The sequence below is a fragment of the Aeromonas sp. EU05-FHT14A05 genome (genome assembly GCF_058791175.1).
The window spans coordinates 166,372-222,105 of record NZ_JBYTDH010000007.1 but is presented as its reverse complement, the minus strand read 5'-3'; the positions used below and the strand labels follow the sequence as shown (position 1 = coordinate 222,105).

Genomic DNA, 55,734 nt, shown 5'->3' with positions numbered 1-55,734 from the left:
TCTTTCGCCATGGCGGCCTACACAGGCCCCCAGGAGCAGAACAAGGTCTCGGTCGCGCAGTTGAAAGACGTGGCAGATGATCAGTGGGTGACCCTGGAAGGCAAGCTGGTCAAGCACCTTGGCGGCGAGAACTACAGCTTCCGCGATGAGAGCGGCGAAGTGGAAGTGGAAGTGGACGGGGACGTGTGGCGCGGCGTTGAAGTGGGCCCGAACGACCTGATCCGCATCCGCGGCGAGGTTGACCACAGCTGGAACAAGACAGAGGTCGAGGTCGAGCACCTGGAAAAGGTCGGTGCCGCTCCCCAGAGCAAGGGCGGCTTCATCGCCAAGTAAGTTTGCAGACCATGCTGATGGGAAGGGCGCTAGATAAGCGCCCTTCCTGTTTTTCTGGCTGCCGTCAGCCGGCCCGGACGGCGACGGTGCGCTTGAACCCTTTCTCGGCCTGATTGACCTTGTAGAGGTAGCGACGGGCCTCCGCCTTGGGGTGCTGCTCGGTCAGCACCTGATAGACCGCCTCGGGGGAGAGCCGGTTGATCATGTCAGGGGCCGCCTTGCGGTTGCTGGAGAAGGTATTGAGCACCCCGCCCGCACCACCGTTGTAGGCGGAGATCACCGCATAGCGACGGGATTGGGGATCCTGGATATCCGCCAGATAGACGGTCTGCAGCAGGTGCAGATAGGCCGTTCCCACGTCTATGTTGTAGGCCGGATTGAACAGATCTTCCCGGGTTGGTTGACCGTTCTTGCCCTTGACCCGCACATAGACGTCCCGTCCGGCGGTGGCCGGGATCACCTGCATCAGGCCATAGGCATTTGCATGGCTGACCGCATAGGGGTTGAAGCTGCTCTCTGTCTTGATCACCGCATAGATAAGGCTCTCGGCGACGCCGTACTTGCGGGAGGCCTCGCGGATGATGCTGGCGTACTTGTAGCCGCGCTTGTCCTCATGGTTGGCCACCATGGGGATGTCGACGAAGAAGATGGTGCGGATGCCGAGGGTGCGCTTCTTCATCGCGCTGGCCAGCAGGTAGTCGGCATAGCGCTCCGCGCGCCAGCTGGAACGGATGGCCTGACCCTGGGTGTCCAGCACCTGGCCATAGAGGAAGGGCTCGCCACCCGGCATGATCTCTCTATCCGAGTAGAGATCCACTTCCGCCGGATCGTCCGGGGTCAGCAGCGTCTCTATGATGGCGCGGCGCAGGTGGGCGCGGGGATCAATGCCCGAGACAGTTTCCACCATGATGTGGCCGCTGGAGAAGTCGACGTGGGCCCGGCTCTTGTATTGATCCGTGTATTTGACGTAGTCAAACTTGCCCGCAAACAGTGCCTCGCGTCCCCATATTTCGTTCACGTTATGGGAGAGCGCACTGATCATGTGTTCGAAGCCGCGGATGTCCTTGCCGTTGACCAGATCCTCGTCTTCTGCCCCGGGTTTGGGAGAAGAGGAGCAGGCAGAGAGAAACAGCAGGGCGCACAGCAGCCAAAAAATTCGACCCATAAGATCCTCAAACTGGGCGGTGGGGCCGCCCGTCACTCATTTGCCTTGAACCAGAAGAGGGCCAGCCGTCGAGGGCCGCTCAGCCTGGATCACAGGGACAACTCATTGGCACCGGGGCGGGAGCCGCATGGTCGCAGATGCCGGGCTTCGGCACTCTGCGCCCTGCTCGCCGACTCGGTTTACTGGCTGGGAGGGGTGTAACCGTCGATGGCCACTTCACCCGCTTCAAACAGGTAGCTCACCATCTCCTTCTCCAGCAGCTGGCGATGCTCGAGATTCATCATGTTCAGCTTCTTCTCGTTGATCAGCATCACCTGTTTCTTCTGCCATTCGGTCCAGGCTTCCTTGCTGATGTTGTCGAAGATCCGCTTGCCGAGTTCACCGGGATAGAGTTGGAAATCCAGGCCAGGAGCCTCTTTTTTCAGACGCTGGCAAAATACGGTACGGCTCATGTTGACCTCTGTGGTTGTAAGTCCGGGTAGGCGAGCAGGCGGGCCGTGGCGGCCGCCAATCCCACCTCGGCAGGATGGCGTAAGTTATACCAGAGTCGGGAATCCGCTTCCATGAGCAAGGGGGGGGGCGGGGCAGCCATTTCGATCAGCAAGGGCCGAATATCGAGGTGGAAGTGACTGAAAGTGTGGCGAAATCCAGCGAGCTCCCGGTAGTCGGTCTCATCGAGTCCCAGCCCCTGCAGGCGCCCTTCGATCTCGGCCAGGGACGCCACCTGGGGGAAGCAGTAGAGGCCGCCCCAGATCCCCTGGGGGGGGCGCTTCTCCAGCAGCAGCTGGTCGCCGTGGCGAATGATCAGCATGATGCCGTTGCGGGCCGGAATGCTCTTCTTCGGTTTGCTGTTGGGGTAGGCGGTGGGGTTGCCCTGCGACAGCCCCTGGCAATCGGCCTGCACCGGGCAGCGATCGCAGGCGGGCTTGCTGCGGGTACAGACGGTGGCCCCCATGTCCATCATGGCCTGGTTGTAGTGGGCCACGCCGAGCCTTGGGGTGAGGCGGGTCGCCAGCTCCCAGAGATCGTTCTCCACCTGCTTCTGCCCTGGCCAGCCCGGCAGCGCCAGCCAGCGGGTGAGCACCCGCTTGACGTTGCCGTCCAGAATGGCGTGGGGCTGACCGAGGGAGAGGGAGAGCACGGCACCAGCGGTGGAGCGACCTATCCCGGGCAGGGCCATCACCTCGTCCAGTCGCTCCGGAAACAGGCCGCCGTGCAGATCGCGGATCTGCTGGGCCGCCTTGTGCAGGTTGCGGGCACGGGCGTAGTAGCCAAGCCCGGTCCAGTGGTGCAGCACCTCGTCGATGGGGGTGTCGGCCAGCGCCAGCACATCGGGGAAGCGGGCCATGAACCGCTGATAGTAGGGGATGACGGTGGCGACCTGGGTCTGCTGCAGCATGATCTCGGAGATCCAGACCCGGTAGGGGGTCTTGTCCTCCTGCCAGGGCAGGGTCTTGCGGCCGTGGATCTGGTACCAGTCCAGGATCCGGGTCGCGAAAGTGCTGTTATCTGAATTGCTCACATTATTCTCATGCTATTGATTCAAAAAACTAAATTGACCAACGTGTAGCAGTCTTGGCGCTGATACCAGTACAACGCCCGGGTGGGGAAAGTGCTGTTATCTGAATTGCTCACGGGGTTCTCATGTTTTGATTAAAAAGGGGAGCTCTCGGGCTCCCTCTTGAACTGCCGGCCAGGCCCGCAGGCCCGGCTTGCCATTGTGACTCGCTCAGCCGCGCCAGTCCTGCAGCGCCTTGAGGCTGACATGCTGACCACCGACCTGCAGGATGATGTAGTCCTGGGCGATGGCGACCAGCAGCACCCCGGGGGCGACCTCGCTGCCCTCGTGCAACTCCCGCCCGTTGAGCACCACGGCGCGTTTGGCCGGGTCGGAGGAGAAGTTGTGGGCGCCATAGGTCAGGGGAGGCACCTGCTGTTTCAGCGCGGGATCCAGGGCGCTGATCGGCATGGCGCCGGCCTGGGGTTGTGCCTGGGGCGCCGTCTCTTCCACCAGGGGGGTGTTGTTGAGGGCCATCATGATGCGCTCTGCCAGGCTCTGGGTGCCGTTGCCGGCGGTCGCCGTCGCGGGGGCCGCAGCAGCGGGTTTGGGCTGCACCACGGGCTCAGGCAGGGGCGGAGGCAGCGGGCGGGTGATCATGGGTCTGGGCTCGACCCGCACGAAGGGAGGCGTCACCACCTCCTTCACCTCGATCTGCTGTTCTATGGGCTTGAGATGATAGAGGTGCCAGCCATAGTTGGCGGCCGCCCCCATGATCAGGGCAAGGGGGGCCAGCATCCACCAGATCCAGCGGCGGTTCGGCTCCTCCTCCTGGCCCACGGGCAGGCCCATGAGGGGCATGTGGGGAGTGAACTGGGATTGGTCGGCGCGGCGCAGGGCCTTGAGCAGGGTAGACATCAGGAGGCATCCTCCATCAGGGGATCCATGGCGTCGTCCGCCACGGCATCCAGATCGACAGGGGTGCTGGCACGCAGGGATTCATCCTCCAGCCTCGGCATGGGTTCACCGGCCACGGCATTCAGGCGCAGCAGGGTATTGCTGCCGGCGATGCCGTCCGGGGTCAGCCCCTGCTCGCGCTGGAACTGCTGCAGCTTGCTCTTGAGGGTGGCATCGAAGCGGCTCACCTTGCGATCCGGCTGCTGCATGGCGCGGCTCAGCGCATTGTCCAGCCACTGGGCCTGGGCCGCACTGGCATTGCTGCCTATCAGGGGTACGCCGCCCTTGGGCATGCGCCACAGCAGGGTATAGCTGCCCCCCCAGGCATCGGACAGCCACTGCCTGTCCACCTGCCAGCTCTGATTGCCGATGAGCAGGGAGGCCTTGTCCGGCCCCAGGCTGACCAGGGTGGCGTAATAGAGTCCTCCCGTTTCATCGGTCAGGCTGATGAGGGCGGGATATTGCAGGGCCTGCAGCTCGGCCAGGGTGGCTTCCCCCTCCTGGCAACGCAGACCGGCGCGGGGGGCGTCGTCACAGGTCGCTTCCTCCAGCTCGGTCTGGTAGCCCCACACCCTGTAAAGGTTCTGCATGGCCACGTCGGGTGAAATCGCCTGATTGATGGCGCGGGTCAGCTGTTCCAGTTGCTCCGGCGTCTCATCCACCTTGACCGGCACCTCCACCTTGACCAGGGGGCGAGCAGGGAAGACGCCGAAGAACTGCCAGCCCCACCAGCCGGCGGCGACCAGCAGGGCGCCTGCCAGGGTCACGGTGAGGCCGGACTGCCAGCTTCCCTCGTCACGAATGCCGCTCACTTCATAGGCCGCCAGGCTGATGTCGCCGTGGGCTATCTTGTGGCTGCCGCGGGCGAAGGCGGCGATCAGGGCGCGGTCGCAGATGAGGTTGATGAGACGCGGGATGCCGCCGGAGAGGCGGTGCAGGGTCTGGATCGCCCTGGGGGTGAAGATGGGTTGGACACAGCCCGCCACCTGCAACCGGAAACGCACATAGGCGTCCACATCCTGACAGGAGAGCGGCAGCAGGTGGTAGCGGGCCGTGATGCGCTGGGCCAGCTGGCGCAGCAGGGGCTGGCGCAACATCTGTTGCAGCTCCGGCTGGCCGATGAGCACCACCTGCAGCAGCTTCTTCTCGTCGGTCTCCAGGTTGGTGAGCAGGCGCAACTGCTCCAGCACGCCGGGGAGCAGATGCTGGGCTTCATCCACCAGCACCACGCTGCGCTTGCCCGCCGCCAGGTTGGCCAGCAGGTGATCGCGAATGAGATCGAACAGCTGCTTGAGGCTGGCCTCCTCGGCATAGGGCAACTGGAACTCGTCACAGATGGCCGCCAGCAGATCCCGCTCGGTCAGGGAAGGATTGAGGATGTAGGCGATCTCGGTCTCGGCTGGCAGTTGCTGGAGCAGGCAGCGGGAGACAGTAGTCTTGCCCGTGCCCACTTCCCCCGTCAGCAGCACGAAGCCGCCGCCGTCCTGCAACCCGTAGTTGAGGTGGGCGAGGGCCTCCCCGTGGCGTTCGCTCATATAGAGATATTTGGGGTTGGGCGAGATGGAGAACGGGGGCTCCGACAGACCGAAGAACTGTGTGTACATAAGGATCCATTCCATTGTTATGGCGGCAGGTTAAAGCCTCCCCAGAGGGATGTCAAAGACCCGGATACCATAAGAGGGTCATCCCGGTCACCGGCTCAAACGGCAATGAGATGCGGGGTCGAATGATCAGAGGGTAGTCGCTCTTCCCGAGCCGGGATCCGTCGTGTCTGTCGGCCAAAAGCGGTATCATCGAGGCAGGTTTATCGAGGGAGAGTGCGCGTGCAGATTTATCTGGTTGGGGGGGCGGTCCGTGATCGCCTGTTGGGCTTGCCCCAGGGGGACAGGGATCATCTGGTGGTCGGCGCCACTGTGGAACAGATGCTGAGCCTGGGGTTCACCCAGGTCGGCCGCGACTTTCCGGTGTTTCTCCACCCCAGCACCCAGCAGGAGTACGCCCTGGCGCGCACCGAGCGCAAGCAGGGCCGGGGCTATACCGGCTTCGTCTGCCACGCCGCCCCCGAGGTGACGCTGGAGCAAGATCTGCTGCGCCGGGATCTCACCATCAACGCCATCGCCGAAGACGAGAGCGGGCAACTGCACGATCCCTACGGCGGCCTCCAGGATCTGGAGGCGCGGCTGCTGCGCCACGTCTCCCCGGCCTTCGCCGAGGATCCCCTGCGCATCCTGCGGGTGGCCCGCTTCGCCGCCCGTTTCCATGAGCAGGGCTTCGCGGTGGCCCCCGAGACGTTGGCGCTGATGCGGGAGATGACCGACGCCGGCGAGCTCGCCCACCTGACCCCGGAGCGGGTCTGGAAGGAGCTGGAGAAGGTGCTGCTGGGGCGGACCCCCAGGGTCTTCTTCGAGGTGTTGCGCGACTGCGATGCCCTCAAGGCGCTCTTCCCCGAGCTGGACGCCCTGTTCGGGGTGCCGGCCCCCGCCAAGTGGCACCCTGAGATAGACACCGGCATTCACACCCTGATGGTGCTGGATCAGGCCTGCCAGCGCTCCCCGGATCTGCCGGTCCGCTTCGCCGCCCTCTGCCACGACTTTGGCAAGGGCCTGACCCCCCCTGCGTTCTGGCCGAGCCACCACGGCCACGGCCAGAAAGGGTTGCCTCTCATCCGGGATTTCTGCGAGCGGTTCAGGGTGCCGAACGACTGCCGCGATCTGGCCCTGCTGGTGAGCGATCTGCACACCCACATCCACATCGCCTTCGATCTCAAGCCGCCGACCCTGCTCAAGGTGTTCGACAAGGCGGATGCCTGGCGCAGGCCGGAGCGCTTCGCCCAACTGCTGGATGCCTGCCGTGCCGACTTCCACGGTCGTACCGGTTTCGAAGAGAAGGTCTACAGTCAGCCGGACTATGTGGCCCAGGCCCTGGCGGCGGCCCAGGCGGTGCCGGTCAAGGAGATAGTGGCGGCGGGTTTCAAGGGGGAGGGGATCCGCGAGCAACTCGCCAAGCGGCGGCTCGATGCCATCAGCCGGGTGCGCGACGAGTGGACCTTTATCGAGGAATAAGCGCCTCTACAGGGTCGATGAGCGAAGCGTCATCGACCGTTTGAGGCAACGCAGAAGCATAAAAAAGCCCGAGTCACCGACCCGGGCTTTTTGCCGTCTGTAGGTTGTAACCGGCTTAGGAGAAGCAGGCCTGCAACACGTAGAAGATGGCGATGGCCAGGATGGCGCCGGCGGGCAGGGTGATGACCCAGGAGACCACGATGTTGCGCAGCACGCCCAGGTTCAGGGCGGCGATGCCACGGGCCAGACCCACCCCCATCACGGCACCGACCAGGGTCTGGGTGGTGGAGATGGGCAGACCTGTACCCGAGGCGATCACCACGGTGGCGGCGGTCGCCAGCTGGGCGGCGAAGCCACGGCTTGGGGTCAGGTGGGTGATGCCGGTGCCGACGGTGGCCATCACCTTCTCACCCATGGTGGCCAGACCGATGACGATACCTATGCCACCAAGGGGCAGTATCCACCAGGCGATGTGGGAATTGCCGGTGATCTGGCCGGCACTCTCGACTGTGGATACCACGGCGGAGAGCGGGCCTATGGCGTTGGCCACGTCGTTTGAGCCGTGGGCGAAGGCCATGGCACAGGCGGTGATCACCATCAGGATGCCGAACACCTTCTCCACGTTGGCGAAGTGCATCTTGTTGTCATCCTGCGGGTTGTACTGCTGACCGCGAATGTAGAACCAGCCGCCGATGGAGAGGGTCACCGAGATGGCGATGGAGAGCAGTATGCCCTCGCCGTCGCTCAGGTGCAGACCGACGTGGGTCAGCCCCTTCTTGATGGTCACCAGGCAGATGACCAGCGCGGTCAGGAACATGTAGAAGGGGACATAGCGCTTGGCGTTGGCCAGCGGGTTGTCGGTGTTGAAGATGAGCTTCTGCACGCTGATGAACATGAAGTAGGCGATGATGCCCGAGATGGCCGGTGTGACCACCCAGGAGCCGACTATGCCGCCAAACTTGCTCCACTGCACCGCTTCCGGGCCGACGCTCACCACGGCGAAGCCGACGATGGCCCCTATGATGGAGTGCGTGGTGGAGACGGGCCAGCCGAAGTAGGAGGCCAGGATCAGCCAGAGGCCGGCGGCCAGCAGGGAGGCTATCATGCCGAGCACCAGCAGGTCCGGGGTATCGGTGAAGGCATTGGTATCTATGATGCCGTTACGGATGGTCGCCGTGACTTCGCCACCGGCCAGATAGGCACCGGCGAACTCGAAGATCATGGCGATGATGATCGCCTGACGTATGGTCAGAGACTTGGTGCCGACCGATGTGCCCATGGCGTTGGCGACGTCGTTCGCACCTATGCCCCAGGCCATCAAAAAGCCGAACAAGGCCGCCACGAGCACCAGGGTGGTGCCGTAATTTGCGATAATGTCCATTAGTAGTGTTTACCCAGTCAGTCGATTACGAACGAGCCAGCATCAGTTCCAGACGGGCGCCAACGCGCTCGGCCTGATCAGCCAGGTCACCTACCCATTCGAGGATCTTGTAGAGGAACATAACGTCGATCGGATTGTACTTGTGCTCAACGGCTTGCAGCTGTTGGCGCAGCCCGATCTGCATGGTGTCAGTATCGTCCTCGATAAGATCCAGCTGGTGGATCATCTCGGCAACCATTTCAACTTCACGTCCTTTAAAGCCGGTTTCGAGCAGCTCATCGAGTTCTCCGATGGCTTTTTCGGCTTGGGCGGTCGCATCGATACAACGTTTGAGATAGGCCATGAAATCGGCTCGCATCTCGGTGGGGAATTCCATCTTGCGGCCAAGCATGCGGCCGGAAATATCCTTGGCACGATTGGCAATCTTGTCCTGCTGAGTCAGCAGTTCCAGCAGATCGGTACGGGCGACCGGCAGAAACAGACCGCGAGGCAGTTTGAGGCGAATTTCGCGTTTGAGAATATCCGCTTCTTTTTCCAGCTGGGCTATCTGTTGCCGGATTTTTTCGGCATCTTCCCAACGGTCTTCGGCAACGGCATCAAAGAAGGGAACCAGCTGCTGGGAGCACTGGTGAACCTTGACGATATGCTTCTGCAGCGGCTTGATGGGGGACTTGGCAAAAAGACCCAAAATAGTATTTACTGGCATGGCCAAACCTGTGTCGGTGAAAAAACACTCGATACGATTTTATGAGGGGCGCAGGATAACCGAACTGTGCCATCAATAAAACCGTGAATTAATCCTTATCTATCGCTGGCATTATATCCTCGCGACCCGGATCATGCCCCCCAAAGTTGCCTGCCTGCCCGGAATGACTATGCAAACTGAGATCGAGATAAAGTTTTTCGTCACCAGCAATATTCAAGAATCTCTCTCCAACTTTCTGAATTCACTTGAAATTATCTCCTCTGAGCAGGTTAGCCTCGGCAATGTCTATTTCGATACGCCCAAGCTGGATTTACGCCGGCTCGACATGGGATTGCGGATCCGCCGCAGCGACCAATTTTCCGAACAGACCATCAAATGTCGTGGCCAGGTGGTCGGCGGGCTGCACGCCAGACCCGAATACAATGCCCCGGTGAGCGGGGATCTGCCGACCCTGTCCGCCTTCCCTGATGCCATCTGGCCGAGTCTGGCCGTGCGCGACGAGATCCAGTCCACTCTGGTGGCCCAATTCAGCACCGACTTCCTGCGCCGTCACTGGCTCATCGCCTTCGAGGGGGCACAGATTGAACTGGCCTGGGATAGAGGGGAGATCGGCGGTGCCCTGGGGCGCAACGACATCGACGAGCTGGAGCTGGAGCTCAAGTCCGGCGAGGCGAGGGCCCTGTTCGGGCTGGCCGCGCGTCTGGCGGAGCTGGGGGGCGTCAGGTTGGGGGCCCAATCCAAGGCGCAGCGGGGCTATCGGCTGGCGGGGCTCGGCAAGCCCCTGGCGGCGCAACCCTTGCCGGATGTCGGCGGGCTCGATGGCAAGGCCTGCATCACGCTCGGCCTGCAGCTCTGGCAGCATCACGAGCAGCTCTGGCTGGAGTGCGGGGATGAGGAGCGGCCGCTGGCGCTGCAAGGGATGCTGCAGGGTTGCGACCTGGTGGTCGAGGCCGCCGAGAACCTGGCGCCGGTCCCTGCCTGGTTGCCCGCTCTTCGGGTGCAGCAGCGTTTGCTGGCGGAGGCGGGGGAAGAGCGGCTGTCGGCCCTGCTGCACGGCGCCGATCTCGTGGGCCTGCAACTGGCCATTGCGGCCTGGCTGCACCTGGATGCTTGAGGGACCAGGTTTGCACTGAATGCAAAAAGGTGAGCCCAGGCTCACCTTTTTGTTTGCTGATGGAAAGCGTCCGTCGGGATCAGTTCACCACGGCCACGTTGATGCTGCCATTGCCCTGGGTCATGCGGACCCGGGCGCCGGGCACGAAGGTGGGGCTGGCCTTTTGCACCACGACGATGGATTCGCCGTTCTCTTTCTTGATCTCGAGCTCGACGCCATCCACCTGGTTGAGCTTGTCACCGGCAGCCTTGCCTGCGGCGGCGCCCGCGATGGCCCCCCCGGCGGCGGCGATGTCGCTGCCGCGACCGCCCCCTATGGTGCTGCCGAGCAGGCCACCGACCACGGCGCCGCCTATGGTGCCGATCAGGGAGTTCTCATCGGCCTGGATCTTGACCGGGCGGGTGGAGATGATGGTGCCGTAGCTGACGGTCTGAACCTGCTTGGCGCGATCCTTGGTGTAGACATCGCCGGAGTAGACGTCGCTGTTGGCGCAGCCGGTGATGGCGGTGGTGGCGGCCAGCAGGGTGACGAGAGCAATACGTTTCAACATGATGGGCCTCCTGGGCGGGCATCGGGTTAATCGGTTTGATGCATTCCACTCTACGCCAACCGGATTGTGCATTAAACCCGCAAAGTGTAACCAATTATGTGGCCTGAACGGCGGTCAGCCCCCGATGCGGGTCAGCTCAGGGCCTTCTCCAGCAGCAGGCGATCCTCCCCGGGGCCGAAATAGCCGGGCTCCTCGGCCAGCAGGACGTAGCCGAGGCGCAAGTAGAGGCGCTGGGCCGGATTGGCCGGATCCACGGTCAGCCTGACTCGTGCCACCTGCAGCTCTGCCAGTGCCTGCTCCACCTGCCGCATCATGCGCTCGGCCAGGCCAAAGCCGCGGGCCTCGGGCCGCACCGCCAGAGAGAGCAGCCAGCCCTGCGACCGATCCTGACCCAGGCCTCCCAGGGCATAACCCAGCAGCCTGCCCTCCAGCTCCGCCACGACCAGCAAGGCGGGCCACAGATCCATGGCCTGACGGAAGAAGAAGGCGGGGTAGACATCCTCCCCGAAGACGTCGGCGTCGATCTGCCAGATGGCGTGCATGTCGGCGTAGGTGGCAAGGCGTAATACGGGGGACGAGTGCATCAGGGCTCCTCTCATCGGGTTTCTGCTGCGGGGCAGCCAAAAAAGGAGGCACAGGGTAGAAGGCCAGAGGAGTCGATGCAAGCGGGTCGGCTGTGGCAGACCACGGATAAAGAAACAGGGCCCGCAGGCCCTGTTTCACCGGACAACCTCGATTGTCTGCGATCAGATGAGGCGGGTCGCCTGCTCCAGCCAGGCGAGATCCTCGCCCTCCAGCAGCGGGCTCAGGCGGCGGTAGACCTCGGCATGGTAGTCGTTGATCCAGCGGAACTCGGCCTGGCTCAACAGGCTGCGATCGATGAGACGGATATCGAACGGCACGTAAGTCAGCCGCTCGAAGCCCAGCATCGCCAGCTCGCCCACCTGCTCCAGCTCGGTCACCACCACCAGGTTCTCGCAGCGGATGCCGAAGCCGTTTTCCCTGTAGTAACCCGGTTCGTTGGAGAGCACCATGCCCGGCTGCAGGGCCACCAGGCTGCCCTTGGGGGCGATGCGCTGCGGGCCTTCGTGCACGCTCAGGAAGTGGCCGACCCCGTGGCCTGTGCCGTGGTCGTAGTTGTAACCGGCCTGCCACAGGGGCATGCGGGCCAGCACGTCGAGCTGGATGCCGGCGGTGCCGCGGGGGAAGCGGGCCTGATCCAGGGCGATATGACCCTGCAGCACCCGGGTGAACATGGCCTTGTGCTCGTCGGTGACCTCACCGACCTTGACGGTGCGGGTGATGTCGGTGGTGCCGTCCAGATACTGGGCACCGGAATCCACCAGGTAGATGCTGTCCTGACCGAAGGGGCGCGGGGTGCCGTTGGTGTGACGGTAGTGGCACATGGCGGCGTTGGGACCCAGCGCCGAGATGGTGTCAAAGCTCGGCTCGACGTAGTGATCCTGCTCGCGGCGGAAGGCTTCTAGACGATCGGCCAGGGTGCCCTCATCCATATCCTGATAGTCGCCGGAGGCGATCAGGCGATCCAGCCAGGCGAGGAAGCGGGTGACGGCGACGCCGTCGCGCAGATGGGCGCGCTGCATGCCGGCCAGCTCCACGGCGTTCTTGCACGCCTTGGGCAACATGGTCGGATCCTGCCCTGCCACCAGGATGGCGCCCGCCTCTTCCATGACGAGCTGGGTCCAGGCGTTGGCGGTGTTGGGGTCGGCCAGCACCTTCTGCTGATCCTCGCCGATGCGCTGCAGCACGTCACCCAGCTTGTCGATGGGGTAGACGGAGACATCCTGCCCCACGTGGCGGGTGAAGGCGATGCAGTCGATCTTGTCGGTGTCGACGAAGAAATCCATGCTGGTGTTGGCGTAGAGCACCGCAAAGCCCAGCACTACCGGCAGCCGCTCCACGTCGCGGCCGCGCAGGTTGAGCAGCCAGTTGATGGGCTCGGCCTGGGTCAGCAGCACCGCATCCAGCCCGCGCTTGCGCAGGTCCGCCGCCAGCAGCTCGCGCTTGGCCTGGCTGGACTGGCCCGCCAGCTCCTCGCTGTAGAGGATGACAGGGGTCTTGGTCGGGGCGGGGCGATCGCTCCAGTGCAGATCGATGGGGTTCTCATCGACCCGAACCAGCGCTATGCCGCGCTCGGCCAGTATTGGCTTGGCGCTCTGGTACCAGGCGAGGCTGTGCAGGCGGGGATCGAAGCCGACCCGGGCGCCGGACGGCAGTTGCTCTGCCAGCCACTGGACGTGGGGATCTTCGTTCAGGTGAAGAAACTCAAACAGCTCGGCCGGTGCCTGCATGCGGGCCTGCACCGTATAACGACCGTCGACGAACAGGGCCGCCCGCTGCGCCATGATGATGGCGAGGCCGGCGGAGCCGTTGAAACCCGTGATCCAGTCCAGCCGTTCGGCATAGGCGGGAATGTACTCCCCCAGGTGCTCGTCGTCGTGGGGAACGATGAAGGCGTCCAGTTCCAACGTGGCCAGAGTGGCCCTGACCTGGGCGACGCGGGTTTCAATAATCTCGAAATGATTCATGTCGTTATTGCCAGATTGTGATGATGTGAGTGTTCACTGATTGTGGCCGCTTGCCAGGATCTGTCGGATCGACTGGCCTGCCGCCTCGATATGTTGCTTGAGCAGGACCACGGCCTCGTGCTTGCGGCGGGCGCGGCACAGCTCCAGCAGGCGGGCGTGTTCGCGCTCGGCCTTGTCCACGCCGCCCTGGGCGAACAGCAGCTCGAAGCGTACGTAGCGATCGCAGCTCAGATTGATCTGGGCGATGAGATCCAGTGCCTGGGGACGATTGGCGGCCTGATAGAGGGTGGCGTGAAAACTGTGGTTCAACTCGGCCCAGTGCTCGATCTGGGTGCCGGACTCCAGCGCCAGATCAAACTGGGCCAGGATGGCTTGCGCCTTGGCGAAGGTCTCCTCCGTCATCAGGTCGACGGCGTGGAACAGGGTATCGGCTTCCAGCAGCGCCCGCAAATAAAAGAGCTCCTCGATGGCCGAGGCGTCCAGCATGGTGACCACGGCGCCGCGATGGGCCTCGAACTTCACCAGCCCCTGGGCCTCCAACTGCATCAGCGCCTCCCGCACCGGAATGCGGCTCACCGCCAGCTCCTTGGCGATGGCGTCCTGACGCAGGGGGGCGCCTGCCGCAAACTCCCCACGCAAAATCCGGCCGCGGAGGTTCTCCATCACCATCTGGGTACGGGTCTTGTAGGGTAGGGTCATGCTTGAGTCACGGGCAGGTTGCAAAATTGTATATTGTATAAAGTTTGGCTGAATCTAACGCGCAACCGCCTGCAAGGCAAGGCTTGGCAGGATCCATATGCCGCGCATCGGCCAAAAAAATACCGGCCAGCTGGGCTGACCGGTATGGGGTTGTCACCTTGGCGGGACGCAGCTTACAGCTGCGGACCCGCAGCAACCAGGCGTTTGCCTTCGTCGTTGTCGGTGAAGCGCTCGAAGTTCTTGATGAAGCGCTGGGCCAGATCCTGGGCCTTGGCGTCCCACTCGGCCTGGTCGGCATAGGTGTCGCGCGGGTCGAGGATGGCCGGGTTCACGCCCGGCAGCTCGGTCGGCACTTCCAGGTTGAAGACAGGCAGCACCTTGGTCGGCGCCTGCTCGATGGAACCATCCAGGATGGCGTCGATGATGGCGCGGGTGTCCTTGATGGAGATGCGCTTGCCGGTGCCGTTCCAGCCGGTGTTCACCAGGTAGGCTTCCGCCCCTGAGGCTTCCATCCGCTTCACCAGCTCCTGACCGTACTTGGTCGGGTGCAGGCTGAGGAAGGCGGCGCCAAAGCAGGAGGAGAAGGTCGGCGTCGGCTCTGTGATGCCGCGCTCGGTACCGGCCAGTTTGGCGGTGAAGCCAGACAGGAAGTGGTACTTGGTCTGCTCCTTGGTCAGCTTGGCGACCGGAGGCAGCACCCCGAAGGCATCGGCGGTCAGGAAGATAACCTTGTTGGCATGACCCGCCTTGGAGACCGGCTTGACGATGTTCTCGATGTGATAGATGGGGTAGGAGACCCGGGTATTCTCGGTCTTGGATCCATCGTCGAAGTCGATGGTGCCGTCGGCTGCGACCGTCACGTTCTCCAGCAGGGCGTCGCGACGGATGGCGTTGTAGATATCCGGTTCGGCCTCTTTGGAGAGCTTGATGGTCTTGGCGTAGCAGCCCCCTTCGAAGTTGAACACGCCGTGGTCGTCCCAGCCGTGCTCGTCATCGCCGATCAGCTGGCGCTTGGGATCGGTGGAGAGGGTGGTCTTGCCGGTACCGGAGAGGCCGAAGAAGATGGCCACGTCCCCATCCTTGCCCACGTTGGCGGAGCAGTGCATGGAGGCGATGCCGCGCAGGGGCAAGAAGTAGTTCATCATGGAGAACATGCCCTTCTTCATCTCGCCACCGTACCAGGTGCCACCGATGAGCTGCATCTTCTCTGTCATGTTGAAGGCGACGAAGTTCTCGGAGTTGAGACCCTGCTCCTTCCAGTTCGGGTTGGTGCACTTGGCACCGTTCATCACCACGAAGTCCGGTTTGAAGGTTTTCAGTTCTTCTTCGCTCGGGCGGATGAACATGTTCTTCACGAAGTGCGCCTGCCAGGCCACCTCTGTGATGATGCGTACCGCCAGACGGGTGTCAGGGTTGGCGCCGCAGTAGCCATCCACCACGAACAGGCGCTTGCCGGAGAGCTGTTTGGTCACCAGAGATTTCAGATGTGACCACACTTCCGGGGTGATTGCCTTGTTATCGTTCTTACCCTGGTCAGACCACCACACAGTATCCTGGGTGGTGCCGTCCTTGACGATATATTTATCTTTTGGGGAACGGCCGGTGAAGATGCCGGTGTTGACGTTGACGGCACCGAGCTCGGTGACGACGCCACGTTCGAATCCTTCCAGGTCTGGGCGGGTCTCTTCTGCGAAAAGCTGCTCATAGGAGGGGTTGCGAACGATTTCCTGGCTGTTTTTGATACCGTATTGGTCCAGCTTCAGTTGTTGGGCCAGGGTGGGTTCTACCACGATAGTCATTATGTTCTCCTGGGTTCAGAGGTGTGTAGGGTTCTATCTGACGTCCATGCTACCACCTAGGTGGTAGTTTTTAGCGATCGCCATCAAACTTTATAAAATAGGGTATTTTTTTGTTATTTAAGTTAAAGGCGGGTTTTGCCCGCCTTTATTTAGTGTAACTTGTTTGCATCATTACCGGGAGCCCCGCTGAACAGGGTTTCGATGTCTATTCCATCAAATTGGTAGTGAGCGCCGCAGTAATCACAGTGCATGTCGATCTTGCCGAGCTCCTGCACCATGGCCACCGCCTCCTCCTTCTCTATCTGCAGCAGAGCCCCTTCGCAGCGAGCGCGGGAGCAGGTGCAGCGGAACTCGATCGCCTGGGGATCGAACACCCGTACCTTATCCTGATGGTAGAGGCGGTAGAGGATCTCTTCGGCCTCCAGACCGAACAGCTCTTCATCCTTGATGGTGCTGGTGAGCTGGATCAGGTGGTCGAAGTCGGCGCCGTGATCCTCGCTCCGGGCAGGCAGCTCCTGCAGCAGTATGCCTGCGGCGCGGGGCTGGCCCTGGTGGTGGCCGGTGCGGATCCAGAGCTTGGTGGCGAGTTGCTCGGACTGGGCGAAGTACTGCTCGAGGCAGGCCGCCAGGGTGTCGGCCTCCAGGGCTATGATGCCCTGATAGCGCTCGCCCTCTTCAGGGGTGATGGTGATCACCAGCTGGCCGTTGCCAATCAGGCTCTGCAGCTTGTCGTCGGTCGGCAGCTCGCCTTCATAGCGGGCCACGCCGCGCAGTTGCTGGTTGTGATCGCCGTTGATCACCGCCAGACGCACCGGGCCGTCCCCTTGCAGCTGCACCGTGATGGAGCCTTCGAACTTGAGGGTGGCGGTCAGCAGGCTGGTGGCGACCAGCAGTTCACCCAGCAGTTTCTGTACCTGTACCGGGTAGTTCTGGGCATCGACGATGTGACGATAGGTACTATCCAGCTGGACCAGCTCCCCCCGGACTTCGTACTCTTCGAACAGATAGCGATACAGGAGATCTTGGTTACTCATCATGCTTTCCTAGGGTTTTCTGGGGGAAAAGATAAATACATTGTTAAACAGGTGGTTAGGAACTAATTTCCGCACCTGTCGTCATAAAGGGGCCACAAGGGCGAGTCAGTATTGCTTGACCTTGATCAGCTGGCGTCGCTCCTGCTTGTCGGGGCGGCGCTCCGGGCTTGGGGCGAACTGGCTGTTGAAGCGGCGTGCCTCGCTGTTCTGGGCCCGTTTCTTCAGGCTCTCTTCGGTCTCTTCATAGAGCAGCTGAGCCAGGGGGGCGGATTTGCGCTGCTCGCTCACCTCGAGCACCCGCACCTCCCGTTCATCCTGGCCCTGCCAGAAACGGACGAGGGCGCCGACCTCGACGGCCTTGCCCGGTTTGCTGCGCTGGCCGTTATAATGCACCTTGCCGCCGTCGATCTGATCCCGCGCCAGGCTGCGGGTCTTGTAGAAGCGTGCCGCCCACAGCCACTTGTCGAGGCGGACCTGAGTGCTGCTTTGTGCTGGATTCGACATGGATCGGCTCCGGGATGGCTGAAAAGGGAGCCTGATTATACCAGAGGCAGGGCCCGGGATAGAAACAGGGGGAAGCGGGGTGTGACGGAATCTGAATTTTCACAGCTTCATCCCATCCGGTCGGTTGTCTCTGGGTCCATTGCCGTACACAATAGCTAAACGATTTGGATGCCAGAATATATTGATAAACATGACGCTACCGTTCAGGGATGACTTGTTGGGCTCCCTTCTGGCTCGCTGCAAGACAGTGCCACTCTCCCGTTTCAGCCAGCCTCTGTTCTGGCTGCTTCTGCTGTTGCTGGCCCAGCAGTGCGCCGTGCTCACCTGGCGTCTGTTCGATCTCACCCAGTCCGCCCGACCTCTGCCCTGGCAGCCTGCGGTCACTCCGGGTCAGGGCGCCGGACCTGCCCGCCTCGATCTCGCCAACCTCAGCCGGCTCTCCCTGTTTGGCAAGGCGCAGCAGCCGCAGGCCGACAAGGTGGCCCAGGCGGCCCTGATCGATGCCCCCAAGACCCAGCTCAATGCCCAGCTCAACGGGGTGTTGGCCAGTACAGAACCAAGCAAGTCCATCGCCATCATCGCCCACAACGGCCTGCAGAACTCCTATGGCATAGGGGATTACATCGACGGTACCCAGGCCAGGATCCGTCAGGTGTTTGCCGACAGGGTCATCATCGCCCGGGACGGCCGTGACGAGACCCTGATGCTGGATGGGGAAGAGTACGGCAAACCGCTGCCCAAGGTGACGCGGCAGGGGGCCGAGCTCTCCTCCGTTCGCAGCGAGTTGATGAGCAATCCAGGCAAGATCACCGATTATCTCAATATTTCTCCGGTCCGGGTGGATGGTCGCATGGTCGGCTATCGCCTCAATCCGGGCAGCAATCCCGAAGTGTTCAATCAACTCGGACTGGTCGCCAACGATCTGGCGGTCAGCATAAATGGCCTGGATCTGCGTGATAACGCACAGGCCATGCAGGCGATGCAGCAAGTGGCGGGTGCCACGGAAATGACCGTCACCGTCGAGCGGCAAGGACAGCTCTACGATGTCTATGTCGGCTTGTCAGAATAATGAATTGGAGTAACACCAAGAATGATAAATAAAGGGAAGGGCTGGCGTCTGGCCACGGTGGCGGCAGCCTTGATGATGGCTGGCTCTGCCTGGGCCACCGAGTATTCCGCCAGTTTCAAGAATGCCGACATCGAAGAGTTCATCAACACGGTCGGCAAGAACCTGAACAAGACCATCATCATAGAGCCCTCGGTGCGCGGCAAGATCAACGTCCGCAGTTACGATCTGCTCAATGAGGATCAGTACTACCAGTTCTTCCTGAGCGTGCTCGACGTCTACGGTTTCGCCGTGGTGCCCATGAACAACGGCGTGCTCAAGGTGGTGCGCTCCAAGGATGCCAAGACTTCGGCCATCCCCGTGGTGGACGACACTAACCCAGGCGTGGGGGACGAGATGGTGACCCGGGTGGTGCCGGTGCGCAACGTCTCGGTCCGGGAACTCGCCCCCCTGCTGCGCCAGCTCAACGACAACGCCGGCGGCGGCAACGTGGTGCATTACGAGCCCTCCAACGTGCTGCTCATCACAGGCCGCGCCGCCGTGGTGAACCGCCTGGTGGAGGTGGTGCGCCGGGTGGATCGCGCAGGCGATCAGGAGATGGACGTCATCAAGCTCAAATACGCCTCCGCCGGCGAGATGGTGCGGCTGGTGACCAACCTCAACAAGGATGGCAACAACCAGGGGGCCAACGCCTCCCTGCTGCTCTCTCCCAAGGTGGTGGCCGACGAGCGCACCAACTCCGTGGTGATCAGCGGTGAGCCCAAGGCCCGTGCCCGCATCATCCAGATGGTGCGCCAGCTCGATCGGGACCTGCAGAGCCAGGGCAATACTCGGGTCTTCTACCTCAAATATGGCAAGGCCAAGGATCTGGTGGACGTGCTCAAGGGCGTCAGCTCCAGTATCGAGGCGGACAAGAAGGGTGGTGCAGCCACCGGCGGCGGTGCCAGCATAGGTGGCGGCCAGCTCGCCATCTCCGCCGACGAGACCACCAACGCCCTGGTGATCACCGCCCAGCCGGACGTCATGGCCGAGCTGGAGCAGGTCATCGCCAAGCTCGACATCCGCCGCGCCCAGGTGCTGGTGGAGGCGATCATCGTCGAGATCCAGGACGGTGACGGCCTCAATCTCGGGGTGCAGTGGGCCAACGCCAACGGCGGCGGCACCCAGTTCACCAATACCGGTCTGCCCATCGGGCCCGCCATCATCGCGGGCAAGGATTACAAGGACAACGGCAATACCGACGGGCTCGAAAACCTGCTCGGTGATTTCAGCGGCATGGCGGCCGGCTTCTACAAGGGGGACTGGGCCATGCTGGTGACGGCGCTCTCCACCAACACCAAGAACGACATCCTCTCGACCCCGAGCATAGTCACCATGGACAACAAGGAAGCCTCCTTCAACGTCGGCCAGGAAGTGCCGGTGCAGAGCGGCTCCCAGAGCTCCACCACCAGCGACCAGGTGTTCAACACCATAGAGCGCAAGACGGTGGGCACCAAGCTGGTGGTGACGCCCCAGATCAACGAAGGGGATTCGGTGCTGCTCAACATAGAGCAGGAGGTCTCCAGCGTAGCCCAGACCCAGGCGACGGGTACCGCCAACCTGGGCCCCACCTTCGACACCCGTACCGTCAAGAACGCCGTCCTGGTGAAGAGCGGCGAGACAGTGGTGCTGGGCGGCCTGATGGACGAGCAGACCAAGGAGCAGGTCTCCAAGGTGCCAATATTGGGGGATATCCCGGTGCTGGGCTACCTGTTCCGCTCCACCTCCAACACCACCGCCAAGCGCAACCTGATGGTCTTCATCCGGCCGACCATATTGCGCGATGCCAACGTCTATTCCGGGGTCTCCAGCAACAAGTACACCCTGTTCCGTGCCGAACAGTTGAACCTGGCGGCCGAGGAGGGCTATGCCACCTCGCCGCCCCGTCAGGTGCTGCCGGCCTATGGTCAGGACGTGATGCTCTCCCCCGAGGTACAGAAGCAGATTGAACTGATGAAGGCCCAGCAGCAGTCGACCACTGTGGTGAGACCCATAGTGCAACAACCGGTGCAACAGCCGTTCGTGCAGAGCAAGCCCTGATGGCCGCCTACCAGCTCGATGGCAGCGAGCTGCCGGCCCCCTTGCCGGAACTGCCGTTTGCCTTCGCCCGCAACTTCGGGGTGATCCTGACCGAGCGCCAGGGTGCCCCCGTGCTGCTCTGTCGCCAGGATGTGGCGCCGCAGACCCTGCTGGAGGTGCGTCGGGTGGCGGGGTGCGCCTTCGCGGTGGAGCAGCTGGGTCATGACGAGTTCGAGACGCTGCTGATGGCCCACTACCAGCGCGACTCCTCCGAGGCGCGCCAGCTGATGGAGGATCTCGGCAACGAGATGGACTTCTTCGCCCTGGCCGAAGAGCTGCCCCAGAGTGAGGATCTGTTGGACGCCGACGACGACGCCCCCATCATCCGCCTCATCAACGCCATGCTGAGCGAGGCGATCAAGGAAGAGGCGTCCGACATCCACATCGAGACCTTCGAGCGGGCCTTGGTCATCCGCTTCCGTATCGATGGGGTGCTGCGGGAGATACTGCGCCCCCATCGCAAGCTCGCCTCCCTGCTGGTGTCGCGCATCAAGGTCATGTCCCGCATGGACATCGCCGAGAAGCGGGTGCCCCAGGATGGCCGCATCTCATTGCGCATCGGCGGCCGCGCCGTCGACGTGCGGGTCTCCACCATGCCGTCCAGCTACGGCGAGCGGGTGGTGCTGCGACTGCTCGACAAGAACAACGTGCGCCTCGAGCTCAAGCAGCTCGGCATGACGCTGGCCAATCGCAACATCATCAGCGATCTCATCCGCAAGCCCCACGGCATCATATTGGTGACGGGCCCGACCGGCTCGGGCAAGTCCACCACCCTGTATGCGGCGCTCTCCGAGATCAACTCCCGGGATCGCAACATTCTCACTGTGGAAGATCCCATCGAATATGACCTGGAAGGGGTCGGCCAGACCCAGGTCAACACCAAGGTGGACATGACCTTCGCCCGGGGCCTGCGCGCCATACTGCGTCAGGATCCGGACGTGGTGATGGTGGGGGAAATCCGTGACCTCGAGACCGCCCAGATCGCGGTGCAGGCGTCGCTGACCGGCCACCTGGTGATGTCGACTCTGCACACCAACACCGCCATCGGCGCCATCACCCGGATGCGGGACATGGGGATAGAGCCCTTCCTGCTCTCCTCGTCCCTGCTGGCGGTGCTGGCCCAGCGGCTGGTGCGCACCCTCTGCCTGGATTGCCGTACCGCGCACCCGATCACCGAGCAGGAGCGCCTCGCCATGGGGCTGGATCTTCCGCCGGATCAGCAGATCTGGCGCCCCGTGGGCTGCGAGCAGTGCAACCACACCGGCTATCGTGGCCGGACTGGCATCCACGAGCTGGTGGTGGTGGACGAGGCGGTGCGCGAGGCGATTCACAGCGCCAGCGGCGAGCTCGCCATCGAGCGGCTGATCCGGGGGCATACCCCCAGCATACGCCGTGACGGTATCGACAAGGTGCTCCAGGGGCAGACCAGCCTCGAAGAGGTGCTGCGCGTGACCCGGGAAGACTGAGATGGCGGCGTTCGAATACAAGGCCCTCGACCCCAGGGGCAGACAGAAGTCCGGGGTGATGGAGGGGGACTCCGCCCGCCAGGTGCGCCAGCTGCTGCGCGAACAGGGGCTGACCCCCCTCGAGGTGAACGAGACCACCGAGAAGGCGAAGCGGGAGGCCAATCGCTTCGTGCTGTTTCGCCGCGGTGCCTCCACCTCGGAGCTGGCCCTCATCACCCGCCAGCTGGCGACCCTGGTGGGTGCCGGGTTGACCATAGAAGAGGCCCTCAAGGCGGTGGCCGAGCAGTGCGAGAAGGCCCACCTGCGCAGCCTGGTGGCCACGGTGCGCAGCAAGGTGGTAGAAGGTTACTCCCTGGCCGATTCGCTCGGCGCCTTCCCCCATGTGTTCGATCAGCTGTTTCGCTCCATGGTGGCGGCCGGCGAGAAGTCCGGTCACCTGGAGAAGGTGCTCAACCGCCTCGCCGACTACACCGAGCAGCGCCAGCACATGCGCACCAAGCTGCTGCAGGCGATGATCTACCCCATAGTCCTCACCTTGGTGGCCGTGGGCGTCATCTCCATACTGCTCACCGCCGTGGTGCCCAAGGTGGTGGCACAGTTCGAACACATGGGCCAGCAACTGCCCGCCACCACCCGCTTCCTCATCGGCACCAGCGAGCTGATGCAGCACTACGGCCTCTGGTTCCTGTTGCTGCTGCTGCTGGGCGGGTTTGTCTGGCGCTGGTGGCTCACGGATGCCGGACGGCGCCGCCACTGGCATCAGGTGGTGCTGCGCCTGCCGGTCATCGGCCGGGTCAGCCGGGGGCTCAACACCGCCCGTTTCGCCCGCACCCTGAGCATCCTCAACGCCAGCGCGGTACCGCTGCTGGAGGGGATGAAGATCTCGGGGGAGGTGCTCTCCAATGACTTTGCCCGCCACCGCATCGGTGAGGCCACCGAGCGGGTGCGGGAGGGAACCAGCCTGCGCAAGGCGCTGGATGAAACCAAGATTTTCCCGCCCATGATGCTGCACATGATCGCCTCCGGCGAGCAGAGCGGCGAGCTCGACAGCATGCTGGAGCGGGCGGCGGACAACCAGGACAGGGAGTTCGAAACCCAGGTGAACATCGCCCTCGGGGTGTTCGAGCCCATGCTGGTGGTCTCCATGGCCGGGGTAGTGCTGTTTATCGTGATGTCGATCCTGCAGCCGATCCTCGAACTCAACAATATGGTGAATTTATGATGCTGGCGTGCGGGTGACGTCGGTCGATCCTGCGGTCAACTCGCTCGAACTGAACAGCATGGTCAATTTGTGAGTGAGGTTCGGATGTCCGAATATGCGACCCTATTCGAACCTGCAAAGTCAGTCGATCTCGCAGGTTCGATTAGCCGCACGGCGGCGTAATCGGACGAGCGCGGTTCAACAATCAATCTCTGATGGCTCATGCCATCTCAATTCGTTAGGAGCTGTAGTCATGCAAAAGCGTCGTCAATCGGGTTTCACCCTGCTGGAAGTCATGGTGGTCATCGTGATCCTGGGGATCCTGGCCAGCCTGGTGGTGCCCAACCTGATGGGCAACAAGGAGAAGGCGGATCAGCAGAAAGCGGTCTCCGACATAGTGGCGCTGGAAAATGCCCTCGACATGTACAAGCTGGACAACAACCGCTACCCGACCACCGAGCAGGGTCTGGATGCCCTGGTCAACAAGCCGACCGCGTCACCCGAGCCGCGCAGCTACCGGGACGGGGGCTACATCAAGCGCCTGCCGCAGGATCCCTGGGGCAACCAGTACCAGCTGCTGAGCCCGGGCCAGTTCGGCAAGATCGACATCTTCAGCATGGGGCTGGACGGGGAAGCCGGGACAGATGACGACATCGGCAACTGGAACCTGAAGGACTTCCAGTAAGTGATTTGCCGCCCCGTTTGCTCCGCCTTGCTGGAGCAGCCTGAATGAGGGCTGCGCCATCTGCTCGTCGTCAGACTGGCTTTACTCTGCTGGAGGTGCCCTTGCTCGCCGCCATCTTGATGGGGCCGGTCTTGTGAAGCCTCGTCGTCAGGCTGGCTTCACTCTGCTGGAGGTCTTGCTGGTCGCCATGTTGATGGGGCTGGTGGCCACCGCCGTCGTCCTCAGCATGGGGGGCGCCCGGGGGGACAGGGAGCTGGACAAGCAGGCGCGTCGCCTCATGGCGACCCTGCAACAGGCGCAGGAGTATTCGGTGATGGATGGCCGGCTGCTGGGATTGAGAGTCGAGGAGAGCGGCTGGCAGTTTATGTCCCGCAATCCCAAGGATCGCAAGTGGCAGGCACTGACCGGCGACAAGCTGCTGGGGCCGGTGCAACTGCCGGAGGGGATCACCCTGGCCGTCGAGCTGGAGGGTTTCAGCTGGCGCACCGAGTCGGACGAGAAGAACGAGCAGAGCCGCGACGAGAAGGAGCGCACGCCCCAGATCTTCATCTTTCCGGGGGGGGAACTCACCCCCTTCGTGCTGACCCTGAGCCAGCAGGACGAGGATCTGAGCTACCTGCGCACCCTGAAGGGGGACGAGTTCGGTCGCCTCTTCCTGCAAGAAGACGAAGAGGAAGAAGAGTGACGGGCAGGAGCGCAGGTGGCGAGCGAGTTCGCCGCGTCAGGGGCGGGCCCGCCAGGGCGCGCGGCATGACGCTGCTGGAGGTCATGGTGGCGCTGGCGGTGTTCGCCATCGCCGGCCTTGCCGTGATGAAGACCGCCAGCGAGCACCTCTCCGGCCTCAACTACCTGGAGCAGAAGACCCTGGCGACCTGGGTGGTGGAAAACCGGCTGGTGCAGCAAAAGCTCGAAGGCAAGTGGCCGGGAGACAGCTGGGTGGAAGGGGACGAGGAGATGGCCGGGCAGACCTGGTACTGGCGCTATCGTGGCGTCGCCACCAGCGACAACAACTTCAAGGCCCTGGACGTGGAGGTGCGCACCGCGCCCAAGGCAGAGAGCCCGGTGGCCATGATGCGGACCTATATAAGCCGATGATCCAGAGCAACACCCGCCTTTCCCGCCACCGTGGTTTTACCCTGCTTGAGAGGTTGCTGCGGCCATCGCCCATGTCGGTGACCTCAGGCCGGCGCGCTGTCCGCCAGGCCGGCTTTACCCTGCTTGAGATGCTGGTGGCCATCGCCATCTTCGCCAGCCTCAGCATGGGGGCCTATCAGGTGCTGCAGGGGGTGCTCACTAGCGACGAGGTGGCCAAGCGCAAGGAGGTTCGCCTCTCCGAACTGCAGCTCGCCTTCAGCCTGCTGGAGCGGGACATCACCCAGATGGTGCCGCGCAGCGGCCGCATCGATGGCGAGAACAACAAGGTGCTGCTGGCGGCCTCCCGCTTCGGCCAGCAGAGCGATGACTGGGGCATGGCCTTCATCCGTGGCGGCTGGCTCAATCCGGACGGCATGCTGCCGCGCTCCGGCTTGCAGCGGGTAGGCTGGCGACTCAAGGAGCAGACCCTGGAGCGGCTGAGCTACCTCTACCCGGATCCCGCGATCGGCACCGAGCCACGGATTCAGCCCGTGCTGACCGGGGTGACGGCCCTGCGGCTCTATTTCTACGACAAGGGCACGTGGAAGGAGGAGTGGACTCAGCGCGACCTGCTGCCCTATGGGCTGGCGGTGGAGCTGGATCTGGCGGATTACGGCACCATTCGCCGTCAGTTCCTGATTGGAGCCGGTGGCCAGAGGGCTGAAAATGGTAATTGATCGTCGTTTTTCCCTGTCCGTCATGGAAGATGACGGTACCCTTGGCCGCCGCCAGTTCCTGATAGGAGCCGGTGGTCAGAGGGCTGAAAATGGCAATTAAGCGCAGCCGGGGCCTATTCCGTACCACACCCGGCCGGCAAGGGGGCATGGCCCTGCTGGTGGTGCTGCTTATTCTGTCGGTGATGGTGATCATCGCCAGCAACATGAGCGGCCGGTTGCAGCTGGAGCTGCGCCGGACCAGCAACCTCACTGCTGGCAAGCAGGCCTGGTGGTATGCCATGTCGGCGGAGGCACTGGTGATCAAGGTGCTCAACCAGGACTTCAAGGATGACCCCGATGTGGTCAACCTGGGCCAGAACTGGGCACGGCAGGATGCCGTCTTCCCGGTGGACGACGGCACCCTGTCCGGGCGGGTGCGGGATCTGCAATCCTGCTTCAACCTCAACAGCCTGAGCCTGGCCCTGAAAGAGGGGGAGAGCGGCGATGATCTCGATGCGCAGCCCTATCAGTTCAAGGCGTTCCGGGCGCTGCTCGAGGCGCTGGAGGTGGATGAGTACGAGGCGGTGCAGCTCACCGACGCCATCCGCGACTGGACCGACAAGGATACCCAGCTGGTCTCGAGCAACGGGGCCGAGGATGCCTATTACGAGGGGCTCAATCCCCCCTATCTGGTGGCGAACCAGTGGCTGCTGGGAACGGACGAATTGCGGGCCGTGCGCGGGGTGAGCAGCGAGCTCTACGCCCGGCTGGCCCCCTATGTGTGCACCCTGCCAAACGACAAGCTGGTGGTGAACATCAATACTATCAAGCCGGAGCAGGCTGCCCTGCTGGTGGGGCTCTATCAGGGCAAGATAGGGTTGGACGACGCCAAGCGGGTGCTGACCAACCGCCCCAAGAAGGGGTGGAAGGAGAAAAAGGAGATGACGGATGAGCTGTCGGTACAACCGGGCAGCATCACGGGGCTGGACGGCGCGCTGGACATCAAGAGCAGCTTCTTCGAGGCCCGTCTGCTGGCCGAGGTGGGTGATGTGCGGGCCCGGCTGGAGACCGTCTTCCAGCGCGGCAAGGACAACAAGCTGGTGATGTTGCGCCGTCTGAACGACGGTGCAGAATAACAGGGAGATGGCCGGCCTCTGGCCTGTCTGTCCCGCCCCTTATCTGGACTGCAGCCGACGGCTGCGGCCCGCCCATCGACGAGGATGCTGGCGGGCATGGCAGGAGAATCATTTGTGAGCGAGAGTCTGGTCATCCGTCTGGGGACCAATGCGCAGCAGCCGGTGCATTGGCTGGTGTGGTCGACGCAGGAGCAGGAGATCATCGCCTCCGGCACCCTGGCCTCGGCCCATGCCCTGGGTGAGCTGCAGGAGCGTGCCGGTGGCCGCCCCGTGGTGACCCTGGTGCCCGGCAGCGATCTCATCTTCCGGCGGGTCAGACTGCCGGGCAAGTACAGCCGTCAGGCCGCGGCGGCCTTGCCCTATCTGCTCGAGGAGCAGATCGCCTCCGACGTGGACGAGCTGCATCTGGTGGTGCTGGCTCATCAGGGGCAGGACGTGGATCTGATGGCGGTGGACAAGGGGAAGATGCAGGCGTGGCTGGCGTGGCTGCAGCAGGCGGGGCTCAAGACCCTGCAACTGCTGCCGGACGTGCTGGCCCTGCCGCCCGCCGCCGAGGGGTGGTCTGCCCTGCAACTCGGCGCCGAGTGGCTGATCCGCCAGGGCCCAGTCCAGGGGATAGTCGCCGACGAGCCGCTGCTGGCCATGCTGCTGGCGGCCCAGCCCGAACCCGTCACCATCCATAGCCATACCCCGGCTCCCGCCATCGCGGCCGCCAACTGGCAGGCGGCGGATCCCGAGCTGCCCATGCTGCTGCTGGCGAAAGGGGCGATCGCTTGCCAGGCGAACCTGTTGCAGGGGCCCTATCGACCCCAGACCGAATACGGCCGCTACTGGCTGCAGTGGCGCAAGGTGGCGGTGCTGGCGGGGATACTGCTGCTGGTGGCCCTGGCCCAGCGCGGGGTACAGCTCTATCAACTGACGGAGCAGGACAAGGCCCTCAAGGCGGAGATCCGGCAGGTCTATACCCGGATCTTCCCGGGGGAGACCCGGATCGTCAACGTCCGCAGCCAGATGAGCCAGCACCTCAAGTCCCTGGGGCAGGCCCCGCAGGGTGGGGTTCTGCTGCTGCTGACCGAGCTGGCGCCTGTGTTTGCCGAGGTGCCCGGTCTCAAGCCCGAAGTGATGCGTTTCGACGCGGCCAGGGGCGAGCTCAGGTTGCAGGTCACGGCCCCCGGTTTCACCGAGATAGAGCGTTTTCGCGAGCTGGCGGGCAAGCGCTTCGAGGTGCAGCAGGGGGAGGTGCGAAGCCATGAGGGCAAGGTGGAAGGGGCGCTGGTGCTGAAGGGGAAATCATCATGATGGACAAACTGCAAGGCTGGTGGCGTGGCATCAGCCCCCGCGAACAGCGGCTGGTGGCGGTGGGGGGTTGTGCCCTGCTGATCGGGCTCTGCTACTGGGTCATCTGGCAGCCCGTCGCCAATCGCATCGACGAGCGGCAGCGGCAGGTGGCCAACCAGCAGCAGACGCTCGCCTGGTTGAAAGAGAAGGGGCAGGAGGTGCTGGCGATGCAGGGGGGCCAAGGCCGCCAGATCGACACCAGCGGCACCCTGGACGGGGTGGTGAACCGCACCGCCTTCAACCAGAAGATCAAGATAGCCAGGCTGCAACCCCAGGGGCAGGAGTTGCAGGTGTGGATAGACACTGTCCCGTTCGAGGATCTGCTGCTCTGGCTCGCGACCCTCTCCGATCAGTACGGCGTCCAGGTGCAGATCATCGAGGTGGCCCGGGAGGGGCTGGCTCCCGGCCTGGTCAAGGTCAGGCGCTTGCAGTTGAGCCGCCCCCAATGACACCAAGCGTAATGGGCGCCGCCCGGTTTTTGGCATGGCGCTCAATGTTGGCTCCTGGCTTGGCCCGGGCCGGATCCTTGCAGTCGAGTCCTGTTCTATGAAACAAAAAGTCCTGATCGCCACCCTGTTTCTGGTGGCCTATCTCGGTTTCCTGCTGGTGAGGTTGCCAGCCACTCTGGTGGTGCGCCATCTGCCGCTGCCCCCCAACCTGGTGCAGCTGGAAGGGGTGAGCGGCACCCTCTGGAGCGGCCAGATTGCCCGGCTGCAATATGCCAGCGAGTCCCTGACCCAGCTGCGCTGGGATCTCGACGGCTGGTCCCTGCTGCGCCTGGCGCCCGAGGTGTCGGTGCGTTTCGGCGATCGCGCCGGCCTCAACGGTCAGGGAGTGATCGGCTGGAATGGCGCTGCCTTCGGTCGTGACATCACCCTCAACGCCCCCGCTCCCTGGGTGCTGGCGCGGGTGCCCACGCGCCTGCCCTTCCCCCTGACGACGGCGGGTCAGCTGCAACTCAAGGTCGATCAGTTCGCCCAGGGCAAGCCCTGGTGTGAGGAGCTTTATGGCAACCTCAACTGGTACGGCGCCGAGGCCGACACCCCGGCGGGCAAGCTGCTGCTGGGGGATCCCGAGCTCAAGCTGACCTGTCTCGACTCCCGTCTGGTGGCCGAGCTCAAGCAGGGCTCCGAGGCGGTGCAGGTGCAGGGCAAGCTGGAGTTGCAGGCCAATCGCCAGTATCTGTTCCAGGGCACCCTCAAGCCTGGGCCCGAGCTGCCGGATCAGATGAAGCAGGGGCTGCCCTTCCTCGGTCAACCCGACGGTCAGGGCCGCTTCCCGCTGCGCTATCAGGGCCGGATCTAACGCCATCCCCGCCGACCCCGGAGCCACTCCGGGGTCGGCTTTCTCATCCTTTGCGCCCTCTCTCCTCACTACCCTGACTCCCTCAGCCCTCACTTACCGCCACGTCCCCTCCCGATAGTGACTATGTACACCCTCCCCACCAACCCGCTCAATACGGCAACAGCTTGCCTCACCCAGCAACTTATCTGCAGCCAATAGTCAATGAGTGCGCATCGCGCTGAAAAAATGGCCAAGCCCCCCAGCCAAGCTGAATATCAATCAGGTTGCATCGATTGTGAAATGTGAGCTGCCACCCGTTATTGATCTTTTCCATCCAGATTTCGACCTACTTCCAAACGCAAAAAATAACTGACTGAAAAATAAAGATTAAACCAAGGTGGATATCCTCTTTGCACCTCATTACCTCTGAGCCTGCCCATCAGAAATGTGAGCAATGGCAAAACCGAGGGTCAACCCGAGACAATTGATATAAGTATCGAAATACCAGGTGGAGCATAGTGGTCGGTACAATGAGGTCAATTGGAGATGATTGATTTGTTTTGATAGCGCGACAGGCAACCATCTCGGCCGATCTATTCATCTGGTTTCAAGTGTTGAGGGAAATGGTTATGGGAAAGAAGCGTATTTACCTGTTTTGCTCTGCCGGGATGTCGACGTCACTGCTGGTCTCGAAGATGAAGGCGCAGGCTGAGAAATATGATGTGCCCGTGGAGATAGATGCCTACCCGGAAACCCTGGCAGCCGAGAAGGGTCAGGATGCGGATTTGGTGCTGTTGGGCCCGCAGATTGCCTACATGCTGCCGGAAATCCAGGCCCTGTTGCCGGGCAAGCCGGTCGAAGTCATCGACTCTCTGCTCTATGGCAAGGTCGATGGGTTAGGGGTCCTCAAGGCCGCCGTCGCATCCATCAAGAAGAGCCTCACTCAGTAAGGAGAACACCGTGAGCACCATAATCGCATCGCTGGAAAAGGCCATATTGCCCATTGCCGTCAAGCTGGGTAAGCAGCCTCATGTCAACGCCATCAAGAATGGCTTCATCAAACTGATGCCCCTGACCCTGGCCGGGGCCATGTTTGTCCTGATCAACAACGTCTTCCTGAGTTTTGGGGAGGGATCCTTCTTCTACTCCATGGGGGTGCGACTCGATCCCGCCACCATAGCCACCCTGGACGGCTTCAAGAGCATAGGTGGCAGCGTCTACAACGGCACCCTGGGGATCATGTCCCTGATGGCTCCCTTCTTCATCGGCCATGCCATGGCAGAGGAGCGCAAGGTTGATCCCCTCTCGGCCGGTCTGCTCTCGGTCGCCGCCTTCATGACGGTCACCCCCTTCAGCGTCGGTGAGGCCTATGCGGTCGGCGCCAACTGGCTGGGTGGTGCCAACATCATCTCCGGCATGATCATTGGTCTCGTCTCGGCCGAGATGTTTGCCTTCGTCATTCGTCGCAACTGGGTGATACGCCTGCCTGACAGCGTACCGACCTCGGTAGCACGCTCTTTCTCGGCGCTGATCCCCGGCTTCATCATCCTCTCCATCATGGGGATAGTCGCTTACCTGCTCCAGACAGAGGGTACCAACTTCCACCAGATCATCATGGACACCATCTCCACCCCCCTGTCCAACATGGGTGGCCTGGTCGGCTGGGTCTATGTGCTCTTCTCCCCGCTGCTCTGGTTCTTCGGGGTCCATGGTTCTTTGGCGCTGTCGGCACTGGAGAACGGCATTCTGGTGCCCTTCACCCTGGAAAACGTCGCCCTCTATACCCAATACGGCTCCGTTGAAGCCGCCATCGCCGCCGGCAAGACCTTCCACGTCTGGACCAAGCCGATGCTCGACTCCTACATCTTCCTCGGTGGTACGGGTGCAACGCTAGGCCTCATCCTCGCAGTGTTTATGGTGTCCCGTCGCGATGACTACCGTCAGGTGGCCAAACTGGGCATGCCCGCCGGCATCTTCCAGATCAACGAGCCCATCCTGTTTGGCCTGCCGGTCATCATGAACCCTGTGTTGCTCATCCCCTTCGTGATGGTGCAACCGGTACTGGCGACCATCACCCTGTTTGCCTACAACACCGGCTTTATCCCGCCCATCACCAACATGGCGCCCTGGACCATGCCAGCCGGATTGGGGGCCTTCTTCAACACCAACGGCAGCATAGCCGCAGCCCTGCTGGCGATATTCAACCTGGGGATAGCCACCCTGATGTATGTCCCCTTCGTGCTGATTGCCAACAAGGCCCAGGCCGTTATCGAGGAAGAACAGGAGAGCGAAGAGGATATCGCGCTGGCCCTGAAATTCTGATGACACTCCCGGGAGGAGCCTGGCTCCTCCCTCTTCAAGCCGAAGGAGAAGAAGATGACGTATCGCTTTGCGGACGATTTTTGGTGGGGCAGCGCCAGCTCGGCGCCCCAGACGGAGGGAGCCTCCAGCCGGGATGGCAAGTCCGACAACATCTTTGACTACTGGCACGCCATTGAGCCGACGCGCTTCCACCAGGGCATAGGCCCGGCGCAAGCCTCGACCTTCTATGATCGTTTCGAGAGCGATATCGCACTGCTCAAGCAGCTCAATCACAACAGTTTTCGTACCTCCATCTCCTGGTCCCGACTGATCCCGGACGGGACGGGCGAGGTCAATCAGCAGGCCGTCGCTTTCTACCATTCCGTCTTTGACCGCTTGCTGGCCGAGGGGATCACCCCCTTCATCAATCTCTACCACTTCGACATGCCGCTGTGCATGCAGGAGCTAGGCGGTTGGGAGAGCCGGGACGTGGTAGCGGCCTATGTGCGTTACGCCAGCCTGTGCTTCGAACTGTTCGGCTCACGGATCAAGCACTGGTTTACCTTCAACGAACCCATAGTGCCGGTCGAGTGTGGTTACCTCGGCCACTTCCACTACCCCTGCGTGGTGGATTTTCGTCGCGCCGTCACGGTCGCCTATCACACAGCCCTGGCCCACGCCGGTGCGGTCGAGGCTTTTCGCGATGCCCGTGCCAGCGGCGAGATTGGCATCATCCTGAACCTGAGCCCCACCTACCCCAGATCCGATTCGGCGGCAGATCGCCAGGCGGCGCGCTGGGCCGACTTGTTGCTCAACAAGAGTTTCCTCGATCCGGCCCTGAAAGGGGGCTATGACCCCGAGCTGGTCACCTTGCTGCGCCAGCATGATCTACTGCCTGCGGTGGAAGCCGGTGACAAGGCGCTACTCAGTGCCGGACGGGTGGATTGGCTGGGGATCAACTACTACCAGCCACGGCGAGTCAAGGCCAAGGATCAAGTCTGCTCGGGGGCGCCGCGTACCCCCGAAGATCTGTTCGATTTCTATGAGATGCCGGGTCGCAAGATGAACCCGCACCGGGGCTGGGAGATCTATGAGAAAGGGATCTACGACATCCTCACCGAGCTGCGCCTGGGCTATGGCAACCCCCGCTGCTACATCTCGGAAAATGGCATGGGGGTCGAAGGGGAAGAGCGCTTCATCGGGCCCGAAGGGCGGGTAGAGGATGACTACCGCATCGACTTCATTCGTGGTCACCTCGAGTGGCTGCATCGCGGCCTGCAAGAGGGTAGCGCCTGCTGCGGTTATCACCTCTGGACCTTCATCGACAACTGGTCCTGGCTCAATGCCTACAAGAACCGCTATGGCCTGATCCGGCTGGATCTTGACAGCCAGACCCGCACCATCAAGAAGAGCGGTTATTGGTTTGCCGAGGTGGCACGCAACCATGGTTTCAATTAAGTGGGATTCCATTAAACCGCTTTCAATTAACTAGCTGTAATCAAGAGGATAAAGAGATGTTCGATATGGACAACATAGAGGCAGAGACCACGACTTGCGATGACATGGAAGAGGTGGTGATGGGACTCATCATCAACTCGGGGCAGGCACGCAGCCTGGCCTACAACGCCCTGAAGAAGGCCAAGGAGGGCGACATAGCCGCCGCCCGCCTGCTGATGACCCAATCCCGCGAGGCCCTCAACGCCGCCCACTTGGTGCAGACCCAGCTGATTGAGAGCGATCAGGGCGAGGGCAAGGTCCCGGTTACTCTGGTACTTGTTCACGCCCAGGATCACCTGATGACCTCCATGCTGGCGCGGGAGCTGATCAACGAGCTCATCGACGTGCACGAAAAACTGCTCGGCAAATAACAGCGGCATCGGCCAGCCATAGGGGGCGAATAATGAGCGTCAAGACCATCCGGGAAAACGAGCTGTTCAACAACAGACCCTTTCACATGTTCATCTACAACAAGCAGGTGAGCGGTACCGGTTTGCATCAGCACGACTATTACGAATTCACCCTGGTGTTGACCGGCCGTTACTATCAGGAGGTCAACGGCAAGCGGGTACTGCTCGAGCGCGGCGATCTGGTGTTCATTCCGCTGGGCTCATCCCATCAGAGCTTCTACGAGTTCGGTACCACCCGGATCTTCAACGTCGGGATCAGCCGCAGCTACTTTGACCAGCACTTCAAGTACCTGCTGCCGGAACACTTCGTGGCGTCCCAGGCCTATCCGCTCAAGCATGAATTCCTGAGTTATATCGAGTCGGTACTGGTTTCTCCCGGCTTCAGGGAAGAGGCGCTGACCGAATTTCTCGAAGTGGTGACCTACTCGGTGATGAACCGGCTGCGTCACTACAAGGACGCCTCGGCCAGCGAGGATCTTCCACTCTGGCTCCATGAGGCGGTAGAGCGCATGCACGATCGCTCGTTGTTTGCCGACGATGCCCTGGCCAATCTGATCCATCTCTCCGGCAAGAGCCAGGAGTACCTGACCCGTGCCACCCGGCGTTACTACAACAAGACGCCGATGCAGATCATCAACGAGATCCGGGTCAACTACGCCAAGATGCAGCTGGAAGTCACCAACGACTCTGTGGCCGACATCGCCTTCGAGACCGGCTACAACGATGTCAGCCTCTTTATCAAAAACTTCAAGAAGTTGACCTCCTTTACCCCGGGCAGTTACCGAAAATATCTCTATCCGAAATTTGAAACCCCGGCCTGAGATTGGCGAGCCGTATTTTTAAAAAACCATGTGCGGCAAAACCGCTGACCCAGATTGACCGGCCCCTGCCACAGGTGGCTGCGGCCCCTTATTCAACCTATTCGAGAATGATGAAAGAGGTGTTTATGAACAAGACGCTTAAAGTGGTCACCATAGGTGGTGGCAGCAGCTATACCCCGGAGCTGGTCGATGGCTTCATCAAACGCTACGCCGAGCTGCCCATCGACGAGCTGTGGCTGGTCGATGTCCCCGAAGGCCAGGAGAAACTGGACATCATTTTCGACCTTTGCCAGCGCATGATCCAGAAAGCCGGCATCCCCATGACGCTGCACAAGACGTTGGATCGCCGCGCCGCGCTGCAAGGCGCCAGCTTCGTCACCACCCAGCTGCGGGTCGGCCAGCTGCAAGCCCGGGAAAAAGACGAGCGCATTCCCCTCAGCCACGGTCTGCTGGGCCAGGAGACCAATGGTGCGGGCGGCCTGTTCAAGGGGCTGCGCACCATCCCCGTCATTTTCGACATCATCCGCGATGTGGAAGAGATCTGCCCGGATGCCTGGCTCATCAACTTCACCAATCCGGCTGGCATGGTGACCGAAGCCGTGCATCGCCACACCCAGTTCCGCCGCTTCATCGGGGTGTGCAACATTCCGGTCGGCATGCAGATGTTTGTGCGCGACGCCCTCAAGGTCACCGCAGAGGACGTCCTCTCCATCGACATTTTCGGCCTCAATCACCTGGTGTTCATCGGCGACGTGCTGGTCAATGGGGTATCGCGTTTCGATGAACTGCTCGAGGGGGTGATAGACGGCAGCCTCACCAGTTCCAGCTCGGTCAAGAACATCTTCGATCTGCCCTTCGATGCGAGCCTGATGCGCGGACTGCGCCTGTTGCCCTGCTCCTACCTGCGTTACTACTTCAAAGAGAAAGAGATGCTGGGGATCGAGATGGGCGAGTTCTACAAGGGCGGCGCCCGGGCCCAGGTGGTGCGACAAGTCGAGAAAACGCTGTTTGAGCTCTACCAGAACCCAGAACTCGACGAGAAGCCCAAGGAGCTGGAGCTGCGCGGCGGCGCCTACTACTCGGATGCGGCCTGCGAGGTGATCAGCGCCATCCATAACGACAAGCGCAGCGAACAGTATGTGATCATCCCCCACCATGGGCATGTCACCAACATTCCGGCCGACTGGACTGTCGAGATGACCTGCCTGGTGGGTCGTGATGGCGCCATTCCTCACCCGCGCCTCACCCGTTTCGACGACAAGGTCAACGGGCTCATTCACCTCATCAAGAGCTTCGAGATTGCCGCCTCCCAGGCAGCCTTGAGCGGCTCCTTCGATGACCTGCTGCTGGCCATGAACCTCAATCCGTTGATCCATTCGGACAACGAGGCAAAAACCGTTGCCCAGGAGCTGCTGCTGGCACACCGCGAGCACCTGCCCAAGTTTGCCGCCGCCATTGCGGATCTCGCCTGATAACACCGGGCCCCGTTGATCATCGGCGGGGCAATACAGGAGATAGAGATGCATAAAAGATTGATTATCAACGCCGACGACTTTGGTCTCTGCCCTGCCCAGAGCTACGGCATAGTGGAGGCCTTCGAGCATGGGGTGGTCAGCTCGACCACTGCCATGGTCAATTCCCCGGCCATAGCGCATGCGGCCTGGCTGGCCAAGCGCTTCCCGGACTTGCCCATCGGGCTGCACTTCGTGCTCACTTGGGGCAAGCCGCTCTCTCCTCTATCCTGCCTGGTCAATGCCCAGGGGGAGTTGGACAAGAGCATCTGGCAAAAAAGCGAGCAGGGCCTGCTGGTCGCAAGGGAAATCATGGAAGAGCTCAGGCAGCAGTTCGATCGTTTCGTCACCCTGTTTGGCCGCTCGCCTAGCCACATCGACAGCCATCACCATGTGCATATGCTGCCGAGCCTCTATCCGCTGGTGGAAGCCTTTGCCCGCCAGCAGGGCATCCCTATGCGCATCGATCGGGAGGAGGTGCGCCGTCACGGCCTGACCGTCAACCATGAGCTCAGTTGCCAGCGTTTTGACAGCCGCTTCTATGGTGAGTCACTCACCCGGGAGCTGTTGCTGCAACTGCTGGATGACGCCAATGAACAGGGGGTCAGCTCCCTGGAGATCATGTGCCACCCCGCCTTTATCGATCTCGAGGTGCAGCGCAGCGCTTATCACCAACCCAGGCTCACCGAGCTGGCCATCCTCACCGATCCGGCCTTGCCTGAGTTGATCGCGGCGAGAGGCTATTGCCTCACCAGCTACCAGGGGTGGCAGCCATCTTGAATCACCAAGGTGGCAGGGCTGTACTGTGATGGGCTCAGGCCTATGGTGGGGCGCTAGCTCGTCGATGTGGTGATGAGGTGGTTGAGAAAGAGGCTGAACAGCTCGGCCCGGGAGCCGAGCCGCAGCTTGCCGTAGAGGTGCTTGCGGTGATTCTTCACGGTGCCGCTGCCGATGCCGAGTTCGGCGGCGATTCCCTCGGTGTCCAGCCCCTGCAGCAGCAGGCTCGCCACCTGCCGCTCCCGGCGGGTGAGCCTGTCTCCGCCCACGCTGCTCATCGCCTGCTCCACCGCGGCCTTGAGGCTGGCGCCGTCCAGGCTGGCCGCTACGCCTTGCACCCTATCCTTTGCCGTACTCTTGGCTGCACTTGTCGCAGCACCATCCGTGGCTCTCGTCGCCGCGCTCTGGGCCAGCAGTGGTACCGCCTCCCGCCACTGCTGGCGGCACAGGGAGTGCACCAGGGGGAACAAGGCTTCCAGCCTGGCCCGCTCCTTTGGACGAAGGATCTGGCGCTTGTCGAGGCGGCCCAGAAACAGCATGAGCGTCAGTCCGTCCCGCACCGGCAGGATCAGCCCCACCTCCTCCTGCCAGCCGGTGGCCTGATAGAAGTGGTGGCGGTATTCGGGATCGAGCCGCCCCTTGGACACCTGCGCCAGGGTCCAGACCCCGGCGGGGAGGCCGTCCTGGAGCGCCTGCATAAAGGGATCCTGGCTGAAGTGGCTGGTGAGGTAGCGATCAAACAGCAGGGCCCGCTGGTGGCTCAGGTTGTCGTGGAGGTAGACCGGGCGCTGCCCCACCCCGAGCAGCAGGGCGCAGTCGAACGCCACCTGCTGCTGGATGAGGCGCACCAGGGCCGCCGCAAAGGCCGGGCTGTGCAGGGCATCGACGACGGCGGTCAGGCCCTGGGTCAGCGAGTCTGTGGCGAGGGGCTGGCTCATGGCGACGGGCTCCGGCTGGCGGGGAAAGCACCCCGATATGGGCGGGATGCTAGCACGAGAGTGGCAAAACTGTCCCCTGGGGGACATATCCGCCACCAGTCATAGGGGCGAGTATGGCGACTTTCCCCTGCTGTTGGAGACCCCATGATAGACCCCCATTTACTTGATGATCTTGCCGAGCGCGGCCTGGTGGCCCAGATGTCCGACCCGGCGGCGCTGGCCGACCATCTCGCCACGCCGCGAACCCTCTACTGCGGCTTCGATCCCACCGCCGGCAGCCTGCACATAGGCCATCTGGTGCCGCTCTTGATGCTGCGCCGCTTCCAGCTCGCTGGCCACAGGCCGGTGGCCCTGGTGGGGGGCGCCACCGGCCTCATCGGCGATCCCAGCTTCAAGGCGACCGAGCGCAGCCTCAACAGCAGCGAAACCGTGCAGGGCTGGGTGGCCAGCCTGTCCGCCCAGATCCGGGCGCTGCTGCCCGCGAGCGAGGGGCTGGCGGCCCCTGTGCTGGTCAACAACGCCGACTGGATGGGGCAGATGTCCGCCCTCGATTTTCTGCGGGACATCGGCAAGCACTTCTCGGTCAACGCCATGCTGGCGCGGGAATCGGTGCGCCAGCGGCTGGCTCGCCCGGATCAGGGGATCTCCTTTACCGAGTTCTCCTACGCCCTGCTGCAATCCCAGGACTTCGCCGTGCTCAACCAGCGTCTCGGCTGCACCCTGCAGATCGGCGGCAACGATCAATGGGGCAACATCACCAGCGGCATGGATCTCACCCGGCGACTGCATCAGGCCCAGGTTCATGGCATGACCCTGCCCCTCATCACCAAGGCGGATGGCACCAAGTTCGGCAAGACGGAAGGGGGCGCCATCTGGCTGGATCCGGCGCTCACCTCGCCCTACGCCTTCCATCAGTTCTGGCTCGGCACGGCGGACGAGGATGTCTACCGCTTCCTGCGCTACTACAGCTTTATGCCGCTGGCGGCCATCAGGGAGCTGGAAGTCGAAGATGCGGGTCGGCAGGGGCGCAAGCAGGCCCAGCAGGTGCTGGCGGACGAGCTGACCGAACTGGTGCACGGCAAGGGGGCTCTGGCGGCGGCGCGGCGCATCGGCGAGCTGCTGTTTTGCGGCGACGTGGCTCGGCTCGGGGAGGGGGATCTCGCCCAGTTGGCGCAGGATGGCATGCCGAGCTGCCGTATCGAGAAGGAAGCGGATCTGGTGACCCTGCTGGTGGAGAGCGGTCTGGCGAGTTCGAAGCGGGTTGCCCGCGAGCTGCTGGGGGCGGGCGCCATCAGCCTCAACGGCACCATCAGACAGGATGAATGGCTCAGTGCGGCGGATCGGCTGTTTGGTCGCTACCTGCTGCTGCGCCGGGGCAAGAAGCAGTACCGGCTGGTGGAGTGGGTGGACTAGTACGCCCGATCCCAAGGAGAAAGGGCTGCCAGGCAGCCCTTCTGTTTGTCCGCTTGCTCATGGGGTCTGTGGCTTCCCCATTGATGCGCAAAATGCCGATTCACACGGCCAGCGGCAATAACTCGGCGTAGTCGCGGATCGCCGGGAAGGCGGTAATCTGCTGCTCAGGCTGGCGACTGTCCGGGTTCTGGATGGCGAGCTGATAACCGATGCCGTAGTCGGCGGCGGCGCGCAGGATCCGCTCGCTGTCATCGACGAACAGGGTGCGGGCCGGATCGAATGCCAGTCGATCTGCCAGCGCCTGCCAGCAGTGCTGGCTCTCCTTCGACCAGCCGAGCTCATGGGTGCTCACCATGAGATCCAGGTGGCTGGCGAGATCGAGGTGCGCATCCTTGACCGACAGGCTGGCGGGGTGGGCATTGGTGAAGAGCACCAGCTGCTTGCCCGCCGCCCGCAGGGCGGCCAGGAAGGGGATGACGTGGGGCCGCCACTGGATCTTGTCCAGTATCTCCTGCTTGAGAGCGCGGATGTCGAGCCCGAGGGTCCGGCTCCAGTAGTCGACGCAGTACCAGTCGAGGGTGCCGCTGACGGCCTGATAGTGGGCATCGATCTGCGCCTTGGCGTCGGCCAGCGGCAGGCCGAGGCGCGCAGCGTAGCGCTCGGGCACCAGCTGCTGCCAGAGGTGGCTGTCAAAATGAAGGTCGATCAGGGTGCCATCCATGTCGAGCAGAACTGTGTCTATCTGGTGCCAGGGCAGTGGGGTGGGCATGGGGCCTCTTTGTGTCGGACTGGGTGGGGAAAACGGGGGGCATTATAACGGATTTTTCAGGCACCTTTCCGGCCCTTGCCCCGTGGTGTTCCCTCGGGGAGTCGTTTACTCTTGAAGCACTCTTTTTTAACGAGCAGTCAGCCCAGATGAGTGACCCCCACAAGTGCAAACCCGAACACGTCCGCGTCGAGGCCATGGCCCACGACAAGCGCAAGCCGGAGATCATCAAGGCCGAGCTGGTGGCCGAGAGCCGGCTGTTCAAGGTGGAATCCCTGCACCTGAAATTCAGCAACGGGGAGGAGCGGGTCTACGAGCGGATGCGCGGCGGCAACCGGGGGGCCGTCATGGTGGTGCCCCTGTTCGATGCCCACACTCTGCTGCTGGTGCGCGAATACGCGGCGGGCACTCACTCCTACGAGCTGGGCTTCCCCAAGGGGCTGATCGATCCGGGCGAAGATGCCTTCGAGGCGGGCAACCGGGAGCTGATGGAGGAGGCGGGCTTCGGGGCCCGTGACCTCATTCCCCTCAAGCAGGTCTCCCTGGCCCCCGGCTATTTTTCCAGCCGGATGGACATACTGCTGGCGCGGGATCTCTACCCCGAGCAGCGGGTGGGCGACGAGCCCGAGCCCCTCGAGGTGATCCCCTGGCCCCTCAATCGCATCGACGAATTGCTGGCGCGACCCGACTTCACCGAGTCGCGCAGCATCAGTGCCCTGCTGCTGGCCAGCAAATGGCTGGCGGAGCAGGAAAGCTAGCCCAAGCGTGGGTAAAGGTAATAAAAACAGAGGATAACAAGATGCAGGAGTTGTTGGCCTGGATACCTGGGGTCAAGGAGATAGCCCGCGAAGCGGGGCGTATCCTTCACGAAATCTATCACGGCGGTCAGTTCGAGCGTCAGCTGAAGGAGGATGCGACCCCGGTCACCAGTGCCGATCTTGCTGCCGATGCCTACCTCAAGCAGGCGCTGTCGGCGCTCACTCCCCATGTGCCCGTGCTGACCGAAGAGGCGGCCGATGTGCCCTTCAGCCAGCGTGCCAACTGGCGGCAATACTGGCTGGTGGACCCCCTCGACGGCACCGGCGAGTTCATCGCCGGCAGCGGTGATTTCGCCACCCTGATCGCCCTGGTGCGGGACAATGTCCCGGTGCTCGGGGTCATCTATGCCCCCGAGGCCGACGTGCTCTACTGGGCGGTGCGCGGCCACGGCGCCTTCAAGGAGGTGAATGGCGAGGTGTACCCCATCAGCGCCATGCACCACGAGCACGACCAGCCCGACTCCCTGGTGGTGGCCATCAGCCGCCGCCAGAAGCTGGAGAACCTGACCCGCCGCCTCAACCCGGCCATCAACTACGAGCTGATCCCGCTTGGCTCCAGCTCCCTCAAGTCCTGCCTGGTGGCGGAAGGGGCGGCAGACTGCTACGTGCGGCTCGGCCCCACCGGCGAGTGGGACACCGCCGCCGCCCAGTGCATCGTCGAGGCGGCGGGGGGGCGCATCCTCAGCCTGGCGTTGCAGCCGCTCAGCTACAACGAAACGGAGTCGCTGGAGAACCCTGACTTCATCGTGATGGGGGACCCGGATCTCGCCTGGGGCAAGATCCTGACTCACTGAGCCGGTTGAAATGTAGCCAGTTCATCCAATCAGGCGGCCCCGTGGCCGCCTGATTGCCTGGTGTGATCCGCTGGCTTGGCGCGGTATATTCAGGTGTATTCGCTACTTAAATGGATTGCTGTAGTGGATCATCACAATCAAACCCAAAGTGCCGGCATCTATTTTCAGGTAATTCTGAAAACCGCGCATTGGTCGAAATAAAAAATCGACCAGTGGTGATATTTTGGTTTTATATTTCGTGCTATTCGCTATTTAAAGGTTTAACCGAACAGGGCGGACTGGAAATGCCACCCAATCTCACTGGCTGAACCTGACTTTGCCAGTGAGATCTGCCAATGCCGTTTTTTGAGAATTAAATGCTAAAGGAGCACAATATTTTTAGATTTTAATACTATATATAAGTGGTTTATCAATGAGTTCATCTGCAGAGGTCACCCGGGAGCTATCCGGTTCCCCATCCATCAGCCGCACTGGCTGGCGTCGTCACGATACCCACTGGGTCATCAGCCTGTTTGGCACCGCGGTCGGCGCCGGCATACTGTTCCTGCCCATCAACCTGGGTCTGGGGGGCATCTGGCCCCTCGTCATCGTCGCCGTGCTGGCGGGCCCCATGACCTTCCTGGCCCACCGCGGGCTGGCGCGCTTCGTGCTCTCTTCCTCGCGCCCCCACGCCGACTTCACCGAGGTGGCGGAGGAGCACTTCGGCAAGATGGCCGGTCGCCTCATCTCGGCGCTCTACTTCCTCTCCATCTTCCCTATCCTGCTCATCTACGGCGTCGGGCTGACCAACACGGTGGAGAGCTTCATGATCAACCAGCTCGGCATGGATGCCCCGAACCGGGTGATGCTCTCCGGCCTGCTGGTGTTCGCCATGATCGCCGTGATGATGGCGGGGGAGAAGGCGATGCTGCGGGCCTTTGCCTTCATGGTCTATCCGCTGGCGGCCATTCTGGCGGCGCTCTCCTGCTACCTTATTCCCCAGTGGCACTGGCCGGAGGCGACCGCGTTCGAGGGGGCCAGCTTCCTCAACACCGTCTGGCTGGCGCTGCCGGTCACAGTGTTCGCCTTCAGCCACGCCGCCGCCATCTCCGGCTTTGCCAACGTGCAGCGCCGGGAATATGGCGAGCAGGCCGAAGCCAAGAGCGGCCTGATCCTGCGCAACACCACAGTGATGCTGGTGGGCTTTGTGCTCTTCTTCGTCTTCTCCTGCGTGCTGAGCCTCTCTCCGGCCCAGCTGGCCGAGGCCAAGGCCCAGAACGTCTCCGTGCTCTCCTATCTTGCCAACATCACAGACAACCCTGTGATAGTGACCCTGGGGCCGCTCATCGCCTTCATCGCCATCAGCTCCTCCTTCCTCGGCCACTTCCTCGGCGCCCGGGAGAGCCTGAAAAGCCTGATCGCCAAGCCCACCGGCCTGTCGCTGGCCAAGGCGGACCGGCTCGGCATCGCCCTGATGTTCTTCGCCATCTGGGGGGCGGCTGTCATCAACCCCGGCATCCTCGGCCTGATGGAGACCCTCTCCGGCCCCGTCATCGCCATGATCCTCTTCATCATGCCGGTGGTGGCCATCTACAGGGTGGAGGCGCTGGCCCGCTTCCGTCAGGGCTGGGTGAACGGCTTCATCCTGCTGACCGGTTCGCTCTCGGTCTCGGCCCTGCTCTTCAGCCTGCTGAAGTAACAGCGGCGCAGCGGCCAGAATGAGAAGAGGCGACCCCGGGGTCGCCTCTTCTCATTCATGGGGCACAGGGCCTCAACCCAGCTTGGCGCCGTTCTCCACCGCCTGCTCCGGGATGGCCATCACCACGGCGCCATCGGCCCGGTAGAAGCCGGTCAGCAGAAACTCCGACTGGATGGGACCTATCTGCTTGGCCGGGAAGTTCACCACGGCGACGATCTGGCGCCCCACCAGATCCTCCGGCTGATAGAGATCCGTTATCTGGGCGCTGCTCTTGCGCACCCCGAGCTCGGGGCCGAAATCCGCCCACACCTTGTAGGCGGGCTTGCGTGCCTCGGGGAAGGGCTCGACCCGCACCAGGGTGCCCACTCTCAGCTCCACCATCTCGAACTGCTGCCAGCTTATGGTCTGCATCTTGGCTCCTCCTTTCACACACCTTGCATTGACCCCAGCATGCCTCGAAACGGCAGCCCCTGTCTTCGGCAAGGAGCCGGACTGTTATGGCTGCGGGCCGTTTTGCTGGCGCCAGCGGGAGGGGGTGAGGCCCGTCTCGGCCAGGAAGCGCTCGGCGAAGGCTCCCTGATCCTGATAGCCGCAGCGGCTGGCCACCTCGCCTATGGGCAGGGCACTGTGAGCCAGCAGGGTGCGTGCCAGCGCCATGCGCCGCCCGCGGATGTAGTGGGAGGCGCTCATGCCGAACTGCTGGCGAAAGGCGTGCTTGAACTGGCTCTGGCCGAGGCAGGCAACAGCGGCGAGGCGCTCATTGGTGAGGGGCTCGGCGAGGTGGGCCTCGATGTGGCGCTGCACTCTTGTCATGCGGGGGGCCAGGGTGGGGCCCATGCCCTGACCCTGGGCCAGGAGGCCCAGCCAGACTTGCTCCATGCCGGCCACATGGCGACCCTGGCGCACCATCTGATGGAGGAAGGCGAGGTAGTGGCGCTGGGGCTCGTCCAGGGGGATGAAGGGGCGTTCGCCAAGGGTCTCGGGCAGCCAGTGGCTCTCCTGCACCAGGAAGGAGAGCGCCGGGTCGGCGGCGTAGTCGTGGCGAAGACCGGGGGCGATGACGCAGGCAAAGCCAGGGGCGAGGCGACGACCCTGGCCCTGCACCTCGATCTCGAGGGGGCCGTCCAGGGGGATCACCAGCTGGGCGAAGTCGTGGCTGTGGCTGCTGATGTCGCTCTGGTAGCGGCGCAGGCTGAACGGGCAGGGGGCGGATAGGGATGACGCGGCACCGGGCCGCGTCATCGAAGAGGGGGGATTATGTGCCATGGGCCACCGGATTACTCGGCGTCGAAATCTTCGATCTCTTTGCCGAGCGCCTCCATGATGGCGCGGGCCTCGGCGGGGACGCTGTCCGGATGATCCTTGCGCAGATCGTCGTCACAGGGCAGCGGCTGACCGGTGAATGCGTGCAGGAAGGCCTCACAGAGCAGCTCGCTGTTGGTCGCATGACGCAGGTTGTTCACCTGGCGACGGGTGCGCTCATCGGTCAACACCTTCAGCACCTTGAGCGGGATCGAGACGGTAATCTTCTTGACCTGTTCGCTCTTCTTGCCGTGCTCCGCATAGGGGCTGACGTAGTCGCCGTTCCACTCTGTACCCATGTTCCACCTGTTCTCGTTTGGCCGTGAGCGCGGATTTTAACCCTTAAGGAATTCAATGGCAATCCAACAGCAAAGCCATTTAGACGTCTAGAAGTGTTGACGGCTTTTTTAAGGTGGCGTAGTGTGATGCACCATGGGCCGGCACTCCGGCCAGCGCAAATGAGAGCGGGGCAGGACGACCCACGAGGCGGACCGGCTCCGGCAACACATCAAGGAGAGTGACATGACCCACAAGGCCACCCTGGCGGTACGCACCGGGATTGAGACAGACACACAACACGGTGCCGTGGTGCCCCCCATCTACCTCTCCAGCAACTACACCTTTGCCGACTTTGGCGAGCCTCGTCAATACGATTATGCCCGCTCGGGCAACCCGACCCGAACCAACCTAGCGGACGCCCTGGCGGCCCTGGAAGGGGGCGCCGGCGCCGTGGTGACCGGCACCGGCATGGGGGCCGTCCACCTGGTGACCACGGCCCTGCTCAAGGCGGGGGATCTGCTGATCGCCCCCCACGACTGCTACGGCGGCACCTGGCGCCTGTTCGAGTACCTGGCGGCCAAGGGCCACTACCGGGTGCAGTTCGTCGATCAGGGGGACGAGGCGGCGCTCGCCGAGGCCCTGGCGCAGCAACCGGCCCTGGTGTGGGTAGAGACCCCCTCCAACCCGCTGCTGCGGGTGGTGGACGTGGCCGCCATCGCCGCCGCCTCCCATGAGGTGGGTGCCAAAGTGGTGGTGGACAACACCTTCCTCTCCCCGCTGCTGCAACAGCCGCTCTCGCTGGGTGCCGACGTGGTGGTGCATTCGACCACCAAGTACATCAACGGCCACTCCGACGTGGTGGGCGGGGTCGCGATCGCCAAGGAGGCCCAGCTGGCCGAGTCCCTGGTGTGGTGGGCCAACTGTCTGGGGCTCACCTCCGGCGCCTTCGACTCCTACCTCACCCTGCGCGGCCTGCGCACCCTGGCGCCGCGCCTGCGTGCCCATCAGGAGAACACGGATCGCATTCTCGCCTTCCTGCAGCAGCAGCCGCTGGTCAAAAAAATCTATCATCCCAGCCTGCCGAGCCACCCGGGCCACGAGATTGCGCGCCGTCAACAGTCCGGCTTCGGCGCCATGCTAAGTTTTGAACTCGATTGCACCGAGACGGGGCTGCGCGCCTTCCTCGCGGCGCTGCGCCTCTTCTCGGTGGCGGAATCCCTCGGCGGAGTGGAGAGTCTGGTGGCCCATCCGGCCAGCATGACCCACAGGGCCATGACTCCGGCGGCGCAGCAGGCGGCGGGCATCAGCGCCCAGTTGCTGCGCCTCTCGGTGGGCATAGAACACGGTGAAGACCTGGTGGCCGATCTGGCTCAAGGCTTTGAACAGGCGCAGTTGGCACAACAGGCAGAGCAGGTGAAGTAATGGAACAGCAACAGCAAGGAGAGAGTGCGGTGGCGGCAGAGAGAGCCTTGAAGCGGCGTCATGTGCACAAGTTTGGCGGCAGCAGCCTGGCGGATCCTGTCTGCTATCGCCGGGTCGCCAGCATTCTCGAACAACAGGCCGAGCAGCAGGGCGGGGGCAGGGAGCTGGTGGTGGTCTCCGCCGCCGGCAAGACCACCAACCGGCTGATCCAGCTGGTGGAACTGGCCGAGGCGGGTGACGAGGCCGCAGGGGAAGCCATCACTGCCCTGCACGCCTACCAGCAGAGCCTGATCGACGGCCTGCTGGAGGGGGAGTTGCTGCTCGACTTGAGCCAGCAGCTGACCGACGACATGCAGCAGATCGCCAAGACCCTGGAAGGGCAGTTTGATCGCTTCGAGCGCAACGGCCTGCTGGCCTTTGGCGAGGTGTGGTCGGCGCGCCTGCTGGCCGCCCTGCTCAGCAGCCGCGGCGACAAGGCCATCTGGCTCGACGCCCGCAGCTTCCTGCGCGCCGAGGATGGCGCCCTGGTCAAGGTCAATACCGCCATCTCCAGCGAGCTGCTCAAGGCCCGCCTGGCGGAGCATCCCGGCCGCATAGTGGTGACCGGCTTCATCGCCGCCGACATGGAGGGGCGCTCCCTGCTGCTCGGTCGCAACGGCTCCGACTACAGCGCCAGCCTGCTGGCCGCCCTGGCGGACGGGGAGTCCACCACCATCTGGAGTGACGTGGCCGGTGTCTACAGCGCCGATCCGCGCCGGGTGAAGGAGGCGCGCCTGCTGGAGCGCCTGAGCCTGGCGGAGGCCAACGAGCTGGCCCGCCTCGGCTCCTCCGTGCTCCATTCCCGCACCCTGCAGCCGGTGGCCGACAGCCGCCAGCGCCTCACCCTGCGCTGCAGCTACAACCCGGACGAGGGCTGCACCCATATCCTGCGCCGGGCGCCGCGCTCCGGCGGGGCGCGCATCGTCTCCTCGGTGGATCAGATAGCCCTCATCGAGCTCAAGGTGCTGCCCCAGACAGGTTATGAGCAGACGGTGGCGGCTATCGAGGCCCATCTGGCCCGCCATCGCCTCCACCCGCTCACCCTGCAGCGCCAGCCGGATCGGCGAGTGCTGCGCCTGGCCTACACCCTGGAGGTGGCGCAAGGGGCCTTCGAGGTGCTGCGGGACTTCCAGCTGCAGGGCAGCTTCACCGGCCTCATCCAGAAGGAGGGGTTCAGCCTGGTGGCCCTGGTGGGGGCAGGGGTGACCGACAACGCCGAGCAGTGTCACCGCTTCTACCAGCTGCTGGCGGATCAGCCCCTGGAGTTCGTCCAGGTGGCCCGAGATGGCCTGAGCCTGGTGGCCGTGCTGCGCCAGGTGGTGCTGGAGCCCTTGCTCATCGCCCTGCACAGCGCCCTGTTCAGCCGCCCGACCCGGGTCGGTCTGGTGGTGTTCGGCAAGGGCAACATAGGGGGTCACTGGCTGGCGCTCTACGCCCGGGAGAAGGCGCGGCTCGAGCACGAGCTCAATCTGGCGCTCACCCTCTACGGGGTGTTCGACTCCAAGGGCGGCCTGCTGGATGAAGAGGGGCTGGATCCCCTCAAGGTGCGCGACAACTTCAACCCCAGACCGCTTATCTGGCCGGAGCTGCTCTCCCAGCTGGAGCAGCACGGTTTTGACTCCCTGATTGCGCTGGACATGACCGCCAGCGAGACGGTGAGCCGCTACTACCCGGACTTCGCCCAGCTCGGCTGCCACATCATAGCGGCCAACAAGTTTGCCGGCGCCGCCGACAGCGAGTTCTACCAGCGCATAAAGCAGAGCTGCCGCGATCACCAGGTGCAGTGGCGCTACAACGCCACCGTGGGGGCCGGGCTGCCCATCCAGTCCAGCATCCAGATGCTGCGCCAGAGCGGGGATCGCATCCAGGGAGTCTCCGGCATCTTCTCCGGCACCCTCTCCTGGCTGTTCCAGCAGTATGACGGCAGCCGCCCCTTCTCCGAGCTGGTGGACGAGGCCTGGCAGCACGGTCTGACCGAGCCGGATCCCCGGGAGGATCTCTCCGGTCAGGACGTGCGCCGCAAGCTGCTCATCCTGGCGCGAGAGGCGGGCTTCGAGCTCGACTCCGCCGACATCGAGCTGGAGAACCTGGTGCCCGTCTCCCTGCGCAAGGTGAGCACGGATCAGTTCATGGACAGGCTCAAGGAGCTGGATGATCCCATCCAGACCGCGTTCGAGGGGGCACGCCGGGTCGGCAAGGTGCTGCGCTACGTCGCCCGTTTCGAGCACGACGGCAAGGCGCGGGTCGGGCTGGAGACCCTGGAGCCCCACCATCCGTTCGCCAACCTCCTGCCCTGCGACAACGTGTTTGCCATCGAGAGCGACAGCTATCGCACCAATCCGCTGGTCATTCAGGGGCCTGGGGCGGGGCGCGAGGTGACGGCCGCCGCCATTCAGTACGACTTGTGGCAGATCTGTGCCAGCCTGTAATGGTTGAGAGCAATGAAGAAGAGGCGCCCAAGGGCGCCTCTTCTCGTTGGTGGTCGCAATGCCTTACCAGAACAGCCTGCCCAACAGGGGGGCGAGCAGCACAGTCGCCATGCCGGCTATCATCATCACCATGCTGGAGACCACCCCCTCCTCGTTGCCCATCTGGTACGCCCTGGCGGTGCCTGCGCCATGGGCGGAGGCGCCGAAACCCGCCCCCTTGCCAAGGCGGCTGCGGATGGCGAGCACCGTCAGCACGCTCTCCCCCACCGCCATGCCGATCACCCCGGTCAGTACCACGAACAGGGCGGTGAGATCGGCGTTGCCACCGACCGAGCGGGTTGCCTCCACCGCGAAGGGGGTGGTGATGGATCGCATGGCCATGCTGCGCTGCAACAGCTCGGAGAGGTTGAGCCAGCGGGCCAGCAGCACTGTGCTGCCCACCGCCATCACCACAGAGGCGATCACCCCCACCGACAGGGAGAGCCAGTGGCGGCGCATCAGCGCGCGGTTCTCGTAGACGGGCACCGCGAAGGCGACGGTGGCCGGGCCCAGCAGCCAGAGCAGCCAGTGGGATTCGGCCATGTAGTCCTGATAGGGGATGTGGAACAGCACCACCATGGCCACCAGCAGGGCGGGGGCCAGCAGCAGTGGCATCAGGGGCAGGATGCGTTTCTTGCCATAGAGCCACTTGCTGGCGTAGTAGAACAGCAGGGTGAGGGCGAAGCAGAGCAGGCCGAGCAGGGTGTCAGACATGGCGGCGACTCCGGCGGGCCAGCTTCAGCTCCAGGCGATAGACCCTGTCCACCACCAGGGCCGTGGTGCCGAGCACCAGCACAGTGCTTGTCACCAGCACCACCATGATGCGCCACCCCTCCTGCAGCAGCAGATCCTGATAGTTGACCACGGCCACCACGGCGGGCACGAAGAACAGCAGCATCTCCGCCAGCAGCCAGCGGGCCCCGGCGCTGAACCACTGGGCCTTGACCACCCCGAGCAGGATGCAGACCAGCAGCAACAGCATGCCGGTGAGGTTGGCGGGCAGGGGCAGGTGGAAGGTGCGTACCGCGGTGTCGGCCAGCAGCCAGATGGCCGCCAGCAGGGCGATTTGGAAGGGGGTTTGCAACCAGCGAAGGCAGAAGGCTTTCATGATGGGCGTCTTTCTGTGAACCTGGTCACAGTATAAGCGGGGGCCAAACCTGCAAAAAATGAATTTAAATTATGAGAAATATGCCAAATTGGCATTATTTGGCGATAACCCCAGACGAGCGTCCCATGGATATCCGAGCCCTGCGTTACTTTGTCGAACTGGTGCGGGAGAAGAGCTTCACCCGCGCCTCCGAGAAGCTGTTCGTCACCCAGCCCACCATCAGCAAGATGATCCGCAGCATGGAGGAGGAGCTGGGCCAGCCCCTGCTCAATCGGGAGGGGCACAGCTTCACCCTGACCGACAGCGGCCAGGTGCTGTTTGCCCGCGGCCAGCTGATCCTGGCCCAGATGCAGCAGCTGGAGGCGGAGCTTGCGGATCTGCAGAGCCTGCAGCACGGGCGCCTGGCGCTGGGCATCCCCCCCATGGTGGGCCACGTCTATGCGGATCTCATCCGCGCCTACCGCAGCCGCTACCCCAAGGTGGAGCTCTCCATCGTCGAGTACGGCGGGCGCCGCATCGAGCAGGCGGTGCTGGAGGGGGAGCTGGATCTCGCCATCACCATGTTGCCGACCAGGGAAGAGGGGGTACTGAGCGCCCTGGAGCTGGACTGCTATCCCATTCAGGTGGTGCTGCCGGACCTGCCCCGCTGGCGCGGGGAGAGCGAGATCCGGCTGGCGGATCTGCAGGAGGAGCCCTTCCTGCTCTACACCCAGGCCTTCACCCTGAGCGAGCGGCTGGAGCAGGCCTGTCAGCAGGCGGGCTTCGTGCCCCAGGTGGCGGCGCGCAGCAGTCAGTGGGATTTTCTCACCGCCATGGTGCGCAGCGGCATGGGGGTCGCCTTCCTGCCCGAGCCCATCTGCCGGCGGCTGACCCCGGACGGCCTGGTGCTGAGGCCCTTGTTGCCGGAGCTGAGCTGGCGGCTCGGGGTGATCTGGCCCGCGAAACGCTACCTCTCCCGCACCGCCGAGGCCTGGCTCGCCCTGTGTCGCGAGCAGGGGGCGCGGGGCTAGACGCTACTTGCCGACCTTGTCCCCCTGTGTCGCGAGCAGGGGGCGCGGGGCTAGGTGCTACTTGCCGACCTTGTCCCCCTGTGTCGCGAGCAGGGGGCACGGGGCTAGGCGCTACTTGCCGACCTTGTCCCCCTGTGTCGCGAGCAGGGGGCACGGTGCTAGGCGCTACTTGCCGATCTTGTCCCCCTTGTCGTGGGGAGGCACACCGAAGGCATCCCGGGCTGGATCATAGAGATAGGACCTGTAGTCGCTCCCCTCGCCGGGCAGCTGGGGGTTGCTCAGCCTGAACAGCTGGCGCGCGGCCAGCTGGGTGAACGCCAGGGAGGGTTGGAAGTGCTGGCGCCAGAGCCGTTTGAGTGAACCGTCCTGCCAGGCCAGCCGCAGGCCGAGCTGGATGCGCTCGCGCTCCTTGTCGTAGGTGGCATGGCTGTAGAAGGCGTGGATCAGCGGGTAGAAGAGGGCCACATGGCGATCGACGGCGAGGGTCGGCAGCCTGGGGTGGTGGGTCTCCCACTCCGCCAGTATCTCGTTGGCGCCGCGACAGAAGAGATCGACCCGGCCACGGGCCACCATGCGAAACAGCGACTCGTAGTTGTCCACCTCCTGCACCTGGAAGCCGTTGTGGCGCAGGATGTCGGCATCCTGCCACTCCTTGCCTGTCCCCTGACTGAACGCCTGCAGCTGGGCCAGGGTACGGACCCCGGCCAGATCCTTGGCGCGGTCAGCCGCGACGAAGCAGACCCGGTAACCGAGAATGCCGAGATCGATGGGGAAGGGGAGCAGGCTGACCTCGGGGTGAGGCGTCTTCTGGGGCCAGCTGTCGACGATGAAGAGGGCACTCTTGCCCGGTTTTTGCACCTCGAGCCGCATCCGCGCCTTGTTCATCTTGAGGGAGTCACGCAGTTCGTAGTCGCCGTATTGCTGGCGGGTCTTCTCCAGCGCCAGCCGCATCGCCTCCCGGTAGTAGTCCATGCGGGCATCCTGTTCGTTTTCCGGGCTGAGCAGGGTAAATCGGGTGGCCGCCATCGGGGAGGAGGAGAGGGAGAGCGTGAATAGCAGGAGCAGGAGTCGATACATCTTGGCCGGGTTCTACAACGGGATTGTGCCCATTATAGTTCGCTGCCCCACCGGCGACACAGCCCTATTGGCCCCCGGCTCCTCTGACCTCTGGGCCTGGCCCCAGACGGCTTTCATAAGCAAACCCGATTGGCGACACAGTGCGATTGTCCCCCCGGCTCCTCTGACCTTTGGGCCTGGCCCCAGACGGCTTTGGGGCCCGGACGCCTCGGGCCTCCGGGCTTATCCCAAGCGGCTCCATCAGCAAACCCCATTGGCGACACAGTGCGATTGCCCCCCGGCTCCTCTGACCTCTGGGTCTGGTCCCAGACGGCTTTGGGGCCCGGACGCCTCGGGTTTCCGGGCTTATCCCAAGCGGCTCCATCAGTAAGCCCGATTGGCGACACAGTACGATTGTCCCCCCAACACCTCTGACTTGTGTGGCTCGTCTCAGACGGTTTCCATCAGGGCGCCCAGCTGGCGACACAGCCGGCGCAGGGTCTGGTTGTCGAGGCAGCCGAAGCCGAGCAGCCAGCCCTCCCGGGTGGGAGGGGCGAGGTGATACTGGTGCAGGGGGCGCAGCCCCAGCCCCCGGGCGTTGGCCGCCTCTGTCCAGCGGGCCTCGCCCCCGGCGGGGAGCAGCACGGCGCACTGCAGCCCGGCGCCGCTGTGGATGGGGATGAGCCTGGGGCAGTGTTCGGCCAGCTCGGCCAGCAGCAGATCCCGCCGGCTCTGGTAGACGAGGCGGCTCTGGCGCAGGTGGGTGGCGAAGTGGCCGGCGCGGATGAAGTCTGCGGTGACCGCCTGCTGCAGCTGGTTGCTGTGGCCGTCGACGGCGGCGCGGGCCCGGCTGAAGGCCTCCATCAGGGGGCGTGGCAAGACCAGGTAGGCGAGGCGCAAGGAACCAAACAGCACCTTGCTGAAGGTGCCCACATAGAGGACGCGCCCCTGGCCATCCAGCCCCTGCAGGGCGGGGAGCGGCCGCTGATCGTACTGGTACTCCCCGTCGTAGTCGTCCTCCAGGATCCAGGCCCCGCGCCGCTCGGCCTCCGCCAGCAGCGCCATGCGGCGCGGCAGGCTCATGGGCACGCCCAGGGGGTACTGGTGGGCCGGGGTGCAGTAGATGAGCCTGGGGCTGGGATGTTCACCGGCAGGGTTGAGCCCCTCGGCGTCCACCGGCACCGGGTGGATGCGGGCGCCGGCGCTCTCCATGGCGGTGCGGGCCCCAGGATAACCCGGATCCTCCACCCAGACGGTGTCACCGGCATCGATGAGCAGCTGGGTCGCCAGCAATATGCCCTGCTGGGAGCTGGTGAGGATCAGGATCTGCTCCGGCTCGCACACCACGCCCCGCGACTGCACCAGGTAGCTGCTGATGGCGGTGCGCAGCTCCCCAAGCCCTTGCGGATCCCCGTAATTCATCCAGTCGCTGGCCCCCCGGCGCCACTGCTGCTGCATCAGGCGACCCCAGAGTGCCTGGGGAAAGAGGCGGGGATCCGGCTGGCTGGAGGCAAAGGAGTTGCCCACCTCGGGCACCTCGTGGCAGGCCCCCCCTTGCGCCAGCTCCTGACCACGGCGGGAGAGCCCCGCCGCCGACTGGGGCGGGCGCGGAGCGGGGCGCACCGTCGCCAGGGCGACGAAGCTGCCGGCCCCCACCTTGCGCACCAGATACCCCTCCGCCTCCAGCCGGCCATAGGCCAGCTCCACAGTGCTGCGGGAGACGCCGAGATCCCGGGCCAGCATGCGGCTGGCCGGCAGCCTGCCGTGCAGCGGCAGATGGCCCGCCAGTATTGCTTCCCGCAGGGTGCGCACCAGCTGTTCGTGCAGGGGAAGATCGTTTTGCTGCTGGTCGGCAAAGAGGGTTGGCAGGACTGTCATGATTGGCCTCCGCGGTGCCGGGGCAGATGGCCCCCCCATCCGGATATAGCCTCCCGCAGGGTGCGCACCAGCTGTTCGTGCAGGGGAAGATCGTTTTGTTGCTGGTCGGCAAAGAGGGTCGGCAGGACTGTCATGGCACTTTCCGTTGCGGATAAATTGGTCTGCCCATATTGGCAAAATTGGTCGGCGTGGCAAGGCCATTTTGTCGCTACATTGGTGGACAAGGAAGTGAAGCAACCCCATTGGCAACACACATTGGCTACAGAAGGAGTCTGCATGTCGGAATACAGTGCCACCATCAGCTGGCAGCGAGGGGCCAGCGAGTCCTTTGTCGATCAGCGCTACAGCCGGGCCCATGAGTGGGCGTTTGACGGCGGGGTCAGGGTGCCCGCCTCCTCCTCCCCCCATGTGGTGCCCTTGCCTTACTCGGTGGCCGAGCACGTGGATCCCGAGGAGGCCTTCGTCGCATCCCTCTCCAGCTGTCACATGCTGACCTTCCTCTGGCTGGTCGCCAGGGCGGGTTATCTGGTGGAGAGCTACCGGGATGAGGCCGTCGGCGTCATGGAGCCGAACGAGCGTGGCCGCCAGTCCATCACCCGCGTCACCCTACGCCCCAGGGTGGTGTTTGGTGGCGAACGCCGGCCGGATCTCGCCGCGCTGGAGCGGCTGCACCACCAGGCCCACGAGGAGTGCTTTATCGCCAACTCGGTCAACACAGTCGTCACCACAGAGATAGCACTGTAATCACAAGGAGGCTCAGGATGAGTCATGTATTGAGTACCGGGGTTGCGAGCCCGCTGGAGGCCAGCGCCTTCTTCGAGGCCCAGTTGAAGTTTCGCACCGATCCGGCGGATCTCGCCGCCGATCTGCTGGCCGGGGAGGCGGGTGAAGGGGGCGGCATAGTGGTCATCGACACCCGCTCCCCCGCGTACTACGCCGAGGGCCATATCCCGGGCGCCATCTCCTTCCCCCATCGCACCATGAGCCCGGCGACCACCCAGGGGCTGTCGCGGGACAGGGTCTATGTCTGTTACTGCGATGGCATCGGCTGCAACGGCTCGACCCAGGGAGCGTACAAGCTGGCGGCGCTCGGCTTCAGGGTCAAGGAGCTGATCGGCGGCCTGCACTGGTGGCGTCAGGACGGCTTCGCCGTCGCCACCGGCAGCGAACCTGGGGTGCTGCTGGAAGGGGGGATCGCCTGTGCCTGCTGAACCCCTCTTCAACGGCCATGGCCAGCCCCTGGGGAGTGCGCTGCCAGACTGGCGGGGTGCCGAGTTTCCCCCTCACCGCGTGCTGAGCGGCTGGGGCTGTCGCCTGGAACCGCTCGATCCCGAGCGCCACGGCGGCAGCCTGTGGCAGGCCTTCAGTGCCGACAGCGGGGCCATGTGGACCTATCTCACCAGCGGCCCCTTCGAGGATGAGGCGGCCATGCTGGCCTGGCTGCGAGGCGTCGCCGCCAAGGTCGATCCCCAGTTCTATGCCATTGTCGATGCGGGGAGCGGCCGGGCGCTGGGGCTCGCCAGCTATCTGCGCATCGACCCCGCCGCGGGCAGCGTGGAGGTGGGCTGGCTGCACTTCTCGCCGGCCCTGCAGCAGTCGCGGCTGGCGACGGCGGCCATGGCGCTGATGATGGCCAATGCCTTCGCCCTGGGGTATCGCCGCTACGAGTGGAAGTGCAATGCCCTGAACCGCCCCTCCTGGCAGGCGGCGCTGCGCCTCGGCTTTTGCTATGAGGGGACCTTCCGCCAGGCCCGGGTGGACAAGGGGCACAGTCGGGATACCGCCTGGTTCTCGGTGATAGACGGCGAGTGGCCTGCCCTGAAGGGCTGTTTCGAGCGCTGGCTGGCGGAGGATAACTTCGACGAGCAGGGGCGCCAACGGTTGCGACTCTCCGAACTGACCGCCGAAGTGCACCGCACCTAGGCGAATGAGTGGTAGCGACAAGGGCGGCATCGAGCCGCCCTTGTCATCTCCCCAGCCATCTCCCTTCTCTGCACGCGGGCCACCTTCAGG

The 55,734-nt window shown here is 63.4% G+C and carries 55 protein-coding genes (1 of these 55 only partly in view); 32 read left to right on the top strand and 23 right to left on the bottom strand.

What is annotated here, in order from left to right; translation table 11 throughout:
* Positions 1–333, top strand: the 3' portion of a protein-coding gene (locus AC3WR3_RS12605; RefSeq protein WP_247625466.1) for a YgiW/YdeI family stress tolerance OB fold protein. It extends 48 nt beyond the left edge of the window; the window shows 333 of its 381 coding nt (coding positions 49–381); its start codon lies beyond the left edge, outside the window; its stop codon occupies positions 331–333.
* 64 nt (positions 334–397) lie between these two features.
* Here the strand turns inward: AC3WR3_RS12605 and mltC are convergent, their stop codons facing one another.
* The 5 genes from mltC to AC3WR3_RS12580 all read right to left on the bottom strand — a co-directional run bounded on the left by mltC (position 398) and on the right by AC3WR3_RS12580 (position 5,557).
* The gene (gene mltC / locus AC3WR3_RS12600) at positions 398–1,498 is read right to left on the bottom strand and encodes a membrane-bound lytic murein transglycosylase MltC (protein WP_139433929.1); all 1,101 of its coding nucleotides are present in this window, start codon (positions 1,496–1,498) and stop codon (positions 398–400) included.
* A gap of 179 nt (positions 1,499–1,677) precedes the next feature.
* The gene (locus AC3WR3_RS12595; RefSeq protein ID WP_139433930.1) at positions 1,678–1,950 is read right to left on the bottom strand and encodes an oxidative damage protection protein; all 273 of its coding nucleotides are present in this window, start codon (positions 1,948–1,950) and stop codon (positions 1,678–1,680) included.
* The gene (mutY, locus tag AC3WR3_RS12590) at positions 1,947–3,020 is read right to left on the bottom strand and encodes an A/G-specific adenine glycosylase (RefSeq protein WP_492292005.1); all 1,074 of its coding nucleotides are present in this window, start codon (positions 3,018–3,020) and stop codon (positions 1,947–1,949) included. The genes AC3WR3_RS12595 and mutY overlap by 4 nt, the downstream gene beginning before the upstream one ends.
* A gap of 207 nt (positions 3,021–3,227) precedes the next feature.
* Positions 3,228–3,914 carry a GspB family T2SS assembly factor variant ExeB gene (gene exeB, locus AC3WR3_RS12585; RefSeq protein WP_492292004.1) on the bottom strand — a complete coding sequence of 229 codons (687 nt, stop codon included), beginning with the start codon at positions 3,912–3,914 and terminating at the stop codon, positions 3,228–3,230.
* Positions 3,914–5,557, bottom strand: a complete 1,644-nt coding sequence (locus AC3WR3_RS12580) for an ExeA family protein (RefSeq protein ID WP_342059635.1) — start codon at positions 5,555–5,557, stop codon at positions 3,914–3,916. Before AC3WR3_RS12580 ends, exeB begins: the two co-directional genes overlap by 1 nt.
* 219 nt (positions 5,558–5,776) lie before the next feature.
* Here AC3WR3_RS12580 and AC3WR3_RS12575 point away from each other — a divergent pair, with 219 nt between their 5' ends.
* On the top strand, positions 5,777–7,015 hold the full coding sequence (locus AC3WR3_RS12575; protein WP_454010119.1) for a multifunctional CCA addition/repair protein: 1,239 nt from the start codon (positions 5,777–5,779) through the stop codon (positions 7,013–7,015).
* Between the two features lie 115 nt (positions 7,016–7,130).
* Here the strand turns inward: AC3WR3_RS12575 and AC3WR3_RS12570 are convergent, their stop codons facing one another.
* Both AC3WR3_RS12570 and AC3WR3_RS12565 read right to left on the bottom strand, forming a co-directional pair.
* On the bottom strand, positions 7,131–8,396 hold the full coding sequence (locus AC3WR3_RS12570; RefSeq protein ID WP_106885734.1) for an inorganic phosphate transporter: 1,266 nt from the start codon (positions 8,394–8,396) through the stop codon (positions 7,131–7,133).
* Positions 8,397–8,421: 25 nt separating this feature from the next.
* On the bottom strand, positions 8,422–9,102 hold the full coding sequence (locus AC3WR3_RS12565; protein WP_025328355.1) for a TIGR00153 family protein: 681 nt from the start codon (positions 9,100–9,102) through the stop codon (positions 8,422–8,424).
* A gap of 169 nt (positions 9,103–9,271) precedes the next feature.
* Between AC3WR3_RS12565 and AC3WR3_RS12560 the strand changes: the two genes are divergently transcribed.
* Positions 9,272–10,216, top strand: a complete 945-nt coding sequence (locus AC3WR3_RS12560; protein ID WP_454010118.1) for a CYTH domain-containing protein — start codon at positions 9,272–9,274, stop codon at positions 10,214–10,216.
* Positions 10,217–10,295: 79 nt separating this feature from the next.
* Here AC3WR3_RS12560 and AC3WR3_RS12555 read toward each other — a convergent pair whose 3' ends face one another.
* The 7 genes from AC3WR3_RS12555 to hslR form a co-directional block, all read right to left on the bottom strand.
* Complete coding sequence (locus AC3WR3_RS12555) at positions 10,296–10,766, bottom strand: outer membrane lipoprotein (protein ID WP_139433935.1); 471 nt, start codon at positions 10,764–10,766, stop codon at positions 10,296–10,298.
* 131 nt (positions 10,767–10,897) lie between these two features.
* Positions 10,898–11,350, bottom strand: coding sequence for a GNAT family N-acetyltransferase (locus AC3WR3_RS12550; RefSeq protein ID WP_454010117.1), 453 nt, complete (start codon positions 11,348–11,350; stop codon positions 10,898–10,900).
* A gap of 162 nt (positions 11,351–11,512) precedes the next feature.
* A complete protein-coding gene (locus AC3WR3_RS12545; RefSeq protein ID WP_454010116.1) occupies positions 11,513–13,315 on the bottom strand; it encodes an aminopeptidase P family protein in 1,803 nt (600 codons plus the stop codon).
* A gap of 33 nt (positions 13,316–13,348) precedes the next feature.
* A complete protein-coding gene (locus tag AC3WR3_RS12540; protein WP_139433938.1) occupies positions 13,349–14,014 on the bottom strand; it encodes a GntR family transcriptional regulator in 666 nt (221 codons plus the stop codon).
* 173 nt (positions 14,015–14,187) lie between these two features.
* A complete protein-coding gene (gene pckA, locus AC3WR3_RS12535) occupies positions 14,188–15,813 on the bottom strand; it encodes a phosphoenolpyruvate carboxykinase (ATP) (RefSeq protein ID WP_139433939.1) in 1,626 nt (541 codons plus the stop codon).
* 149 nt (positions 15,814–15,962) lie between these two features.
* Positions 15,963–16,847: an Hsp33 family molecular chaperone HslO gene (hslO, locus tag AC3WR3_RS12530; RefSeq protein WP_202047270.1), complete on the bottom strand. Its 885-nt coding sequence runs from the start codon at positions 16,845–16,847 to the stop codon at positions 15,963–15,965.
* A gap of 105 nt (positions 16,848–16,952) precedes the next feature.
* Positions 16,953–17,351 (bottom strand): ribosome-associated heat shock protein Hsp15, encoded by a 399-nt coding sequence (hslR, locus tag AC3WR3_RS12525; protein ID WP_429160879.1) that lies wholly within the window; start codon positions 17,349–17,351, stop codon positions 16,953–16,955.
* Between the two features lie 217 nt (positions 17,352–17,568).
* On the opposite strand from hslR, the gene exeC reads away from it, so the two are divergent.
* From exeC to chbG, 19 genes are all read left to right on the top strand, one after another.
* A complete protein-coding gene (gene exeC / locus AC3WR3_RS12520; RefSeq protein WP_492292003.1) occupies positions 17,569–18,420 on the top strand; it encodes a GspC family type II secretion system variant ExeC in 852 nt (283 codons plus the stop codon).
* Between the two features lie 21 nt (positions 18,421–18,441).
* Entirely contained in the window at positions 18,442–20,496 is a 2,055-nt protein-coding gene (gene exeD / locus AC3WR3_RS12515) for a GspD family T2SS secretin variant ExeD (RefSeq protein ID WP_429108481.1), read from the top strand.
* Positions 20,496–22,001 (top strand): GspE family T2SS ATPase variant ExeE, encoded by a 1,506-nt coding sequence (gene exeE / locus AC3WR3_RS12510; RefSeq protein WP_202047266.1) that lies wholly within the window; start codon positions 20,496–20,498, stop codon positions 21,999–22,001. The genes exeD and exeE overlap by 1 nt, the downstream gene beginning before the upstream one ends.
* A 1-nt stretch (position 22,002) precedes the next feature.
* Entirely contained in the window at positions 22,003–23,223 is a 1,221-nt protein-coding gene (gene exeF / locus AC3WR3_RS12505; protein WP_492292002.1) for a GspF family T2SS innner membrane protein variant ExeF, read from the top strand.
* A 232-nt stretch (positions 23,224–23,455) separates the two neighbouring features.
* Entirely contained in the window at positions 23,456–23,887 is a 432-nt protein-coding gene (gene exeG / locus AC3WR3_RS12500) for a GspG family T2SS major pseudopilin variant ExeG (protein WP_202047265.1), read from the top strand.
* A 133-nt stretch (positions 23,888–24,020) separates the two neighbouring features.
* Positions 24,021–24,572: a GspH family T2SS minor pseudopilin variant ExeH gene (gene exeH / locus AC3WR3_RS12495; RefSeq protein ID WP_492292001.1), complete on the top strand. Its 552-nt coding sequence runs from the start codon at positions 24,021–24,023 to the stop codon at positions 24,570–24,572.
* Positions 24,569–24,982 carry a type II secretion system minor pseudopilin GspI gene (gspI, locus tag AC3WR3_RS12490; RefSeq protein ID WP_492292000.1) on the top strand — a complete coding sequence of 138 codons (414 nt, stop codon included), beginning with the start codon at positions 24,569–24,571 and terminating at the stop codon, positions 24,980–24,982. Before exeH ends, gspI begins: the two co-directional genes overlap by 4 nt.
* A gap of 71 nt (positions 24,983–25,053) precedes the next feature.
* A complete protein-coding gene (exeJ, locus tag AC3WR3_RS12485; RefSeq protein ID WP_202047263.1) occupies positions 25,054–25,698 on the top strand; it encodes a GspJ family T2SS minor pseudopilin variant ExeJ in 645 nt (214 codons plus the stop codon).
* Positions 25,699–25,787: 89 nt separating this feature from the next.
* The gene (exeK, locus tag AC3WR3_RS12480) at positions 25,788–26,813 is read left to right on the top strand and encodes a GspK family T2SS minor pseudopilin variant ExeK (RefSeq protein ID WP_492291999.1); all 1,026 of its coding nucleotides are present in this window, start codon (positions 25,788–25,790) and stop codon (positions 26,811–26,813) included.
* Positions 26,814–26,927: 114 nt separating this feature from the next.
* Positions 26,928–28,112, top strand: a complete 1,185-nt coding sequence (gene exeL / locus AC3WR3_RS12475) for a GspL family type II secretion system protein ExeL (RefSeq protein WP_202047261.1) — start codon at positions 26,928–26,930, stop codon at positions 28,110–28,112.
* The gene (exeM, locus tag AC3WR3_RS12470; protein ID WP_106885752.1) at positions 28,109–28,600 is read left to right on the top strand and encodes a GspM family type II secretion system protein ExeM; all 492 of its coding nucleotides are present in this window, start codon (positions 28,109–28,111) and stop codon (positions 28,598–28,600) included. Before exeL ends, exeM begins: the two co-directional genes overlap by 4 nt.
* A gap of 97 nt (positions 28,601–28,697) precedes the next feature.
* Positions 28,698–29,456 (top strand): GspN family type II secretion system protein ExeN, encoded by a 759-nt coding sequence (gene exeN / locus AC3WR3_RS12465; RefSeq protein WP_404837197.1) that lies wholly within the window; start codon positions 28,698–28,700, stop codon positions 29,454–29,456.
* Positions 29,457–30,064: 608 nt separating this feature from the next.
* A complete protein-coding gene (locus tag AC3WR3_RS12460) occupies positions 30,065–30,385 on the top strand; it encodes a PTS sugar transporter subunit IIB (RefSeq protein WP_202047259.1) in 321 nt (106 codons plus the stop codon).
* 10 nt (positions 30,386–30,395) lie between these two features.
* Complete coding sequence (chbC, locus tag AC3WR3_RS12455; protein WP_202047258.1) at positions 30,396–31,757, top strand: PTS N,N'-diacetylchitobiose transporter subunit IIC; 1,362 nt, start codon at positions 30,396–30,398, stop codon at positions 31,755–31,757.
* 54 nt (positions 31,758–31,811) lie between these two features.
* The gene (locus AC3WR3_RS12450; protein WP_492291998.1) at positions 31,812–33,194 is read left to right on the top strand and encodes a glycoside hydrolase family 1 protein; all 1,383 of its coding nucleotides are present in this window, start codon (positions 31,812–31,814) and stop codon (positions 33,192–33,194) included.
* A 56-nt stretch (positions 33,195–33,250) separates the two neighbouring features.
* Complete coding sequence (chbA, locus tag AC3WR3_RS12445; protein WP_342059976.1) at positions 33,251–33,604, top strand: PTS N,N'-diacetylchitobiose transporter subunit IIA; 354 nt, start codon at positions 33,251–33,253, stop codon at positions 33,602–33,604.
* Between the two features lie 32 nt (positions 33,605–33,636).
* The gene (chbR, locus tag AC3WR3_RS12440) at positions 33,637–34,464 is read left to right on the top strand and encodes a transcriptional regulator ChbR (protein WP_319917247.1); all 828 of its coding nucleotides are present in this window, start codon (positions 33,637–33,639) and stop codon (positions 34,462–34,464) included.
* A gap of 125 nt (positions 34,465–34,589) precedes the next feature.
* Complete coding sequence (locus tag AC3WR3_RS12435) at positions 34,590–35,936, top strand: 6-phospho-beta-glucosidase (RefSeq protein ID WP_265435174.1); 1,347 nt, start codon at positions 34,590–34,592, stop codon at positions 35,934–35,936.
* Positions 35,937–35,984: 48 nt separating this feature from the next.
* Positions 35,985–36,755 (top strand): chitin disaccharide deacetylase, encoded by a 771-nt coding sequence (gene chbG, locus AC3WR3_RS12430; RefSeq protein WP_492291997.1) that lies wholly within the window; start codon positions 35,985–35,987, stop codon positions 36,753–36,755.
* Between the two features lie 53 nt (positions 36,756–36,808).
* Here the strand turns inward: chbG and AC3WR3_RS12425 are convergent, their stop codons facing one another.
* A complete protein-coding gene (locus tag AC3WR3_RS12425) occupies positions 36,809–37,690 on the bottom strand; it encodes a helix-turn-helix transcriptional regulator (protein ID WP_492291996.1) in 882 nt (293 codons plus the stop codon).
* A gap of 144 nt (positions 37,691–37,834) precedes the next feature.
* On the opposite strand from AC3WR3_RS12425, the gene tyrS reads away from it, so the two are divergent.
* Positions 37,835–39,103 carry a tyrosine--tRNA ligase gene (gene tyrS, locus AC3WR3_RS12420; RefSeq protein WP_492291995.1) on the top strand — a complete coding sequence of 423 codons (1,269 nt, stop codon included), beginning with the start codon at positions 37,835–37,837 and terminating at the stop codon, positions 39,101–39,103.
* A gap of 100 nt (positions 39,104–39,203) precedes the next feature.
* Here tyrS and yrfG read toward each other — a convergent pair whose 3' ends face one another.
* Positions 39,204–39,872, bottom strand: coding sequence for a GMP/IMP nucleotidase (gene yrfG, locus AC3WR3_RS12415; protein ID WP_492291994.1), 669 nt, complete (start codon positions 39,870–39,872; stop codon positions 39,204–39,206).
* Positions 39,873–40,018: 146 nt separating this feature from the next.
* Here yrfG and nudE point away from each other — a divergent pair, with 146 nt between their 5' ends.
* The 3 genes from nudE to AC3WR3_RS12400 all read left to right on the top strand — a co-directional run bounded on the left by nudE (position 40,019) and on the right by AC3WR3_RS12400 (position 43,159).
* Entirely contained in the window at positions 40,019–40,627 is a 609-nt protein-coding gene (nudE, locus tag AC3WR3_RS12410) for an ADP compounds hydrolase NudE (RefSeq protein WP_005327154.1), read from the top strand.
* A gap of 41 nt (positions 40,628–40,668) precedes the next feature.
* Positions 40,669–41,481 (top strand): 3'(2'),5'-bisphosphate nucleotidase CysQ, encoded by an 813-nt coding sequence (gene cysQ, locus AC3WR3_RS12405; RefSeq protein WP_139433953.1) that lies wholly within the window; start codon positions 40,669–40,671, stop codon positions 41,479–41,481.
* Positions 41,482–41,893: 412 nt separating this feature from the next.
* Positions 41,894–43,159, top strand: a complete 1,266-nt coding sequence (locus AC3WR3_RS12400; protein WP_319917243.1) for an aromatic amino acid transport family protein — start codon at positions 41,894–41,896, stop codon at positions 43,157–43,159.
* 72 nt (positions 43,160–43,231) lie between these two features.
* Here AC3WR3_RS12400 and AC3WR3_RS12395 read toward each other — a convergent pair whose 3' ends face one another.
* From AC3WR3_RS12395 to metJ, 3 genes are all read right to left on the bottom strand, one after another.
* Complete coding sequence (locus AC3WR3_RS12395; protein ID WP_005327160.1) at positions 43,232–43,570, bottom strand: tRNA-binding protein; 339 nt, start codon at positions 43,568–43,570, stop codon at positions 43,232–43,234.
* A gap of 84 nt (positions 43,571–43,654) precedes the next feature.
* Positions 43,655–44,401, bottom strand: a complete 747-nt coding sequence (locus AC3WR3_RS12390; protein WP_429161161.1) for a helix-turn-helix domain-containing protein — start codon at positions 44,399–44,401, stop codon at positions 43,655–43,657.
* A gap of 35 nt (positions 44,402–44,436) precedes the next feature.
* On the bottom strand, positions 44,437–44,760 hold the full coding sequence (gene metJ, locus AC3WR3_RS12385; RefSeq protein WP_005327165.1) for a met regulon transcriptional regulator MetJ: 324 nt from the start codon (positions 44,758–44,760) through the stop codon (positions 44,437–44,439).
* A gap of 223 nt (positions 44,761–44,983) precedes the next feature.
* Here metJ and metB point away from each other — a divergent pair, with 223 nt between their 5' ends.
* Entirely contained in the window at positions 44,984–46,162 is a 1,179-nt protein-coding gene (metB, locus tag AC3WR3_RS12380) for a cystathionine gamma-synthase (protein WP_492291993.1), read from the top strand.
* Positions 46,162–48,630, top strand: coding sequence for a bifunctional aspartate kinase/homoserine dehydrogenase II (locus tag AC3WR3_RS12375; RefSeq protein WP_247625496.1), 2,469 nt, complete (start codon positions 46,162–46,164; stop codon positions 48,628–48,630). Before metB ends, AC3WR3_RS12375 begins: the two co-directional genes overlap by 1 nt.
* A 63-nt stretch (positions 48,631–48,693) precedes the next feature.
* Here AC3WR3_RS12375 and AC3WR3_RS12370 read toward each other — a convergent pair whose 3' ends face one another.
* A complete protein-coding gene (locus AC3WR3_RS12370; RefSeq protein WP_479759054.1) occupies positions 48,694–49,383 on the bottom strand; it encodes an LrgB family protein in 690 nt (229 codons plus the stop codon).
* A complete protein-coding gene (locus tag AC3WR3_RS12365; RefSeq protein ID WP_042648380.1) occupies positions 49,376–49,777 on the bottom strand; it encodes a CidA/LrgA family protein in 402 nt (133 codons plus the stop codon). Before AC3WR3_RS12365 ends, AC3WR3_RS12370 begins: the two co-directional genes overlap by 8 nt.
* Positions 49,778–49,902: 125 nt before the next feature.
* On the opposite strand from AC3WR3_RS12365, the gene AC3WR3_RS12360 reads away from it, so the two are divergent.
* Positions 49,903–50,787, top strand: coding sequence for a LysR family transcriptional regulator (locus AC3WR3_RS12360; RefSeq protein ID WP_043128480.1), 885 nt, complete (start codon positions 49,903–49,905; stop codon positions 50,785–50,787).
* A 165-nt stretch (positions 50,788–50,952) separates the two neighbouring features.
* Here AC3WR3_RS12360 and AC3WR3_RS12355 read toward each other — a convergent pair whose 3' ends face one another.
* Complete coding sequence (locus AC3WR3_RS12355; protein ID WP_492291992.1) at positions 50,953–51,864, bottom strand: hypothetical protein; 912 nt, start codon at positions 51,862–51,864, stop codon at positions 50,953–50,955.
* A gap of 429 nt (positions 51,865–52,293) precedes the next feature.
* The gene (pdxR, locus tag AC3WR3_RS12350; protein ID WP_492291991.1) at positions 52,294–53,721 is read right to left on the bottom strand and encodes a MocR-like pyridoxine biosynthesis transcription factor PdxR; all 1,428 of its coding nucleotides are present in this window, start codon (positions 53,719–53,721) and stop codon (positions 52,294–52,296) included.
* A gap of 276 nt (positions 53,722–53,997) precedes the next feature.
* Here pdxR and AC3WR3_RS12345 point away from each other — a divergent pair, with 276 nt between their 5' ends.
* The 3 genes from AC3WR3_RS12345 to AC3WR3_RS12335 are packed head-to-tail and all read left to right on the top strand — an operon-like array spanning position 53,998 to position 55,644.
* Positions 53,998–54,465 carry an OsmC family protein gene (locus AC3WR3_RS12345; RefSeq protein ID WP_492291990.1) on the top strand — a complete coding sequence of 156 codons (468 nt, stop codon included), beginning with the start codon at positions 53,998–54,000 and terminating at the stop codon, positions 54,463–54,465.
* A 17-nt stretch (positions 54,466–54,482) separates the two neighbouring features.
* The gene (locus tag AC3WR3_RS12340) at positions 54,483–54,932 is read left to right on the top strand and encodes a rhodanese-like domain-containing protein (protein WP_492291989.1); all 450 of its coding nucleotides are present in this window, start codon (positions 54,483–54,485) and stop codon (positions 54,930–54,932) included.
* Positions 54,922–55,644 (top strand): GNAT family N-acetyltransferase, encoded by a 723-nt coding sequence (locus AC3WR3_RS12335; RefSeq protein WP_492291988.1) that lies wholly within the window; start codon positions 54,922–54,924, stop codon positions 55,642–55,644. The genes AC3WR3_RS12340 and AC3WR3_RS12335 overlap by 11 nt, the downstream gene beginning before the upstream one ends.
* The last annotated feature ends 90 nt before the right edge of the window (positions 55,645–55,734 follow it).

Excerpts from the sequence above, each read along its gene's own strand:
- cysQ (WP_139433953.1), top strand. The coding sequence starts at position 40,669 with ATGCAGGAGTTGTTGGCCTGGATACCTGGGGTCAAGGAGATAGCCCGC.
- AC3WR3_RS12400 (WP_319917243.1), top strand. The coding sequence starts at position 41,894 with ATGAGTTCATCTGCAGAGGTCACCCGGGAGCTATCCGGTTCCCCATCC.
- chbA (WP_342059976.1), top strand. The coding sequence starts at position 33,251 with ATGTTCGATATGGACAACATAGAGGCAGAGACCACGACTTGCGATGAC.
- AC3WR3_RS12560 (WP_454010118.1), top strand. The coding sequence starts at position 9,272 with ATGCAAACTGAGATCGAGATAAAGTTTTTCGTCACCAGCAATATTCAA.
- AC3WR3_RS12425 (WP_492291996.1), bottom strand. The coding sequence starts at position 37,690 with ATGAGCCAGCCCCTCGCCACAGACTCGCTGACCCAGGGCCTGACCGCC.
- AC3WR3_RS12545 (WP_454010116.1), bottom strand. The coding sequence starts at position 13,315 with ATGAATCATTTCGAGATTATTGAAACCCGCGTCGCCCAGGTCAGGGCC.
- AC3WR3_RS12345 (WP_492291990.1), top strand. The coding sequence starts at position 53,998 with ATGTCGGAATACAGTGCCACCATCAGCTGGCAGCGAGGGGCCAGCGAG.
- AC3WR3_RS12540 (WP_139433938.1), bottom strand. The coding sequence starts at position 14,014 with ATGACCCTACCCTACAAGACCCGTACCCAGATGGTGATGGAGAACCTC.
- AC3WR3_RS12435 (WP_265435174.1), top strand. The coding sequence starts at position 34,590 with ATGAACAAGACGCTTAAAGTGGTCACCATAGGTGGTGGCAGCAGCTAT.
- chbR (WP_319917247.1), top strand. The coding sequence starts at position 33,637 with ATGAGCGTCAAGACCATCCGGGAAAACGAGCTGTTCAACAACAGACCC.
- chbG (WP_492291997.1), top strand. The coding sequence starts at position 35,985 with ATGCATAAAAGATTGATTATCAACGCCGACGACTTTGGTCTCTGCCCT.
- AC3WR3_RS12565 (WP_025328355.1), bottom strand. The coding sequence starts at position 9,102 with ATGCCAGTAAATACTATTTTGGGTCTTTTTGCCAAGTCCCCCATCAAG.
- AC3WR3_RS12390 (WP_429161161.1), bottom strand. The coding sequence starts at position 44,401 with ATGACGCGGCCCGGTGCCGCGTCATCCCTATCCGCCCCCTGCCCGTTC.
- AC3WR3_RS12550 (WP_454010117.1), bottom strand. The coding sequence starts at position 11,350 with ATGCACTCGTCCCCCGTATTACGCCTTGCCACCTACGCCGACATGCAC.
- AC3WR3_RS12340 (WP_492291989.1), top strand. The coding sequence starts at position 54,483 with ATGAGTCATGTATTGAGTACCGGGGTTGCGAGCCCGCTGGAGGCCAGC.
- AC3WR3_RS12365 (WP_042648380.1), bottom strand. The coding sequence starts at position 49,777 with ATGAAAGCCTTCTGCCTTCGCTGGTTGCAAACCCCCTTCCAAATCGCC.
- exeM (WP_106885752.1), top strand. The coding sequence starts at position 28,109 with ATGATGGACAAACTGCAAGGCTGGTGGCGTGGCATCAGCCCCCGCGAA.
- pdxR (WP_492291991.1), bottom strand. The coding sequence starts at position 53,721 with ATGACAGTCCTGCCAACCCTCTTTGCCGACCAGCAGCAAAACGATCTT.
- hslO (WP_202047270.1), bottom strand. The coding sequence starts at position 16,847 with ATGAGTAACCAAGATCTCCTGTATCGCTATCTGTTCGAAGAGTACGAA.
- exeD (WP_429108481.1), top strand. The coding sequence starts at position 18,442 with ATGATAAATAAAGGGAAGGGCTGGCGTCTGGCCACGGTGGCGGCAGCC.
- AC3WR3_RS12370 (WP_479759054.1), bottom strand. The coding sequence starts at position 49,383 with ATGTCTGACACCCTGCTCGGCCTGCTCTGCTTCGCCCTCACCCTGCTG.
- metB (WP_492291993.1), top strand. The coding sequence starts at position 44,984 with ATGACCCACAAGGCCACCCTGGCGGTACGCACCGGGATTGAGACAGAC.
- hslR (WP_429160879.1), bottom strand. The coding sequence starts at position 17,351 with ATGTCGAATCCAGCACAAAGCAGCACTCAGGTCCGCCTCGACAAGTGG.
- AC3WR3_RS12460 (WP_202047259.1), top strand. The coding sequence starts at position 30,065 with ATGGGAAAGAAGCGTATTTACCTGTTTTGCTCTGCCGGGATGTCGACG.
- tyrS (WP_492291995.1), top strand. The coding sequence starts at position 37,835 with ATGATAGACCCCCATTTACTTGATGATCTTGCCGAGCGCGGCCTGGTG.
- exeB (WP_492292004.1), bottom strand. The coding sequence starts at position 3,914 with ATGTCTACCCTGCTCAAGGCCCTGCGCCGCGCCGACCAATCCCAGTTC.
- exeK (WP_492291999.1), top strand. The coding sequence starts at position 25,788 with ATGGCAATTAAGCGCAGCCGGGGCCTATTCCGTACCACACCCGGCCGG.
- AC3WR3_RS12360 (WP_043128480.1), top strand. The coding sequence starts at position 49,903 with ATGGATATCCGAGCCCTGCGTTACTTTGTCGAACTGGTGCGGGAGAAG.
- metJ (WP_005327165.1), bottom strand. The coding sequence starts at position 44,760 with ATGGGTACAGAGTGGAACGGCGACTACGTCAGCCCCTATGCGGAGCAC.
- exeN (WP_404837197.1), top strand. The coding sequence starts at position 28,698 with ATGAAACAAAAAGTCCTGATCGCCACCCTGTTTCTGGTGGCCTATCTC.
- nudE (WP_005327154.1), top strand. The coding sequence starts at position 40,019 with ATGAGTGACCCCCACAAGTGCAAACCCGAACACGTCCGCGTCGAGGCC.
- AC3WR3_RS12395 (WP_005327160.1), bottom strand. The coding sequence starts at position 43,570 with ATGCAGACCATAAGCTGGCAGCAGTTCGAGATGGTGGAGCTGAGAGTG.
- pckA (WP_139433939.1), bottom strand. The coding sequence starts at position 15,813 with ATGACTATCGTGGTAGAACCCACCCTGGCCCAACAACTGAAGCTGGAC.
- mltC (WP_139433929.1), bottom strand. The coding sequence starts at position 1,498 with ATGGGTCGAATTTTTTGGCTGCTGTGCGCCCTGCTGTTTCTCTCTGCC.
- exeE (WP_202047266.1), top strand. The coding sequence starts at position 20,496 with ATGGCCGCCTACCAGCTCGATGGCAGCGAGCTGCCGGCCCCCTTGCCG.
- AC3WR3_RS12355 (WP_492291992.1), bottom strand. The coding sequence starts at position 51,864 with ATGTATCGACTCCTGCTCCTGCTATTCACGCTCTCCCTCTCCTCCTCC.
- AC3WR3_RS12555 (WP_139433935.1), bottom strand. The coding sequence starts at position 10,766 with ATGTTGAAACGTATTGCTCTCGTCACCCTGCTGGCCGCCACCACCGCC.
- AC3WR3_RS12570 (WP_106885734.1), bottom strand. The coding sequence starts at position 8,396 with ATGGACATTATCGCAAATTACGGCACCACCCTGGTGCTCGTGGCGGCC.
- AC3WR3_RS12375 (WP_247625496.1), top strand. The coding sequence starts at position 46,162 with ATGGAACAGCAACAGCAAGGAGAGAGTGCGGTGGCGGCAGAGAGAGCC.
- AC3WR3_RS12450 (WP_492291998.1), top strand. The coding sequence starts at position 31,812 with ATGACGTATCGCTTTGCGGACGATTTTTGGTGGGGCAGCGCCAGCTCG.
- exeG (WP_202047265.1), top strand. The coding sequence starts at position 23,456 with ATGCAAAAGCGTCGTCAATCGGGTTTCACCCTGCTGGAAGTCATGGTG.
- yrfG (WP_492291994.1), bottom strand. The coding sequence starts at position 39,872 with ATGCCCACCCCACTGCCCTGGCACCAGATAGACACAGTTCTGCTCGAC.
- exeJ (WP_202047263.1), top strand. The coding sequence starts at position 25,054 with ATGTCGGTGACCTCAGGCCGGCGCGCTGTCCGCCAGGCCGGCTTTACC.
- AC3WR3_RS12595 (WP_139433930.1), bottom strand. The coding sequence starts at position 1,950 with ATGAGCCGTACCGTATTTTGCCAGCGTCTGAAAAAAGAGGCTCCTGGC.
- AC3WR3_RS12580 (WP_342059635.1), bottom strand. The coding sequence starts at position 5,557 with ATGTACACACAGTTCTTCGGTCTGTCGGAGCCCCCGTTCTCCATCTCG.
- exeF (WP_492292002.1), top strand. The coding sequence starts at position 22,003 with ATGGCGGCGTTCGAATACAAGGCCCTCGACCCCAGGGGCAGACAGAAG.